We start from the raw sequence: 57671 nt of genomic DNA, 5'->3' as shown, positions 1-57671 counted from the left end.
TTCAGCTGCTGGGACAGGCCGAACGCCGACAGGCCGTACGCCAGCCCGTACGACATCGCCTTGATCTTGCGCCGCATCTCCGCGTCCACCGCGTCGCGGCCCACCCCGAACACCTGGGAGGCGACCGTGGTGTGGAGGTCCTCGCCGGACGTGAACGCCTGGATCAGGCCCTCGTCCTCCGACAGATGCGCCATCACACGCAGCTCGATCTGGCTGTAGTCCGCCGTCATCAGTGACTCGAGGCCCTCGCCGACCACGAAGCCGCGGCGGATCGCCCTGCCCTCGTCGGTGCGCACGGGGATGTTCTGCAGGTTCGGGTCCGTCGACGACAGGCGGCCGGTCGCCGCGACCGTCTGGTTGAACGTGGTGTGGATACGGCCGTCCGTCGCGATCGTCTTGATCAGGCCCTCGACCGTCACCCGCAGCTTGGCCTGCTCCCGGTGACGCAGCATGATCACCGGCAGTTCGTTGTCCGTCTGGGTGGCGAGCCACGCCAGCGCGTCCGCGTCCGTCGTGTAGCCCGTCTTCGTCTTCTTGGTCCTGGGCAGGGCCAGTTCGCCGAAGAGGACCTCCTGGAGCTGCTTGGGCGAGCCCAGGTTGAACTCGTGCCCGGCCGCCGCGTGTGCCTCCTTCACCGCCTGCTGGACGGCGCCGGCGAACATCTGCTCCATGGCCTCCAGATGCGTGCGGTCCGCGGCGATGCCGTGCCGCTCCATACGCGCCAGCAGCGCGGAGACGGGCAGCTCCATGTCGCGCAGCAGGTCCGCGGCGCCGACCTCGCGCAGCTTGTCCTCGAAGGCCTGCCCGAGGTCGAGGACCGCGCGGGCCTGGATCATCAGCGCCTCGGCCTCGGCGCCCTCGTCCGTGCCGAAGGCGAGCTGCCCGTCGGCGGTCGCCGCCGGCGCCAGCTCGCGGCCCAGGTACTCAAGCGACAGCGCGTCCAGCGCGAAGGAGCGCCGGCCCGGCTTGACGAGGTACGCGGCGAGCGCCGTGTCCATCGTCACGCCCTCGAGGGACCACCCGTGCTCGGGGAAGACGCGCATCGCGCCCTTGGCGTTGTGCAGCACCTTGGGCTTCGCCGGGTCGGCGAGCCAGGCCGCGAACGCCTTCTCGTCCTCCTCGTCCAGCTGAGCCGGGTCGAACCAGGCCGCCGCGCCGTCGGCCGCGGCCAGCGCGATCTCGGCGACCGAGCCGGTGCCGAGGGCCCACGAGTCGACCGTGGTCACACCGAGTGCCTGCCCGGCGTGCCCGGCGAGCCACGGTTTCAGCTCGCCCACGCCCAGGACCGAGCCGTCCAGTTCGACGCCGCCCGCCTCGACGGGCGGCGTCTCGGCCTCCTCGGCCCCGGGGTCGACGGCGAAGAGCCGCTCGCGCAGCGAGGGGTTCCTGATCTCCAGGGTGTCAAGGACCATCGCGACGGCCTTGCGGTCGTACGGGGCGCGCTCCAGGTCGGTGACCGTCTTCTGCAGCTCCACGCCCCGCTCCAGCTCGGTGAGCCGGCGGTTGAGCTTCACCGACTCCAAGTGGTCGCGCAGGTTCTGCCCGGCCTTGCCCTTGACCTCCTCGACGCGCTCGACCAGCTCAGCGAACGAACCGAACTGGTTGATCCACTTCGCGGCCGTCTTCTCTCCGACGCCCGGGATGCCCGGCAGATTGTCCGACGGGTCGCCGCGCAGCGCCGCGAAGTCCGGGTACTGCGCCGGCGTCAGCCCGTACTTCTCCAAGACCTTCTCAGGAGTGAACCGGGTCAGCTCCGAGACACCCTTCGTCGGGTACAGCACCGTGATGTTGTCGGTGACCAGCTGGAAGGAGTCGCGGTCGCCGGTGACGATCAGTACCTCGAAGCCCTGGGCCTCGGCCTGGGTGGCGAGCGTGGCGATCACGTCGTCCGCCTCGTACCCCTCGACCGCGAAGCGCGGGGCGTGCATCGTGTCCAGCAGCTCGCCGATCAGCTCGACCTGGCCCTTGAACTCGTCCGGGGTCTTCGAGCGGTTCGCCTTGTACTCCGTGAACTCCTCGGAGCGCCAGGTCTTGCGGGAGACGTCGAACGCCACCGCGAAGTGCGTGGGCGCCTCGTCGCGCAGTGTGTTCGCCAGCATCGACGCGAAGCCGTAGATCGCGTTCGTCGGCTGGCCCGTCGCGGTCGTGAAGTTCTCCGCGGGCAGCGCGAAGAACGCGCGGTAGGCCAGTGAGTGCCCGTCCATGAGCATCAGCCGCGGGCGGCCGCCGCCGGAGGTCTTCTCGGTCTTCTTCGATGCTGTCTCTGCCACGCCCCCGATCCTGCCACGCCCCACTGACACTCGGACCCGCCCGCGGGTTCCTCCGGTGGACGAGCGGGGCATCCCCCGGTGCCGGGGCGCTCCGTCGTGGTGGCGGGATCATCGCTCCGTGATGGGTTCCGCTCGTCCACGCACGACCGCGCGTGATCACGTGCCGCCTCCGTCGCACGACGTCACGGAGCGGCACGACGTCGCCCGGAGGCACGGTGCGCCACGGAGTCACAGAGCCGCGCAGAGTCACGGAGCACCGCGGAACCGCGCCCCGCGGCCGCGGGCGAGCACGGGCGCCGTCCCCCGTACGGTCGGGCTGCCGTGGCCGTCATCGCAGCGTGCGAGGATCGCAGATGTACCTCACACGTGTACGCGAAGGGGAGGGCCGAGATGGCCAGCAAGCCGCCCAAGGGTGACCCGGTCCAGGACGCGCCGCAGGTCGCCGAGCCGAAGCACGCCGCGGCGGGGCTGCCCGCGATCGGACACACCCTGCGGGTGGCCCAGCAGCAGATGGGTGTGCGCCGCACCGCGCTGACCCTGCTGCGGGTCAATCAGAAGGACGGCTTCGACTGCCCCGGCTGCGCCTGGCCCGAGCCCGGCCATCGGCACACCGCGGAGTTCTGTGAGAACGGCGCGAAAGCGGTCGCCGAGGAGGCCACCCTGCGCCGGGTCACCCCGGAGTTCTTCGCCGCGCACTCGGTCGCCGACCTCGCCTCCCGCAGCGGCTACTGGCTGGGGCAGCAGGGACGCCTGACCCATCCCATGTACCTGCCCGAAGGGGCGGACCACTACGAGCCGGTCTCCTGGGAGCGCGCCTTCGACGTCATCGCCGAGGAGATCGCCGCGCTCGGGTCCCCCGACGAGGCCGTCTTCTACACCTCCGGCCGCACCAGCAACGAGGCCGCGTTCCTGTACCAGCTCTTCGCCCGCGAGCTGGGCACCAACAACCTGCCCGACTGCTCGAACATGTGCCACGAGTCGTCCGGCTCCGCGCTCTCCGAGACGATCGGCATCGGCAAGGGCAGCGTTCTGCTCGAGGACCTCTACAAGGCGGACCTGATCATCGTCGCCGGGCAGAACCCCGGCACCAACCACCCGCGGATGCTCTCGGCCCTGGAGAAGGCGAAGGCGGGCGGTGCGAGGATCATCAGCGTCAACCCGCTGCCCGAGGCGGGCCTGGAGCGCTTCAAGAATCCGCAGACCCCTCAGGGCATGGTCAGGGGTGCCGCGCTGACCGACCTGTTCCTGCAGATCCGCATCGGCGGCGACCAGGCTCTCTTCCGTCTGCTCAACAAGCTGATCCTGCAGACGGACGGCGCGGTCGACGAGGAGTTCGTCCGCGAACACACGTACGGCTTCGAGGAGTTCGCCGAGGTCGCCCGCGCCGCCGACTGGCACGACACGCTCACGGCGACCGGTCTCACCCGCGAGGAGATCGAGAAGGCCCTCGGGATGGTCCTCGCCTCGAAGCGCACCATCGTCTGCTGGGCCATGGGCCTCACCCAGCACAAGCACTCGGTCCCCACCATCCGAGAGATCGTCAACTTCCTGCTGCTGCGCGGCAACATCGGACGCCCGGGCGCGGGCGTGTGCCCGGTGCGCGGTCACTCGAACGTGCAAGGGGACCGCACCATGGGCATCTTCGAGCGCCCGGCACCCGCCTTCCTGGACGCCCTGGAGAAGGAGTTCGGCTTCGCGCCGCCGCGCGAGCACGGCTACGACGTCGTCCGGGCCATCCGCGCCCTGCGCGACGGCGAGGCGAAGGTCTTCTTCGCCATGGGCGGCAACTTCGTGTCCGCCTCCCCCGACACCGGTGTGACCGAGGCAGCCATGCGCCGCGCCCGGCTCACGGTGCATGTGTCGACCAAGCTGAACCGCTCGCACACCGTCACCGGCGCGCGCGCCCTGATCCTGCCCACCCTCGGCCGCACCGAGCGCGATCTGCAGGGCAGCGGCGAGCAGTTCGTGACCGTCGAGGACTCCATGGGCATGGTGCACGCCTCACGGGGCCGCCTGGAGCCCGCGAGCACCCACCTGCTGTCCGAGCCTGCCATCGTGTGCCGCCTGGCCCGCCGTGTGCTGGGTGCCGACAGCACGGTCCCGTGGGAGCAGTTCGAGAAGGACTACGCGACCGTCCGCGACCGCATCGCACGCGTGATCCCCGGCTTCGAGGACTTCAACGCGCGCGTGGCCCACCCGGGCGGTTTCGCGCTCCCCCACGCACCCCGCGACGAGCGCCGCTTCCCCACCGTCACCGGCAAGGCCAACTTCACGGCCGCCCCCGTGGAGTTCCCCGAACTGCCCGAGGGCCGGCTCCTGCTGCAGACCCTGCGCTCGCACGACCAGTACAACACCACCGTCTACGGCCTCGACGACCGCTACCGCGGTATCAGGAACGGCCGCCGTGTGGTCCTCGTCCACCCCGAGGACGCCCACGCGCTGGGCGTGGCGGACGGCTCGTACGTCGATCTGGTCGGCGAGTGGAAGGACGGCGTCGAACGGCGCGCCCCCGGCTTCCGAGTGGTGCACTACCCCACCGCCCGGGGCTGTGCCGCCGCCTACTACCCGGAGACCAATGTCCTGGTCCCCCTGGACGCCACCGCAGACACGAGCAACACCCCCGCGAGCAAGTCCGTCGTGGTCCGCCTGGAACAATCGGCGACCGACTGAGCGTTTGCTCAGTCACAGCCGAGTGACCGATCCCGACGAACGGAGCCGTGCCCCATGGGTGAGCAGCACAGCGTGAAGTTCCCGCAAGAAATCATCGACGAGTACGCCGCACTCGGCGTGGACCTGCCCGCCCTCTTCTCCGCAGGACACCTCGGCACCCGCATGGGTGTCCAGATCGTCGAGGCCTCCCCGGAGCGGGTGGTCGGCACCATGCCGGTGGAGGGCAACACCCAGCCGTACGGGCTGCTGCACGGCGGGGCCTCCGCCGTCCTCGCCGAGACCCTCGGCTCGGTCGGTTCCATGCTGCACGGCGGCAGCTCCAAGATCGCCGTCGGTGTCGACCTGAACTGCACCCACCACCGCGGGGTGCGCTCCGGACTGGTCACCGGTGTGGCCACCCCCGTCCACCGGGGGCGCTCGACCGCGACGTACGAGATCGTGATCAGCGACGAGGAGGACAGGCGCGTGTGCACCGCCCGGCTGACCTGCCTGCTGCGTGATGTGATGCCGGGCGACGGGGACCACGTCCGCGCCGCTGGCTGACCCCCCGGGGGGTGCCCGAAGCCAACGGCACCCCCTCAGCCGTCAGCGCCTCCCGGCACGTACGCGCGGCCGCTCAACTCCCTGCGAACACAGGGCGCATCACCACACCTTCCCGGCCGGACCCCGGCGCCCCTACCGTGGCCCCATGAGGCCCCGGCGATGAGCGGCATCGGACCGGTCGAACCCGTCGAGCCGACGGAACCGGAGCCCGGTCACGACGTCGTCGGCAGGGACACCCCCCGCCTGTCCGACCGATGGACCCGGCTGCCGGCAGGCACTCGCAGAGCCGCCCTGGGCGCCGCCGCGGCCCTCGCCGTCACGGGCACCCTCCTGCTCCTGCCGGCACCACCCTCCACCGCACCCCCCGAGCCGGTCCTGCCGCCCTGGCCCGTGAACGTAACCGAGTTCATCTATGCGGGAGTCGGCCACCGGGCCACCACCGCCTCTCCCGTCGGAACCTTCCGGTTCGACATCTTTGTCCGCAATGGCCCGCCCGTGACCGTCTACGGCATCAGAGCAGGATTCACCGGACTCGACGCCCGGACCAAACCCAACGCGTCTGTTTCCGTGCGCGCCGGGACAACGCGTCGCATCACACTCGAGATATCCGTATCCGACTGCTCCGGACTGCCACTGAATCCCGATCTTCCCTATCTAGATGTAACGCTGCGTAACACGCGCGCAATACAGGAGCACAGTTTCATCTTTGACGGCGCCTACTCCCGCGATCTTTCCGCGCTCCTTCACACTGCCTGCGACACCTCCCGCCGAGGGGCTCGCGCAACACCAAGAGGAAGTGCGCGTTCTCAACATGTGGACTACACGGAAATTCTGCCAAACCGGCCTAGAGCCACCGTGCCCGATACGCATCAACCGGCACGTCATAACAAGAAAGTCACAGACCAGTCCGCGACGATGCCCTATCGCCAGACCGGGCTTAGAGTCACGGCCAGTCACCGCTCCACCGGGAGTTCGGTACCAGCGTGGCACTTGGGCCGCCCGTAAGACGGCGACCACGCCCGCGGAAAGGACTGATTGTGCGACAGCGTTCTTTGGTGATCCTCACCTCCGTGCTCACCACCGGAGCTCTGACCCTCACCGCGTGCGGCTCCCGCGACAACAGCAGCAAGAGCGGCGACAGCGGCTCCGCCACGACCCTCACCATCGGTGTGGACGCTCCGCTCTCCGGCGAGAACTCGACCACGGGTCTCGGCATCCAGTACGGCGTCCAGATCGCCGTCGACGACGCCAACAAGAAGAACACCGTTCCCGGCGTGAAGTTCAAGATCAAGGCCCTGGACGACAAGGCGCTGCCCGCCACCGGCCAGCAGAACGCCACTGCCCTCGTCGGCGACAAGAGCGTCGTCGGCGCCGTCGGCCCGCTCAACTCCGGTGTGGCCCAGTCCATGCAGCAGGTCTTCGCCTCCGCCAACATGGTCGAGATCTCCCCCTCGAACACGAACCCGGCGCTGACCCAGGGCAAGGACTGGCAGACCAACAAGACGCGGCAGTACAAGACGTACTTCCGTACCGCCACCACCGACGCCCTCCAGGGTGGCTTCGCCGCCGACTACGCCTACAACGGCCTCAAGAAGAAGAAGGCCTTCGTCGTCGACGACAAGCAGACCTACGGCGCCGGCCTCGCCAAGATCTTCAACGACTCGTTCAAGCAGCTGGGCGGCGCGGTCGTCGGCACGGACCACGTCAACACCGGTGACAAGGACTTCGCTTCGCTCGTCACCAAGATCAAGAACGCCAAGGCCGACATCGTCTACTACGGCGGTCAGTACGACGAGTCCGAGCTGATCACCAAGCAGCTCAAGGACGCCGGCGTCAAGATCCCGCTGTTCGGCGGCGACGGCATGTACGCCACCACCTACATCGAGACCGCGGGCAAGGCCGCCGAGGGCGACCTGGCCACCGCAGTGGGCGTCCCTGTCGACACCCTGCCCGCCGCCAAGACCTTCGTCGAGACCTACAAGGCCAAGGGCTACAAGGGCGACTACGGCGCCTACGGCGCCTACGCCTACGACGCCGCCAACGCCATCATCAACGCGGTCAAGGCAGCCAAGGACGCCAACGGCGGCAAGCTGCCCTCCGGTGACGACCTGCGCGCCAAGGTCGTCGACGGCGTCCAGAAGAGCGACTTCGAAGGCATCTCCGGTCACGTCTCCTTCGACGAGTTCGGCGACACGACCAACAAGCAGCTCACCGTTTACCAGGTCGAGAACGGCGCCTGGAAGGCTGTGAAGACCGGCACGTACAACGCGGGCTGACGCACACCGGCAGCTGAACCTTCACCTCAAGCACTGCACCGACGGGCCGCGCGGAAGGAGAACCCCGACCGCGCGGCCCGTCTTCACACCCTGCCCTGCACACCACCGTGCACAACACGACCACCAGCGACATGGAGGCCATGCGGTGAACACCCTGCCGCAGCAGCTGGCCAACGGGCTGCTTCTAGGCTCGATGTACGGGCTGATCGCCATCGGCTACACGATGGTGTACGGCATCGTCCAGCTCATCAACTTCGCACACGGCGAGATCTTCATGACCGGAGCCTTCGGCGCTCTCACGGTCTCGTTGATCCTCCCCTCCGGCACCCCGATGTGGGCCCTTGTGCCCCTGATGCTGATAGGCGGCGCAATCGTCGCCATCCTCATCGCCGTCGGAGCGGAACGGTTCGCCTACCGACCACTTCGCGGAGGGCCAAGGCTGGCACCGCTCATCACCGCCATCGGCCTCTCCCTGGCGCTCCAGGAAGTCGTCCGCAACTTCTACCCCCAGGCCGACCGCGCCCGCCCCTTCCCCGGCCTCGACGCCACGCACGACTTCGGCTCCGTCACCATCAAGGACGCCGACATCTTCCTGATCATCGCCGCCGCCGTGTGCATGGGCGCCCTCGCCGTGTTCGTCCGCCGCAGCCGCACCGGCCGCGCCATGCAGGCCACCGCGCAGGACCCCGACACCGCGCAGCTGATGGGCATCGACACCAGCCGCATCATCGTCATCGCCTTCGCCATCGGCGGCCTCTTCGCCGCCGTCGCCGCGGTCGCCTACGGCCTCAAGTACGGCAGCATCGACTACCGCATGGGCTTCCTCATGGGCCTCAAGGCCTTCACCGCGGCCGTCCTCGGCGGCATCGGCAACATCTACGGCGCCATGCTCGGCGGCCTCGTCCTCGGCATCGCCGAAACCATGGCCTCCGCCTACATCGACAACGTCCCCGGCATGCAGCAGCTCGGTGGACAGGGCTGGGCCCCCATGTGGGCCTTCGTCCTGCTCATCCTCGTACTCCTCTTCAGGCCACAGGGCCTCCTCGGCGAACGTGTCGCGGACAGGGCGTGATCACCATGACCGACACCAAGACCCCCGAGACGCCGATGGTCACCGAGCGCGGGCTCGTCCCGCTGCCTCCGGCCGCCGCCCGCGCACTCACCCTTCTCGGCGGCGTCGCCACCATCGCCTCCGCCTTCCTCGCCTGGACCTGGACCGTCGACTTCCCCGGCGACCTCACCGTCTACGGCTACCCGGGCGGCCTGCAGTGGCTGACCTTCACCGGCGGCATCCTCGTCGCCCTCTTCGCCCTCGCCGGATACGGCGTCAAGGGCCTCGGCTGGCTCACCCCCGCCCGCAACAACGCACCCACGGTCCTCGCCGCTCTCGGCGCCTTCGGCACCACCTGGTTCACCGTCATCGCGATCGCCGCCAAACTCGGCGGCCTCGTCAACCTCGAACCGGGCGGCTACGTCGCGGCCGTCGCCTCCCTGCTGTCCGTGCTCGGCGCCCTCGCCCTGCCCCAGCCCGTAGCCGGAGAAGCGACCGCCAAGGAAACCCTGCGCGCCTCCATCGCCAAGCCGGACCACATCGCCCCGGCCGGCCACACGGCCCCCTGGGTCCAGCGCGCCATCATCACCGCCATCACGATCATCGGCCTCTTCGCCTTCGCCTACGGCATCGACACCGAATACGGCGAGCTCTTCATCGGCTACCTCATCGTCGTCGTCTTCGCCGTCTGGGCGGCGCACACCGCGGGCCTGCTCGACCGCTTCTCGCGCATCGTGGCGACCAACCGCAGCTTCACCCTCGCGATGGGCTTCGTCGCCGCCATCGCCTTCCCCCTCACCCAGACCGACGACCACTACGCCAACATCGGCGTCAACATCCTCATCTTCGGAACGGTCGCCCTCGGCCTGAACATCGTCGTCGGCCTCGCCGGCCTCCTCGACCTCGGATACGTCGCCTTTCTCGGCGTCGGCGCCTACACCGCCGCCCTCGTCTCGGGCTCCGAGTTCTCCCGCTTCTCCGGCGTCCAGTTCCCCTTCTGGGCCGCCGCCCTGGCCGGCGCCGCCGCCTCCCTCGTCTTCGGTGTCCTCATCGGCGCCCCGACCCTGCGGCTGCGCGGCGACTACCTCGCCATCGTCACCCTCGGCTTCGGAGAGATCTTCCGCATCGCCGTCAACAACATGGACGGCGTCTCCGGCCCCGACATCACCAACGGTCCCAACGGCATCCCGTCCATCCCCGACATCAACCTCTTCGGGTTCAACTTCGGGAACTCGCACGACATCGGCAGCTTCACCATCGGGCGCTTCGCCAACTACTACCTCCTGATGGTCCTCATCATGGCCCTGGTCGTCCTCGTCTTCACGCGCGCCGCCGACTCCCGCATCGGCCGCTCCTGGATCGCCATCCGCGAGGACGAGACCGCCGCGACCGCCATGGGCATCAACGGCTTCCGGGTCAAGCTCATCGCCTTCGCCCTCGGCGCCTCCCTGGCCGGCCTCGCGGGAACCGTCAGCGCACACGTGACGTACAGCGTGGTCCCCAACCCCTACCAGTTCGCCGGATCCACGCCGCCCAACTCGGCCTTCCTCCTCGCCGCGGTCGTACTCGGCGGCATGGGCACTGTCGCAGGACCCCTGCTCGGCGCGGCACTGCTGTACCTGCTCCCGGAAAAGCTCGTATTCCTTCAGGACAAGTCACTCCTCGCCTTCGGCATCGCCCTCGTCCTGCTGATGCGCTTCCGGCCGGAAGGCATCATCGCCAACCGCCGCCGCCAGCTCGAATTCCACGAGACCGGCCAACTCGACGTACCCGAACAAGCGACGCTGACCGACGAGCCGGCCGTCACCAAGGCAGGGGCGTAAGAACCATGACGACACCTGTACTCGAAGCCCGCGACGTCACGATGCGCTTCGGCGGCCTCACCGCCGTACGATCCGTCGACTTCACCGTCAACAGCGGCGAGATCGTCGGCCTCATCGGCCCCAACGGCGCAGGCAAGACCACCTTCTTCAACTGCCTCACGGGCCTGTACATCCCGACCGAGGGCAAGGTCTCCTACAAGGGCACCGTCCTGCCCCCCAAGCCCCATCTGGTGACCAAGGCGGGCATAGCCCGCACATTCCAGAACATCCGGCTCTTCGCCAACATGACCGTCCTGGAGAACGTCCTCGTCGGCCGCCACACGCGGACGAAGGAGGGCCTGTGGTCCGCCCTGCTCCGCGGCCCCGGTTTCAAGAAGGCCGAGAAGGAGTCCGAGGCACGGGCCATGGAACTCCTCGAGTTCGTCGGCCTGGCCGCCAAACGCGACCACCTCGCCCGCAACCTCCCCTACGGCGAACAGCGCAAGCTGGAAATCGCACGAGCACTGGCGAGCGAGCCGGGACTGCTCCTGCTGGACGAGCCCACGGCCGGCATGAACCCGCAGGAGACGCGAGCCACCGAGGAACTGGTGTTCGCGATCCGTGACAAGGGCATCGCCGTTCTCGTCATCGAGCACGACATGCGCTTCATCTTCAACCTCTGCGACCGCGTCGCCGTCCTCGTCCAGGGCGAAAAGCTCGTCGAAGGCACCTCCGAGGTCGTCCAGGCCGACGAGCGCGTCATCGCCGCCTACCTCGGCACCCCCTTCGAAGGTGAACCCGGCGAAGCGGAAGCCGCCGAGGTCGCCGCCGCAGAAGCCGTCGCCGACGCGACCGCAGACAGCACCACCGGCAGCACCAAGGGAGAAGCCCAGTGACCGCACTGCTCGAGGTCGAGGACCTCAGGGTGGCCTACGGCAAGATCGAAGCCGTCAAGGGCATCTCCTTCAGCGTCGACGCCGGTCAGGTCGTCACTCTCATCGGAACCAACGGCGCCGGCAAGACCACGACCCTGCGCACGCTCTCCGGCCTCCTCAAGCCGACCGCCGGCAGGATCACCTTCGGCGGAAAGCCGCTGACGAACGTCCCCGCCCACAAGATCGTCTCCCTCGGACTCGCTCACTCCCCCGAGGGCCGGCACATCTTCCCGCGCCTGACAATCGCGGAGAACCTCCAACTCGGCGCCTTCCTCCGCAAGGACAAGGAAGGCATCGAAAAGGACATCCAGCGGGCCTACGACCTCTTCCCCATCCTCGGGGAGCGCAGGAAGCAGGCGGCAGGCACCCTGTCCGGCGGGGAACAGCAGATGCTCGCGATGGGCCGAGCCCTGATGTCCCAGCCGAAACTGCTCATGCTCGACGAACCCTCCATGGGTCTCTCCCCGATCATGATGCAGAAGATCATGGCGACCATCGCCGAGCTGAAGGCCCAGGGCACGACGATCCTCCTCGTCGAGCAGAACGCCCAGGCGGCACTGTCGCTCGCCGACCACGGCCATGTGATGGAGGTCGGCAACATCGTCCTCTCCGGCACCGGCCAGGACCTCCTGCACGACGAATCCGTGCGGAAGGCGTACCTCGGCGAGGACTGAGCACACGCCGCCGGACACACGAAGAGGCCCGCGCCCCCGGAAGATCCCGGGGGCGCGGGCCTCACTCGTACGGTCTCGGGCCTCAGCCCTTCGAGGTCTTCTTCTCCTCGGCGTCCTGGATGACGGCCTCCGCGACCTGCTGCATCGACATACGGCGATCCATGGAGGTCTTCTGGATCCAGCGGAAGGCGGCGGGCTCGGTCAGCCCGTACTCCGTCTGCAGGATCGACTTCGCCCGGTCGACCAGCTTCCGGGTCTCCAGCCGCTGGGCGAGATCCGCGACCTCCTTCTCCAGCGTCCTGAGCTCGTTGAACCGAGAGACGGCCATCTCGATCGCCGGGACGACATCGCTCTTGCTGAACGGCTTCACCAAGTACGCCATCGCACCCGCGTCCCGGGCGCGCTCGACGAGGTCGCGCTGCGAGAAGGCGGTGAGCATGAGCACCGGGGCGATGCGCTCCTCGGCGATCTTCTCGGCCGCCGAGATACCGTCGAGCTTCGGCATCTTCACATCGAGGATCACCAGGTCGGGCTTGTGCTCACGAGCCAGCTCGACGGCCTGCTCACCGTCCCCGGCCTCACCGACGACGTGGTAGCCCTCCTCCTCGAGCATCTCTTTGAGGTCGAGCCGGATGAGCGCCTCGTCCTCGGCGATGACGACACGGGTCGTCAGCGGAGGCACGTGCGACTTGTCGTCGTCGGCAACGGGCTGGGGCGACTCGGGGGCGGTCACTCGGGCTCCTCGTTCCAGGGCAGAAAGGTACTGCTGCCAGAAGCGTACCCAGCTGCGGTAAGGTGGGGCACGACGGGTGACCGTCAACCTTCGTTTTAGAGGAAGCCCCGGTAGCCCAGCGGGAGAGGCACGGTGCTCAAACCACCGACAGCGTGGGTTCGAATCCCACCCGGGGCACTTTTCCTTTGATTTCAAGGTCACAAGCCGGAAAGCGGATGTTCCCGTTCTCGTGAACATCCGCTTTTTGCCGCGCGTCGTCAACGATCAGACACACACAGTGTGCACATGTACGACATGGGCACACGCAAGCGAGCCCTGGCGCTGGTCGCCCAGGGGCGCAGCCTGAACTCCGTCAGCAGGGAAACAGGCGTTTCCCGGTCGGCGATCCGGAGCTGGCAAACCCGTCTTGAACCTCTCACCCGTACACCTCCCTGTCTCAGATGCGGTGATCCGCCAGGAACTCCGGAAGACCCCGCGGCGTACGCCTACCTTCTCGGCCTGTACCTCGGTGACGGCCACATCATCTCCAAGCCGCGGCAGCACTATCTGACGATCGCGTGTACGGCATCATGGCCCGGCCTGGTCGATGCTGCCGAAGTGGCCATGCGCAAAGTGCTGCCACAGCCAAGCGTCACGCGCCTTCAGCGAGGGGGATGCATAGACGTGAAGTCCTTCAGCAAGCACTGGCCCTGCCTCTTCCCTCAGCATGGTCCCGGCAAGAAGCATGAGCGCCGGATCGCCCTCGAACCCTGGCAGCAGGAAATCGTCGATGCCCACCCCTGGGAGTTCATCCGCGGACTGATCCATTCCGACGGATGTCGCATCACCAACTGGACCACCCGGCTCGTCGGCGGTGAGCGCATGCGCTATGAATATCCGCGGTACTTCTTCACCAACAAATCCGATGACATCCGCAAGCTCTTCACCGACACCCTCGACAAGGTCGACGTCGAGTGGACCACCCTCGCTCGCGGAAGCGACCCGTTCAATATCTCCGTAGCCCGCAAGGCCTCCGTCGCCCTCCTCGAGGCGCACGTCGGCCCGAAGTACTGACGACGTGCAAGAGGGCCCCTCGCAGCAGGGGGCCCCAGTGTTCGCGCGGCCTACTTCGGGCTGTCGTCCTCCCCGATGTGGTGCACCCGCACCAGGTTCGTCGAGCCCGACACCCCGGGCGGGGAACCCGCCGTGATCACCACGATGTCGCCCCGCTCACAGCGGCCGTACTTCAGGAGCAGCTCGTCGACCTGGTCGACCATCGCGTCGGTGGAGTCGACATGCGGCCCCAGGAAGGTCTCCACGCCCCATGTCAGGTTGAGCTGGGAGCGCGTGGCCGGCTCGGGGGTGAAGGCGAGCAGCGGGATCGGGGAGCGGTAGCGGGAGAGGCGGCGGACGGTGTCGCCGGACTGGGTGAAGGCGACCAGGAACTTGGCGCCGAGGAAGTCGCCGATCTCCGCCGCCGCGCGGGCGACGGCTCCGCCCTGGGTCCGCGGCTTGTTGCTTTCGGTGAGCGGCGGGAGGCCCTTGGCGAGGATGTCCTCCTCGGCGGCTTCGACGATGCGGGCCATCGTCTTGACCGTCTCGACGGGGTAGTTGCCGACGCTGGTCTCGCCGGAGAGCATGACGGCGTCGGTGCCGTCGATCACGGCGTTTGCCACGTCGGAGGCTTCCGCCCTGGTGGGGCGGGAGTTCTCGACCATGGAGTCGAGCATCTGGGTGGCGACGATGACCGGCTTGGCGTTGCGCTTGGCGAGCTTGATCGCGCGCTTCTGGACGATCGGGACCTGCTCGAGGGGCATTTCCACGCCGAGGTCTCCGCGGGCGACCATGATGCCGTCGAAGGCGGCGACGATCTCGTCGATGTTCTCGACGGCCTGCGGCTTTTCGACCTTGGCGATCACGGGAAGGCGGCGGCCTTCCTCGTCCATGATGCGGTAGACGTCCCTGATGTCCCTGCCGCTGCGGACGAAGGAGAGGGCGATGACGTCGCAGCCGGTGCGCAGGGCCCAGCGGAGGTCGTCCTCGTCCTTCTTGGAGAGTGCGGGGACGGAGACGGCGACGCCGGGGAGGTTGAGGCCCTTGTGGTCGGAGATCATGCCGCCTTCGACGACGACGGTGTGGACCCGGGGGCCGTCGACGGATGTGACTTCCAGGCACACCTTGCCGTCGTCGACGAGGATGCGTTCGCCGGTGGTGACGTCGGCGGCCAGTCCGGCGTAGGTGGTTCCGCAGGTCTGGCGGTCACCCTCGACGCCATCCTCGACGGTGATCGTGAAGGTGTCTCCGCGTTCAAGGAGTACGGGGCCTTCGGCGAAACGGCCGAGTCTGATCTTCGGGCCCTGAAGGTCGGCGAGGATTCCGACGCTGCGGCCGGTCTCGTCGGCGGCCTTTCGCACGCGCTGGTAGCGCTCCTCGTGATCGGCGTAGCTGCCGTGGCTGAGGTTGAGGCGGGCGACGTCCATTCCGGCGTCGACCAGTGCCTTGATCTGGTCGTACGAGTCGGTGGCGGGGCCCAATGTACAGACGATCTTTGCTCGGCGCATGATTCGAGCCTAGGCCTTACCGGCCGGTAGAGAATTGGTCCGGCGTGACTACTCAACAACCTTTAAGTGAAGCGATATTGACAAGTGTTGAATTGTGCGGTGCCGCGCTCCGATGAGCATCCCGGAGAGAATTGCGGGGCCCTATTCGGGCACGCCTTGAATGGTCGTCACTACGAGTGACGAAGATTGTCTACAGTCGCGGTGGCGCCATCGTGAATCGGGCGTCGATCTGGGCGTGGATGTGCTGCCGCTTTGGTTCGAGTGCGAGGGGGGCCGTTCCGCCCACGCCCTCGGCGCCGTCAAGGCCCGCCCGGCTCATGGACCGGGTGGCGTAGCTGTGCCGCTCGGCGTTGTCGGCGCCGATGTCGGCGAGCTCGACGAGGGCCGTCAGGGTGGTACCGAGTGCTTCGGCGTATTCGCGGGCTCGCTGGACGGCTTCGCGTACGGCCTGCTGCCGGGCCGTTCGGTGCGCGGGTGAGTCGGGGCGCAGCGCCCACCACGGTCCGTCCACCCTGGTGAGTTCGAGGTCGGCCAGTCGTGTGGCGAGTTCGCCGAGTGCGGTGAAGTCGTTGAGTTCGGCGCTGATGTGGACGTGGCCGTGGTAGGCGCGCACGCGCTCGCCGTGGCCGTGCGGGGTGAGTTCGGGGGTGAGGGAGAAGGCCCCGGTCTCGAGGCGTTCGACGGCTGTTGCGTAGCTGTTGATGAGGTCGAGGGCCGCGGTGTTGCGGCGGGTGAGGTCGTCGAGGGCGGTACGCCGGTCGGCGCCGCGGGCCGTGACGGTGACACCGATGCGGGCGATCTCCGGGTCGGCTTCGATGTGGGCCTCTCCGCGGACGGCGATCCTCGGGGCGTCGGGAGTGCCGTAGGGGACGGCGGGCGGCTGGAGTTGCGGGGGGTCGGCGGTCATGGGTTCCACTCTGTCACCGCCCGGTCCCCGTGGAGGCATGCACCGGTCATCAGATCGAAACCTGCGGGGTCTGTTGCGGTTCGTCATGGCCAAGTCAGAATCTACGCGCGTCGTTGACCATTTCCGAAGGAGTAACGAGACATGCCGTTGAACCGCCGGAGTTTCCTGATGAGATCTGCTGCGACCGGGGCGGGGGTGACGCTGTCGGGAGCCGCGGCGGCTCCTGCGGCCCAGGCCGCGCCGGCGGCGAAGGGCCCCAGGCGGTACTCCCTGACCGTGATGGGCACCACCGATCTGCACGGCCATGTCTTCAACTGGGACTACTTCAAGGACGCGGAGTACACCGACAAGGCGGGCAACACGCAGGGCCTGGCCAGGATTTCGACCCTGGTCGAGCAGGTCCGTGCGGAGAAGGGCCGCTGCAACACGCTGCTGCTGGACGCCGGCGACACGATCCAGGGCACCCCGCTGACGTATTACTACGCCAAGGTCGACCCGATCACCGCCGAGCACGGCCCGGTGCACCCGATGGCGCAGGCCATGAACGCGATCGGGTACGACGCGGTGGCGCTCGGGAACCACGAGTTCAACTACGGCATCGAGACGCTGCGGAAGTTCGAGTCGCAGTGCCGCTTCCCGCTGCTCGGCGCGAACGCGCTGGACGCCAGGACGCTGACGCCGGCCTTCCCCCCGTACTTCATGAAGAAGTTCCATGTGCCGGGCGCGCCCCCGGTGAAGGTCGCGGTCCTCGGCCTGACCAACCCCGGCATCGCGATCTGGGACAAGGCCTATGTCCAGGGCAAGCTGACGTTCCCGGGCCTGGAGGAGCAGGCGGCGATGTGGGTGCCGAAGCTGAGGTCGATGGGCGCGGACGTGGTCGTCGTGTCGGCGCACTCCGGCACCTCGGGCACGTCGTCGTACGGTGACCAGCTGCCGTACGTCGAGGATGCGGCCGCCAACGTGGCCCGGCAGGTGCCAGGCATCGACGCGATCCTCGTGGGGCACGCGCACCAGGAGATCCCGGAGCTGAAGGTCACCAACGAGCGGACGGGGAAGACGGTCGTGCTGTCCGAGCCGCTGTGCTTCGCCGAACGGCTGACGCTCTTCGACATCGCACTGGCATTCGAGGAGGGGAAGTGGGAGGTCGAGTCGGTCTCCGCGTCGCTGCGGAACTCCAACACGGTCGCCGACGACCCTGAGATCACCAAGCTGCTCGCACAGGAGCACGCGAAGGTCGTCGAGTACGTCAACCAGGTCGTGGGCAAGGCGGCCGAGACGCTGACGACGGTGGAGGCCCGTTACAAGGACGCCCCGATCATCGACCTGATCACCAAGGTGCAGGAGGACGTGGTCAAGGCTGCGGTGGCGGGCACCGAGTACGCCGCCTTGCCGGTGATCGCGCAGGCGTCGCCGTTCTCGCGCACTTCGGAGATCTCGGCCGGCAATGTGACGATCCGGGACCTGTCGAGTCTGTACGTCTACGACAACACGCTGGTCGCCAAGTTGATGACGGGTGCGCAGATCCGGGCGTACCTGGAGTACTCGGCGGAGTACTTCGTGCAGACGGCCGCCGGCGCGCCGGTGGACGTGGAGAAGCTGACCAACGCGAACGGCCGCCCGGACTACAACTACGACTATGTGTCGGGGCTGGGGTACGAGATCGACATCGCCCAGGCCGTGGGTTCGCGCATCAAGAACCTGACGTACGACGGTGCCGCCCTGGACGACGCACAGCAGTTCGTGCTCGCGGTGAACAACTACCGCGCCAACGGCGGCGGCGCCTTCCCGCACGTGGCCTCGGCCAAGGAGCTTTGGTCGGAGTCGACGGAGATCCGGACCCGGATCGCGGAGTGGGTGACCGCGAAGGGGCTCCTGGATCCGAAGGATTTCGCCTCTGTGGACTGGCGGCTCACGCGCGACGGCACGCCGGTCTTCTGACGCTTCGCCGGTGATGTGGCGACGGCGTCGGTGGCGGTCCCCGCCCCGGCGCCGTCGGTGAGCGGGCCCTCGCCGCCGGCCGGGCTGATCCGGCCGGTCGGACTCGGCCTCCCGCGTCCCGTCACCGTCCGTCGGTGAGTGGGGTGAGGTCCATGGGCCGTCGGGTGGGCGGAATCCTGCCCGGCTGCTGGAGTCCGAAGGTGGTGAAGGCGGTGCGCCGGGGCAGGGGGTAGGGCTCCTTGCCGGTCAGGGAGTTGAGGATGGTGGCGCTGCGCCACGCGGCGAGGCCGAGGTCGGGGGTACCGACTCCATGAGTGTGGAGTTCGGCGTTCTGGACGTACACGGAGCCGGTGACGGCGGGATCGAGGATCAGGCGGAACTGGTCGTCGATGCGGGGGCGTCCACTGCCGTCGCGGCTGAGACAGTGGTCGAGTCCGGCGAGGAGGCGGCCGAGGGGCCGTTCGCGGTAGCCGGTGGCGAGGACCACGGCATCGGTGGTGAGCCGGGAGCGGGTGTTCTGCTGGACGTGCTCGAGATGGAGTTCGATCCGGGTGGTGGCGATGCGTCCGGCGGTGCGGACACGGACGCCGGGGGTGAGGACGGCGTCGGGCCAGCCGCCCTGGAGGGTGCGGCGGTAGAGCTCGTCGTGGATGGCGGCGATGGTGTCGGCGTCGATGCCCTTGTGGAGTTGCCACTGGGCGGAGACCAGGCGGTCGCGCACGGGTTCGGCGAGCGCGTGGAAGTAACGCGTGTAGTCGGGGGTGAAGTGCTCCAGGCCGAGCTTGGAGTACTCCATGGGGGCGAAGGCCTCGGTCCGGGCGAGCCAGTGGATCCGCTCCCGGCCGAGGGGGCGGTGGCGCAGAAGGTCGAGAAAGACCTCGGCGCCGGACTGACCCGCGCCGACGACGGTGATGTGGTCGGCGGCGAGGAAGGCCGCGCGGTGCCGTAGGTAGTCCGCGGCGTGGATGACGGGGGCGCCGGGGGCTTCGACGAGGGGCAGCAGGGGATCGGGCACGTACGGCTCGGTGCCGACACCGAGGACGATGTTGCGCGCATGGGTGCGGCCGAGGGCTTCGGCTCCGCCGTCCGGGCCGAGCCGGGTGTAATCGACCTCGAAGACCTCGTCGGCGGCGTTCCAGCGGACGGCGTCGACCTGGTGGCCGAAGTGCAGCCCGGGAAGGTTGCCTGAGACCCAGCGGCAGTAGGCGTCGTACTCGGCGCGCTGGATGTGGAAGCGTTCGGCGAAGTAGAAGGGGAAGAGCCGGTCGCAGGTCTTGAGGTAGTTGAGGAAGGACCAGCGGCTGGCGGGGTCGGCGAGGGTCACCAGGTCGGCGAGGAAGGGGACTTGGAGGGTGGCGCCGTCGATGAGGAGGCCGGGGTGCCAGTCGAAGCCGGGGCGCTGCTCGTAGAAGGCGGTGTCGAGTTCCGCGAGGGGGTGTGCGAGGGCGGCGAGGGAGAGGTTGAACGGGCCGATGCCGATGCCGACCAGGTCGCGGGGCGCTGCGGGCTCGTGGTGTGGAGAGGTGGTCATCGGGGCGTGCTTCCTTCCACCAGGTTCAGGAGTGCGGCGAGGTCGCCGGGCCGGGTGTGGGGGTTGAGGAGAGTGGCCTTGAGCCAGAGCCGGCCGCCCAGCCGGGCGCGGCCGAGGACGGCGCGGCCGTCGTGGAGGAGGGCGCGGCGGACGGCGGCGACGGTGTCGTCGGAGGCCGCCACGGGCCGGAACAGGACGGTGCTGATGGTGGGCGGGGCGTGGAGCTCGAAGCCGGGGTGTGCCCGGACGAGGTCGGCGAACTCCTGTGCGTGGGCGCAGACGTGCTCGACGAGGGTGCCCAGTCCGGTACGGCCCAGGGTCTTGAGGGTGACGGCGATCTTGAGGATGTCCGGGCGCCGGGTGGTGCGCAGGGAGCGTCCGAGCAGATCGGGCAGTCCGGCTTCGGTGTCGTCGTCGGCGTTGAGGTAGTCGGCGCAGTGCCGAAGGGTGTGCAGGTCGTGGGGGTCGCGGACGGCGAGCAGGCCGGCGGCGACGGGCTGCCAGCCGAGTTTGTGAAGGTCGAGGGTGACGGTGTGGGCCCGCTCGAGGCCGGCGAGCCGGGCGCGGTGGCGGTCGCTGAACAGCAGTGCGCCTCCGTAGGCGGCGTCGATGTGGAGGCGGGCGCCGTGCGCGGCGCAGACGTCGGCGATCTCCGGCAGGGGGTCGATGAGCCCGGCGTCGGTGGTGCCGGCGGTGGCGGCCACGAGCAGGGGTCCGGACAGGCCGGTGAGGACGGCGTCGAGGGCCGCGGGGTGCAGGGTGCCGTCCGGGGCGGGTACGACGACGGGTTCGGGCAGGCCGAGCAGCCAGGTGGCGCGCGTCAGGGAGTGGTGGGCGCCCGCGCCGCAGACGAGCCGGACGCTGCCGTGGATCTCCCGGGCGAGGAGGAGGGCCAGTTGGTTGGACTCGGTACCGCCGGTGGTGACCAGGGAGTCGGCCGCGCCCGCCTCCTGGGCGAGGGCCCGCGTCACCAGTGCTTCCAGCGCGGAGGCGGCCGGTGCCTGATCCCAGGAGTCGAGCGAGGGGTTGAGCGCGCAGGCGGCCAGATCGGCGGCGGTGGCGACCGCGAGGGGCGGGCAGTGCAGGTGTGCGGCGCACAGGGGGTCGGCGGGGTCGGCGGCGCCTTCGGCGAGGGCGTGCACGAGGGCCCGGACGGCGTCCGGGTCGCCCTTGGGCGGCAGCACGTCGCCGACGGCATCGCGCACCCGCGCGGCGACCGCTTCGGGCCCGCCCGCGGGCAGGGGGCCGCCGCGGGCCCGTGCGCCGTTCTCGAGGGCGTCGAGAACGGTTTCGAGCAGTGGCCGCAGGGCACGTGGGCCATCCGGTCCTGAGGCGAGGGGCGGCAGGCTCATGGGACGTCCTCCAGGCGCGGGGGTAACCAAGCCTGCACGCGCGGAGGTTGGTCCGGTCCGAAGAGCACAACGATCCGACCCGAAAGGGGGTATTGCCGTGGGCGGGAAGCGGCCGGGGATGGCATATGCGCCGCGGGCCGGCGTCCCCCGGTGGGACGGACGCCGGCCCGCGGCACGGACCGGCTACGCCACGCGGATGTGCAACGCCCGGGCCAGGTCGTCCAGTTCGTCGACGAGCCTGCGGCGCAGGGCCGGGACGAGGTCCGCCTCGTGCAGGCACTGCTCTCCCCGGCGGAGGGTGTCCGCGCTCACGGCGTAGCGGGGGAAGGCCCAGCGGCCCGCGGCGGTGGCGATGGCCGGGCCGCGGCGGGCGGCGACGGCGGGTGCGTCGGTCCAGTAGCGGTCGACGTACTCCGCGACGAGGCCGGTCTGTTCGGGCTGCCAGAAGCCCTGTGCCGTCGCGGTGAACAGGTAGTTGGACAGCTCGTCGGTGGCGAACATCGCTTCCCAGGCCCGCCGCTTGGCGTCGGCGTCGGGCAGCGCGGCGCGGCAGCGGGCGGCGCCCTCCCGGCCGGTGGCGCTGGGGTCGTGGTCGAGTTCCTCGGCGATCGCCGCCTCGTCGACGGCGCCGAGGACGGCGAGGCGGCCGAGGATGCGCCAGCGCAGTTCGGGGTCGAGTTCGGGTCCGCCGGGCACGGTGCCCTCCGCGAGCCAGGCAGCGATCGTCTCGGGGTGGGCGGCGGCGTCGATGAAGTGACGTACGGCGATCAGGCGCAGCCCGGTGTGGGAGCCGTCCTCGGTGCGGCGGATGAGGTCGCGGCACAGCGCGCTGAGGGTGCTGAGCGCGGCGGGCCGGTCCACGGCGGTGCCTGCCTGCTCATGGGGGTCCCTCCGCTCGAGCGAAGCCGAGGGTGGGGGAGGAGTCGAGTGCATGGAGGAGGGCAGGTAGCGGTCGGCGACATGGGCGGAGGCGAAGGCGAGGACGCCTTCGACGAGCGCCAGGTCGCTCTCGTGGGGCAGGTGGGCGCGGGCGGTCTCCAGGTAGGCGCCGGCGGGCAGGTGTCCGTCACGCACGGCGTCGCGCAGGGCGTTCCACACGACCGCGCGGGTGAGCGGTTCGGGCAGGCGGGACAGGGCGCCCCGAACGGTCTGGAAGGACTCGGGGTCGAAGCGGACCTTGGCGTAGGTGAGGTCACCGTCGTTGAGCAGGAGCAGGGCGGGCCGCTCGCCGAGGGGCTGCGGCGCCGTCCGCGGGATGTCCAGGGCGAGGCGCTCGCGCAGGGTGAGGCCGTCGCCGTGGTCGGCGGTCCGGTCGTACAGGCCGACGCCGATGCGGTGCGGGCGGCTGCCGTCGTGGTCGACGGTGAGGGAGTAGCTGCCGTCGTCGGTCTGGGCGAGGCTCGGGGTGAGGGTGTCGACGCCGGTGGTGCGCAGCCAGGCGTCGGCCCAGGCGTGCACGTCGCGGTCGGTGGCGTCGGCGAGGGAGTCGATGAAGTCGGCGAGGGTGGCGTTGCCGAAGCGGTGGCGGGCGAAGTGGTTGTTGATGCCGGCGAGGAAGTCCTTCTCGCCGAGCCAGGCCACCAGCTGCCGCAGTGCGGAGGCGCCCTTGGCGTAGGAGATGCCGTCGAAATTGAGGAGCGCGGAGGCGGTGTCGTCGACCGCTTCGGGGGCCACCGGGTGGGTGGAGGGCCGCTGGTCGGCGTCGTAGCCCCAGGCCTTGCGGGCGACGCCGAAGTCGGTCCAGGTGTCGCTGAAGCGGGTGGCTTCGGTCAGGGTCTGGTAGCCCATGTACTCGGCGAAGGACTCGTTCAGCCAGATGTCGTCCCACCAGCGCAGGGTGACGAGGTCGCCGAACCACATGTGGGCCATCTCGTGGGCGATGACCACGGCGCGGGTCTGCCGCTGGGTGTCGGTGACGGCGGAGCGGTAGACGAACTCGTCACGGAAGGTGACGAGTCCGGGGTTCTCCATGGCTCCGGCGTTGAACTCGGGGACGAATGCCTGGTCGTAGGAGTCGAAGGGGTAGGGCTCGTCGAACTTCTCGTGGTAGCGGTCGAAGCACTGGCGGGTGATCTCGAAGAGTTCGTCCGCGTCGGTGTCGAGACAGGGGGCGAGGGAGCGGCGGCAGTGGATGCCGAAGGGCAGGCCGCGGTGCTCGGTGCGCACGGAGTGCCAGGGTCCGGCGGCGACGGCGACCAGGTAGGTGGAGATCAGGGGGGTTTCGGCGGCGCGCCAGGTGCCGTCGTCCAGCCGGGTGGTGACGCCGTTGGCGAGGACGCTCCAGTTCTCGGGCGCCGTGACGGTGAGGTCGAAGACGGCCTTGAGGTCGGGTTGGTCGAAGGCGGCGAACACGCGCTGGACGTCGTCCAGGAACAGCTGGGTGTAGACGTAGGTCTCGCCGTCGGTGGGGTCGGTGAAGCGGTGCATGCCCTCGCCGGTGCGCGAGTAGCGCATGGAGGCGTCGATGCGCAGTTCGTGCTCTCCGGCGGTGAGGCCCCTGAGGGGCAGCCGGTTCTCGGCGAGCGTCCCGGGGTCGAGGGGGTGTCCGTCCAGCGTGGCGGAGCGCAGTTGGGCCGGCTTGAGCTCGACGAAGGTGTCCGCGGCCTCGTGGTCCCCGCGCACCGTGAAGCGGATGACGGTACGGGAGTCGAAGGCCTCGTCGCCGCGGGTCAGGTCGAGGGCGATCTCGTAGCGGTGGACGTCGAGGAGCCGGGCACGGGTCTGCGCTTCGTCGCGCGTCAGTACGGACATGGGGGACATGCTGCCTGATGTCGCCGACAGGGCACAGGGGCGGTCCCGTACACCCGTTATGTCCGTCTCTCGTACCGCCCCTCGGTGCTGCCGAAGTCCGGTCCGTCCGCGCAGTCCTCACGCTGGCCCGGCAGGCGTGTGCCCGGGTGGGAATGGGCGGTCGCCTGGGGTGGGACACGCTCCCCGAGCCGGGCACGCAGAACGCGCACTTCCTGTTCCAGCGCCTGGAAGCGCTGGTGGGCGTCGTAGAGGTAGCGGACCTTGGTCCGCAGGGCCCAGGGGTCGACGGGTTTCATCATGAGGTCGGCGACGCCGAGTCCGAAGGCGGCGGAGGCGAGTTCGGCGTCGGGGCCGAAACCTGTGAGGAGGATGACCGGGATGTGCTGGGTCTGGCCCACGCGGCGCATGTAGCGCACGACGTCGAGGCCGCTGACCTTGGGCATGCGCACGTCGAGCAGGAGAAGTCCGACCCTGCCGCGCAGGACCTCCTTGAGGGCCTCGTCGCCGCTGGTGGCGCAGGCGAGCCGGTAGCCCAGCGGAGCAAGGGCGCTCTCCAGCGCGTAGAGCGTGTCCTCATGGTCGTCGACGATGAGAATTCTGGCATCAGACGGCATGGCCCGACGTCCCCTCGCTTGGACAACAAGCATATGCCCGAACCGTCTTACCCCGCGTACCTTTGACCTGACAAAGAGTCACCCGACCGACCGGTCACGATACGCTCGGTCGGCCCACAAGGATGGCATTCGGCACGGAGTGCCCGGTGGCCGCCGGAGGTCACTCGCCCGGGGCGTCGGTGGTGACGGTGGCGTCCTCGGCGATGCGCTCGTGGTGGCGGATGACCTCGGCGATGATGAAGTTGAGCAGCTTCTCCGCGAACGAGGGGTCGAGCTTGGCGTCCTCCGCGAGGCGGCGCAGCCGGGCGATCTGGGCGGCCTCGCGGGCCGGGTCGGCGGGTGGCAACTGGTGGGCGGCCTTGAGATGGCCGACCTGCTGCGTGCATTTGAAGCGCTCGGCGAGCATGTACACGACGGCGGCGTCGATGTTGTCGATGCTGTCGCGCAGCCGGACGAGTTCGGCACGGACGGCCGGGGCGACGTCGGCGGCGGTGTGACGGGTGTTCATGGCCGACCACACTACGGCGCACGCACCTGCCCGATCGTTCCCGTCCGGAGTGCGGATCGTTCCGGTGGTACGGGGCCCGTGTCCGCACGGGCGCGCAGGAGGGCGCCCACGGCCGGTGCGGACCGCGGGCGCCCTCGTACCCGCCAGGGGGCGCAGCCGTAGGGACCGGATCAGAGGCCGGACGCGGCCCGGGCTGTGTCCGCCGCGAACGTCGAGACCTCTGTGTGGACGCCGGGGTAGCCGGCCCGTGCGCAGCCTTCGCCCCAGCTGACGACCCCGGCCTGGATGTATGCGCCGGTGTCGTCCTTGCGGAACATGGGTCCGCCGGAGTCGCCCTGACAGGTGTCGACGCCGCCCTGGGGGAATCCGGCGCCGATCTCCTCCCCGGGCACGAGATCGCTGCCGTACGCACGCCGGCAGGTGGCGTCGTCGACCAAGGGGACCGTGGCCCTGAGCAGATAGCGCTGCTGACCGCCACCCTCCCGGGCCGCACCCCAGCCTGCGACGGTGAAGTCCCCGTTGCTGTATGCGGTGGTCGTGGCGATCGGGAGGGTGGGCAGGTCGACGGGCTGGGCGAGCTTGATCAGCGCCCAGTCCCTGCCCTTGCCGTTGCAGCCGCCGAGGCTGAGGCCATGGTCGGAGAGCCCGGCCTCCAGGGCAAGAGCCGGTTTCCGGCCGGTGCGCGGCGCGGCGCGACATCCTGGAGCGCGCACGCACCCACCGCCGGGAGGAAGCACGCATACAGTGGAGGCAGTGCTGGCGCCTTCAGGGGGTACGGACGTGGCGAACGGCGGCCCGGTCGAGCACGGCTATCCACATCTGGACACGGTGCGGGCGGCGATCACCGCGCTGTACAAGCGGCTCTCGTACGACACCGTCCGCACCTTCGCGACCAGCGTGCCCCCCGCCGACGTGGCGTTCTCCGACCAGGACGACCTGCATCTGGGCGCCCAGCGCGTGGCGCGCGAACTGGTGCGGCACTACGGACTGCCGGACGCCCGTATGATCATCAGCTTCCGTGAGATGGCCCATGCCGCGAACGTGGAACTCGCGGCGGGCCCCGAGTACTTCATCGAACTGAACGACCGGTTCCGCACCCACCGCCGGGACATCGGCGCGGCCCTCGCGCACGAGGTGATGCACGTCTTTCTGCACCGCCTCGACCTGGCGTTCCGCGGCACGCGCGACAACGAGATCCTCACCGACACCGCGGCGACCTACCTGGGCGCGGGCTGGCTGCTCCTCGACGCCTACCGCGAGGACGGGGCCTCGTCGCAGAAGCTCGGCTATCTGACCCCGGAGGAGTTCGGCTACGTCCTGGCCAAGCGGGCGCTGCTGTTCGCGGAGGACCCGGCGGTCTGGTTCACCAGCCCGCAGGCCTACGCGGCGTACACGAAGGGCCTGGCGCAGGCCCGCCGCGACGAGCAGCAGCCGCCGCTCACGGCGGCCGGCTGGGCGGGTCGCCGCCGCTACGCCAAGGACCGCCGCTACGCACAGGACCACTCCGTCCCCGGCGCGTATCCGGGCGCGTCCTACTCCTTCACCCCGGCCGGACGCGACTCACTGCGCGTCTCCTTCCCCTGCCCGACCTGCCACCAGCGGATCAGAGTGCCCGTGCGGGGGCGGGTGCGGGCGCGCTGCGGGCTGTGCCGGACGGTGCTGGAGTGCGACACCTGAGACACGGCGACCGCCCGATGCCACCCGGAGGGCGGCTGCGAGGTGGCACAGAACACCTCATATGTCTTTGCCCGAGAAGCCTTCGACAGGCGAGGGTCGACACATGGACACGCACGAGCCACCGGGGCTGTTCCCGGCGGTGTACGAAGGGGACCAGGACGCGGTCGTACGGCTGCTGCGCACGGGCGTGAGCCCGGATTCGGCCGACGCGGAGGGCCAGACGGCGCTGTACCTGGCGGCGGTGAGCGACGCACCGGGCGTCGTGCGGCTGCTGCTGGCCGCCGGTGCCGACCCCGACCGCCTCAGCTCGGACGCCGACGCACCGCTGTGCGGCGCAGCCTGCGGAGGCCACACCGAGGTCGTACGGGCACTGCTGGCGGCCGGCGCGACACCTGATCTGGAGGAGGAGTACGGGTTCCGCGCGCTGACATGGGCGGTGCAACTGGGGCATGCCGAGGTCGTCCACGTACTGCTGGGCGCGGGCGCGGACCCCGACCTGCCCGGCCCCGGGGGCGAGCCCCCGCTGGTGGCGGCCGCCCGCCGCGGCTCCCCCGGCTGTGTGCGGGCGCTGCTGGCCCACGGGGCGCGGGCCCGGCGGGAGGCACTCGCCGAGGCCCGGCGCTGGATGCGGCTGGACGTGGCGGCGGAGCTCCGCGCGGGCCTCGAGGCCACGTACGGGCCGGGCCACGCATACGTCACGCGCCGCTTCGAACAGGAGCCCGGCGCCGTGACCGTCGAGGTCACGCTCCTGCGCGAGGGCCGGCCGGCGGCGGGGAACGACCAGCAGACCGGACACGCCGTCATAGCGGGGCTCTTGGCGGCCGGACCCGGCACGCCCACGGAGTGACGCGGAGACCCTCCCGGCGCGACCGAACAGGAAGTCCGGCCCTGCCACTGCGCACCGCGTCCGTCCGCCGCAGGTGCCGTCAGACGTCCGGTGCCCCAGAGCGCTGCCCCGCCCCGTACACGGCCCCCGGCGCCTCCGCGCCCGCCAGCAGTTCCAGCGCCGTCTCCCCCGCCTCGGCCGGAGTCCGGCGCGCTCCCCTGTCGGCGCTCGGCCCCCGCCGCCATCCCTCCATGACGGTGATCCGTCCGCCCTCGGCCTCGAACACACGACCGGTGACCCCGGCACTGGCGGCGGATCCCAGCCAGACGACCAGGGGTGAGACGTTGCCGGGAGCCATGGCGTCGAAGCCGGTGCGTGGCGCGGCCATCGTCTCGGCGAACGTGCGCTCGGTCATCCGGGTGCGCGCGGCGGGCGCGACCGCGTTGACCTGCACGCCGTACCGCCCGAGTTCCTCTGCTGCGACCAACGTCAGAGCGACGATCCCCGCCTTGGCCGCACTGTAGTTCCCCTGCCCCACCGCGCCGAGCAGACCGGCACCGCTGCTGGTGTTGACGACGCGGGCGCACGGGGTGCGCCCGGCCTTCGCCTCGGCCCGCCAGTACGCCGCCGCGGTCCTCAACGGCAGGAAGTGCCCGTTGAGATGGACGCGCACGACCGCGTCCCAGTCGTCCTCGCCGAGGTTGACCAGCATCCGGTCGCGCAGGAACCCGGCGTTGTTGACCAGGGCGTCCAACCGCCCGTATGCCTCCAGGGCGGTCTCCACCAGCGACGCGGCACCCTCACTCGTCGCGACGTCGCCGTGGTGTGCGACCGCATCGCCGCCCGCCGCGCGGATCTCCTCGACCACCCGCCGGGCCGGGCTGCCGGCACCGGGAGCGCCGTCGAGGCCGACCCCCAAGTCGTTGACGACGACCTTCGCGCCCTCCGCGGCGAACGCGAGGGCGTGGGCGCGGCCGAGCCCGCGGCCCGCACCGGTGACGATCACTGCCCGGCCATCGGCGATACCCGTCACGTCATGTCCCCTCGTCCGTGCGCCCATTCATGCCGTTCATGTCGCTGGATCGACTTGTCCATGAATCGTCGCTCCCCGGCGGGCGCTCGGCGGATGTCCATATGTCGATGTCCGTCATCGGCCGTGCCTGTTCACCGTCGCCGCGTCCAGGAAGGCCGGCCGCTCCCCTCCTCCGTGGACGAGGAGGCTCGCGCCGGTGATGTACGCGGCGGCGTCCGAGGCGAGAAAGACGGCGGCCCCTCCGACGTCGGACGGCTCGGCGAGCCGTCCGAGCGGAACGGTGCGCGAGACGGCCGCGACGCCGTCCTCGCCGCCGTAGTGCACAGCGGACGACCCGGTGCGGACCATCCCGACGACGAGCGTGTTGACACGGACCTCCGGCGCCCACTCCACCGCCATGGAGCGGGCGAGGCTCTCCAGCCCCGCTTTGGCGGCCCCATAGGCCGCGGTGCCCGGCGAGGGACGGCCGCCGCTGACGCTGCCGATCATCACGACCGTCCCCCGGGCACGTCTGAGGTGCTCGTACGCGGCGAGCGAGACGGTCAACGGGGCGACGAGATTGAGCTCGACGACTCGGGCGTGCCGCTCGGGCCCGGCGTCGGCGAGAGGCCGGTACGGAGCGCCGCCCGCGTTGTTGACCAGGACGTCGACGCGGGGCAGCGCCTCGAAGAAGCCCCGGACGGCCGTCGGGTCGCACACGTCGAGCGGAGCGAACTCGGCTCCTTTGAGCGGGACTTCGGGCGGCCTGCGGGCGCACACCACGACGTCGGCACCGGCGTCGAGGAACGCTCGGGCGATGCCGGCCCCGATGCCACGGGTGCCGCCGGTGACGACGGCGGTCCTGCCGTGCAGGCTTCCGGCGGTCCCCTCGTACGAGTTGTCCACAGGGCCTCCCGTCGGATTGCGCGGACTGCTAGCTTCGAAGAATACCTAACAAACGTTTGGTGGAAAGGTAGCTGATGCGCCCATGGGTGTCTCCACCTCGCGCCCGGAAAATGGGGTAGCGGTCGTCACGGCCGACTTCCCGCCGGTGAACGCGCTGCCGGTGACCGGCTGGTTCGACCTGGCCGACGCCGTGCGGTCGGCGGGCCACGACGCGGGGATCCGCTGTGTCGTGCTGGCCGCCGAGGGTCGCGGGTTCAACGCGGGTGTGGACATCAAGGAGATACGGGCCGAGGGCGGCAATGCGCTGATCGGGGCCAACCGCGGCTGCTTCGAGGCGTTCGCTGCGGTCTACGAGTGCGAGGTCCCGGTCGTGGCGGCGGTGCAGGGCTTCTGCCTGGGCGGCGGGATAGGGCTCGTGGGCAATGCGGACACGATTGTGGCGAGCGAGGACGCCGTCTTCGGGCTCCCCGAACTGGACCGCGGCGCGCTGGGCGCGGCCACGCATCTGGCGCGGCTGGTGCCCCCGCATCTGATGCGTGCCCTGTACTACACCTCGCGCACGGCGACGGCGGCCGAACTGCATGCGCACGGCTCCGTGTGGCGGGTCGTGCCCAGGGACGGGCTGCGGGCGGCCGCCCTGGAGCTGGCCCGGGAGATCGCCGCCAAGGACGGCGAGCTGCTCCGCCTCGCCAAAGCCGCCATCAACGGCATCGACCCGGTCGACGTGCGCCGCAGCTACCGCTTCGAGCAGGGCTTCACCTTCGAGGCGCAGCTCGGCGGCACGGCCGGCCGCGTCCGGGACACCTTCGGGAAGGAGGGCACGTGAGGGACAAGACGATGACCGCCGACGAGGTGGTCTCCCGGCTGGAGAGCGGGATGACCCTCGGCATCGGCGGCTGGGGCTCGCGCCGCAAACCGATGGCCCTTGTGCGGGCGCTGCTGCGCTCCCGCGTCACCGACCTCACGGTCCTCTCGTACGGGGGCCCGGACGTGGGCATGCTCGCGGCCGCGGGTCGGATCCGCAGACTGGTCGCGGCGTTCGTCACCCTCGACACGATCCCGCTGGAACCGCACTACCGCGCGGCCCGGGAGAGCGGCGCGTTCGAGCTGCTGGAGGTCGACGAGGCGATGTTCATGTGGGGCCTGCACGCTGCGGCGAACAGGCTGCCGTTCGTGCCGGTGCGAGCGGGCATCGGTTCGGATGTGATGCGGGTCGCCCCGCGGTTGCGGACGGTCACCTCGCCGTACGAGGACGGGTGGCCGTTCACCGGGCGGGAAGCGGGTGCCGTCCCCGGTGCGCGCGAGGAGTTCGTCGCCATGCCCGCGCTGCGGATGGACGCCGCCCTGGTCCATGTCAACCGCGCGGACCGGCTGGGCAACGGCCAGTATCTGGGCCCGGACCCGTACTTCGACGACCTCTTCTGCGAGGCGGCCGACACCGCGTACGTCTCGTGCGAGCGGATCGTCGACACCGCGGACCTGACCAAGGAGTCCGCGCCACAGACCCTGTTGATCAAGCGTCACACCGTCACCGGTGTGGTGGAGGCGCCCAGCGGCGCGCACTTCACCTCCTGCGCGCCCGACCACGACCGGGACGAGGCCCTCCAGAGACACTACGCGACCACGGCATGGCCCCTCTTCGCCGAACGCTTCCTCTCCGGTGACGAGCACGCATATCAGTCGTCCGTCCGGGCCTGGCACAGGGAGCGGTCATGAGCGCACCGACGCGTGCCGAGTACTGCGTTGTCGCGTGCGCCGAGGCCTGGCGCGACGCGGGGGAGATCCTCGCGAGCCCGATGGGTACGATCCCGTCCTTAGGGGCACGACTCGCCAAGCGCACGTTCGCCCCGGACCTGATGCTCACGGACGGTGAGGCGCTGATCGTGGGCGTCGACGGAACGGTGGAGGGCTGGCTGCCCTACCGGCACCATCTCGCACTCGTCACCGGCGGCCGGCGGCACGTGATGATGGGCGCGAGCCAGATCGACCGCTTCGGAAACCAGAACATCTCCTGCATCGGCGACTGGGCGAGGCCGCGCCGGCAGTTGCTGGGAGTGCGCGGAGCGCCGGTCAACACGCTCAACCACCCGACCAGTTACTGGATACCGCGTCACTCGCGGCGGGTGTTCGTCGAGCGGGTCGACATGGTGTGCGGCATCGGGTACGACCGCGCGGCCCGGCACGCGGCCACTGCCCGCTTCCATCTCATCCCGCGTGTGGTGACCGACCTCGGCGTCTTCGACTTCGCCACCCCGGACCACTCGATGCGACTGGCCTCGCTGCACCCGGGCGTGACGGTCGCGGAGGTGCGGGAGGCGACGGGGTTCGAGCTGACGGTCCCGGACGAGGTGCCGCCGACCCGCGAACCGACCTCCGAGGAGCTGTGGTTGATCCGTGAGGTGATCGACCCGCGGGCGGTGCGGGAGCGTGACGTTCGGGCTCGGGCCGGCGAGGTTTCCGGTCGGACCGGCGGGGACGGAGACCGTTGATGGACACGGCGCTCACCCGGCTCGTCGGCATCCGGCACCCCGTCGTCCAGACCGGCATGGGCTGGGTGGCCGGCCCGCGTCTGGTCTCCGCCGCGGCGAACGCCGGTGCGCTGGGCGTCCTGGCGTCCGCGACGATGACGCTCGATCAGTTGCGGGAGGCCATAAGGGAGGTCGCGTCACGCACGGACGCGCCGTTCGGGGTGAATCTGCGCGCGGACGCCGTGGACGCGGGCGAACGGGTGCGGATGATCGTCGATGAGGGAGTGCGCGTCGCCTCCTTCGCCCTGGCGCCCTCGCCCGGGCTGATAGCCGAGCTGAAGGCGGCCGGCGTGGTGGTGGTCCCGTCCGTGGGCGCCCGGCGGCACGCCGAGAAGGTGGCCGCCTGGGGTGCCGACGCCGTCATCGTGCAGGGCGGCGAGGGCGGCGGTCACACGGGCGAGGTCGCGACGAGCGTGCTGCTGCCGCAGGTGGTGGACGCGGTGGACATCCCGGTAGTGGCGGCGGGCGGCTTCCACGACGGGAGGGGCCTGGTCGCGGCGCTGGCGTACGGGGCGGCGGGCATTGCGATGGGCACGCGGTTCCTGCTGACCTCGGACTCGACGGTGCCGGACGCCGTGAAGAGGCGGTACCTGGCGGCGACCGTGAAGGACGTCACCGTCACAACGGCGCTGGACGGCCTGCCGCACCGCATGCTGCGGACGGAACTGGTCGACAGCCTGGAACACGCCGGACGGGCCATGGCGCTGCTGCGGGCGGTCCGGCGAGCGGCGGCGTTCCGGCGGCTGTCCGGCCTCGGCCGGCGCCAGATGGTGCGGGACGGCCTTGCCCTGAAGCACGGCAGGGATCTGTCGTGGGGCCAGGTGCTGCTCGCCGCCAACACCCCGATGCTGCTCAAGGCCGCGATGGTGGACGGCCGTACGGACCTCGGGGTGATGGCCGCGGGGCAGGTCGCCGGGGTGATCGACGACCTGCCGTCGTGCGCTCAGCTGGTGGACCGGATCATGACAGAGGCGGAGGAGGTGCTGGCGTCCCTGCAGCCGCTCAGAGCCGCTCGATGATCGTCACGTTCGCCTGCCCGCCGCCCTCGCACATGGTCTGCAGGCCGAGCCTGCCGCCGGAGCGCTCCAGTTCGTGCAGCAGGGTCGTCATCAGCTTGGCTCCCGTCGCGCCCAGCGGATGGCCGAGGGCGATGGCGCCGCCGTTGACGTTGACCCGCGCCGGGTCGGCGCCGGTCTCCTCGATCCAGGCGAGGACCACCGGGGCGAAGGCCTCGTTGATCTCCACCAGGTCGATGTCGTCGATCGTGAGCCCGGTCTTCTTCAGGGCGTGCGCCGTCGCCGGGATCGGGGCCGACAGCATGCGGATCGGGTCCTCGCCGCGTACCGAGAGGTGGTGGATCCGGGCGCGCGGGGTCAGCCCGTGCCGGCGTACCGCACGCTCCGAGGCCAGCAGCAGGGCCGCGGCGCCGTCGGACACCTGGGAGGAGCAGGCGGCGGTGACGGTGCCGCCCTCGACGACCGGCTTCAGTTGGGCCATCTTCGCCTGCGAGGTGTCCCGGCGCGGCCCCTCGTCGACGGCGAGATGCCCGAAGGCCACGATCTCGCGGTCGAAACGGCCCTGGTCGATCGCGCGCAGTGCCCGCTGGTGCGAGCTCAGGGCGAACTCCTCTTGGTCGCGGCGGGTGATGGCCCACTGCGCGGCGATCATTTCGGCGCCGTGGAACTGGTTGACGGGCAGGTCGCCGTAGCGGGCCCGCCATCCCTCGCTGCCCGCGAACGGGCCCTGGGTCAGTCCGAGCGGCTCCGCGGCCTGGCGGGAGGCGAAGGCGATCGGGATCTGTGACATGTTCTGGACGCCGCCCGCGACGACCAGGTCCTGCGTGCCGGACAACACGGCCTGGGCCGCGAAGTGCACGGCCTGCTGCGAGGAGCCGCACTGCCGGTCGACCGTCGCGCCCGGCACCTCCTCCGGCAGCCCCGCCGCCAGCCAGCTGGTGCGGGCGATGTCCCCGGCCTGCGGACCGATCGTGTCCAGACAGCCGAAGACGACGTCCTCCACGGCGGCCGGGTCCACCCCGGAGCGCACCACCAGCGCCTTCAGCACATGGGCGCCCAGGTCGGCCGGATGGACCCCGCTCAGCCCGCCCCGGCGCCGCCCGACGGGCGTGCGGACCGCTTCGACGATATAGGCCTCGGCCATGTCAACTCCCTCGGGACGGACGATGGTTCACATACCGCTACTCGCGAACGGCGATCCCGTCGAGCACCATCGACAGGTACTGGCGGGCGATCTCCTCAGGGCTGTGGTGTCCACCCGGCCGGTACCAGGAAGCGGCGACCCACACCGTGTCGCGCACGAACCGGTAGGTCAGCCGGACGTCGAGGTCGCTCCGGAAGACCCGGGCGGCGACCCCCCGCTCCAGCGTGGACAGCCACGCCTTCTCGAACTTACGCTGCGACTCGGCGAGGAACGTGAACCGTTCCTGTGCCACGAGTTGCCGGGACTCCTTCTGGTAGATCGCGACGGCCGCGCGGTGCCGGTCGATCTCCCGGAAGGACTCGGTCACCAGCGCCGCGAGGGTTTCGCGCGGGCCGAGTTCGGCCGCGAGGACGGTGTCGTAGCCGTCCCAGAGCTCGTCGAGGAACGTGCGCAGGATCTCCTCCAGCATCGACTCCTTGGAGTCGAAGTGGTAGTAGAGGCTCCCCGCGAGCATCCCGGCATGATCCGCGATCTTGCGTACGGTGGTGGCGTTGTAGCCCTGCTCGGCGAAGACCTCTGCGGCGGTGTCGAGGAGTTCGCGGCGGCGGGCGGGCGCGGCGGTCACCTGGGGCTTCTTCTTGGTCGGCACGGATCCATTGTGATCCCGGGGGTGCGGGTGCATCGCACGCCTCTAGGCACGCTGACTGCTGACGGCGACGACCTCGCCGGTCATGTAGGAGGAGTAGCCGGACGCCAGGAAGACGATCACATTGGCGACCTCCCACGGCTGCGCGTACCGCCCGAAGGCCTCCCGCGCGGTCAGCTCCTCGAGCAGTTCGGGCGTCGTCACCTTCACCAGGTGCGGATGCATGGCAAGACTCGGCGAGACGGCGTTGACCCGCACCCCGTACGCGGCGGCCTCGACCGCGGCGCACCGGGTCAGGGCCATCACGCCCGCCTTCGCCGCGGCATAGTGCGCCTGCCCGGCCTGGGCACGCCAGCCGACTACGGAGGCGTTGTTGACGATGACGCCACCACCGGTCTCCTTCATCGCGCGAAGGGCCGCCCGCACACACCGGAACGTGCCGCCCAGCGTCACGTCGAGCACCTTCGACCACTGCTCGTCGGTCATGTCGACCAGGGACGCAGTGCCGCCGAGGCCGGCGTTGTTGACGACGATGTCGAGCCGGCCGTGCAGCCGGACGGCCGTCTCGAAGAGGGCGTGCACCTCGGCCTCGTCGGTGACGTCGCAGGCGGCCGCGGCGACGGCACCCCCGAAGTCGCGGTCCAGTTCCGCCTCGTACTCCTTGAGCCGGCCCACATGGGCATCGCTGATCAGCACGCGAGCACCCTCCTCCAGGAACCGGCGCGCGGTCGCTCCCCCGATCCCCGCCCCGGCCGCCGCGGTGATGACGGCGGTGCGTCCCTTCAGCAGCCCGTGCGCGGGCACGTAGGCCGGACTCTCGACGCCTGTCATGGACCCACGCTAACCTACCAAACACTTGTTAGGGAAGTCCGCCTTCGAAGGATACCGCCCGTGGACCTCACCCACTCCCCCGCCGACGATGCCTTCCGCGCCGAGGCCCGGTCCTGGCTGGCGGCGCACGTTCCGCCGGCGCCGCTGCCCTGCCTGGAGACCGAGGAGGGGTTCGCCGCCCATCGCGCCTGGGAGGCCGAACTGGCCGCGGGCCACTGGTCGGTGGTCTCGTGGCCGACCGTCTACGGCGGACGGGACGCGGGGCTCGTTCGGTGGCTGATCTTCGAGGAGGAGTACTACGCGGCGGGCGCGCCGGGCCGTGTCAGCCAGAACGGCATCAACCTGCTGGCGCCGACCCTGTTCGAGCACGGCACCGAGGAGCAGCGTGCCCGAGTGCTCCCTGCGATGGCCACCGGCGAGGTGATCTGGGCGCAGGCGTGGTCGGAGCCGGAGGCGGGCTCCGACCTGGCCTCCCTGAGGTCCAGGGCCGTGCGCACGAACGGCGGTTGGCTGCTGTGCGGCCAGAAGACCTGGTCGTCACGGGCGGCCTTCGCCGACCGCGCGTTCGGGCTGTTCCGCAGCGATCCACGGGCCGCGAAGCCCCACCAGGGCCTCGTGCACCTCATGTTCGACCTGCGCGCGCCCGGCGTGACGGTCCGGCCGATCGGCCGTCTCGACGGCAGGCCCGCCTTCGCCGAACTCTTCCTGGACGACGTCTTCGTGCCCGACGAGGACGTGATCGGTGAGCCGGGCCAGGGCTGGCGGGTCGCCATGGCGACAGCGGGCAACGAGCGCGGGCTCACCCTCCGTTCCCCCGGGCGCTTCCTCGCCGCAGCCGACCGGTTGCTGGACCTGTGGCGGGCCCACGGCAGCCCGGCGTCGATGCGCGACCGGGTGGCCGACGCCCTGATCGGCGCCCGCGCCTACCAGTTGTTCACCTACGCAGGCGCCTCCCGGGTGCTGGAGGGCGAGCCGATGGGCCCGGAGTCCAGCCTGAACAAGGTCTTCTGGTCCGAGTACGACCTCGCCCTGCACGAGACGGCGCTCGATCTTCTGGGCGCGGAGGGCGAGTGGGCGGACGGCGACTGGGCCGAGGGCTATGTCTTCTCCCTCGCGGGCCCCATCTACGCCGGCACCAACGAGATCCAGCGCGACATCATCGCCGAGCGTCTGCTCGGCCTGCCGAAGGGCCGCCGCTGATGCGCTTCATACCCACCGAGGAGCAGCGTTGCTTCGCCCGTTCGCTGGACGCGCTGCTGACCGCCGCCGGCACACCGTCGGTCGTACGGTCCTGGAGCGCCGGCGACCACGCGGCGGGGCGCGCCCTGTGGTCCCGGATCGCGGAGGCGGGGGTCTTCGCGCTGGCGGTCCCGGAGGCGTACGCAGGGGTCGGCCCGCTGCCCGTCGAGCTGGCCATGGCCTTCGTGGAGCTGGGGCGCCATGCGGTGCCGGGCCCCGTGGTGGAGACGGTGCTCGCGGCCGCCCTGCTCTCGGACGTGCCCGAGCAGGCCGGACGGCTGCTGCCCGGGCTGTCCTCGGGCAAGACCGTGGCCACGGTGGGTGCGCCGTACGCGCTGGACGGGGATGCGGCGGACGTCGTCCTTGCGCTCAGAGGCCTGCAGGTGTGGATGGCGCCCGGCTGCCGCCCGGGGACACGGATGTCGCTGGACCCGGCCCGCCGCCTCGCCACCCCGCTGCCCGGCGGTGAGTTGCTGATCGCCGCCGCGCCCGCGAAGGCCCTCGTCTGGGCGCGGCTTGCCACCGCCGCCCAGGTCCTCGGGGTGGGCCTCGCCCTCCTGGACAGAACGGTCGCGTATGTCAAACAACGTGTCCAGTTCGGCGTGTCCATAGGCTTGTTCCAAGCGGTCAGGCATCGGCTCGCGGACACGAAGATCGCCCTTGAGTTCGCGCGGCCGCTGGTCTTCGGGGCCGCCCTCTCGATGACCCCGGCGGACGTCGCCGCAGCCAAAGTCGCAGCGGGCGAGGCGGCGTACGCGGCCGCCCGGACCGCGCTGCAACTGCACGGCGCGATCGGTTACACCGCCGAGTACGACCTCTCCCTCTGGCTGGCGAAGGCGCGGGTGCTGTGCACGGCATGGGGCACTCCGGCCGTGTGCCGGGACGTCGTCCTCAGCGGCGGTCGCTCTCGCCCGTGACAACCGGCGCGGTCGGTGCGGTCACGCCACGATGCCCTTGGCCCGCGCCTCCGCCAGCCACTTGGGGAACTCCCCCACCAGGCGGTCGTACAGGCCCGCGTCGGACACCGTGCGCGGATCCGAACCGGCGTGGAAGAAGCCCGCGTTGTCGACGATCCGTTTGTCCGGCACCGGCAGTTCGTCGAGCCTGCGCAGGAAGTCGAACTGCTTGCTGTCCGGGTCGCCGAACCCGATGAACTGCCAGAACATCGGCAGCCTGGCCGCCTTGCACAGATACCGTTCCGCGGCGAGCCTGTTGACGGGGCCGCCGTCGGTCTGGAAGACGACGAGGGCGGGGTCCGCGGAGCCGCTGTCGAGGTAGTGGTCGATGACGGCGTCCATCGCCAGGTGGTAGCCGGTCCTGCCCATGTGCCCGAGCCCGGCCACGATCCGCTCGATCCGTCCCTGGTGGTCGGCGAGAGAGATGCGGGTGACGGCGTCGATGTCCGTCGAGAAGAAGACGACCGGCACGCTCCCGTCGTCGTCGAGGTGCGCGGACAGCCCGAGCACCCGGTCGGCGAGCGCCTGCACGCTGCCGTCCTTGTAGTACGGCTTCATGGACCCCGAGTAGTCGACGACAAGGTAGACGGCGGCCCGCTGCCCGCCCAGTCCGTGCTCGGCGAGCGATGCCCCGGCGGTCTTGTAGAGGCTGACCAGCGCGGGCGCCGTCTCCTCGACCTTGCGGAGGCTGATGGCGGCCATACGGGCTCCCTGGCGCTGCGGGGACGGGAGGCCGACGTTACGGCACCGCTCCCCCCTCACTGATCACCTTCCGCGCAAGTTCGCTATTTTGTTCGCCGCCGTCCCCACCGGCTCATCATCACCACCCATCCCCGTTCGAGGAGCCGGCCGTGGAGTCCGAGTCCGCAGTGACCACCTGCTACCGCCACCCCAAGGTGGAGTCCTACGTCCGCTGCACCCGGTGCGACCGCCACATCTGCCCGGACTGCATGCGCGAGGCGGCCGTCGGCCACCAGTGCGTGGAGTGCGTGCGGGAGGGCGCGCGGTCGATTCGGCAGGCGCGCACCGTGTTCGGCGGCCGGATCACCACGACGCCCGTGGTCACGTACGTCCTGATCGCTCTCAACGTCCTTGCCTATCTCGGCGAGTTGGTCCGTCCGGCGATCGTGGACCGGTTCGCGATGCTGGGGGCCATTCTGCGGGGACCGGACGGCGGGCACTACCTGTGGCAGTACCCGTATCCTCCGGATCTGCACGCGGAGGGCGTCGTCGGCGGGCAGTGGGAGCGGATGCTGACCGGCGCGTTCCTGCACCTGCCGCCCACCCAGGGGACCTTCGGGATCCTGCACATCGTGATGAACATGGTGTCGCTGTGGAACATCGGCAGGGTGGTGGAGGCCCAGCTGGGCCGCACCCGCTATCTCGCGCTCTACCTGCTGTCGGCCCTCGGCGGTTCGGTGCTCGTCCTGCTGCTGGCACCCGGCTCCCCGACGGTCGGCGCGTCCGGCGCGATCTTCGGGCTGGGCGCCGCGTACTACGTCATGGCCCGGCGTCTCGGCGCCGACATGAGCACCGTCAACCGGTTCATGGCGGGCCTGCTGCTGTGGCTGCTGATCTCCGCTGGCCTCACCTCCTGGCAGGGGCACCTCGGCGGTCTGCTGGCGGGCGGAGTGGTGACGCTGGTGTACGCGTACGTCCCCCGGGGCCCGCGCCGCGGCCTGATCCAGGCGGCGGTGTGCGCCGGACTTCTGATTCTGCTGGTGCTGCTGACGGTCGGGAAGGTCACCGAGCTGACGGGGTGAGCGGCGCGTTCGCCGGCGCACCCGCGGACGCGCCACGGCGCCCGCCCGACGTCCGGTCGGGGACAGGGGCAGGCGCCGTGCTCAGTTCCGTACGCCTTTGTACGGGACGCTTTATGAATGGCCGTCAGTCGGACTGGACCTCAGACCATCAGCGAGCGGTCCGTGGGGCGGATCGGGGCCGGCAGGTCGCTGGCACCGGTGAGGAAGCGGTCGACACCGCGTGCCGCCGAGCGGCCCTCGGCGATCGCCCACACGATCAGGGACTGGCCGCGCCCGGCGTCGCCCGCAACGAACACACCCGGCACGTTCGTCTGGAAGTCGGCGTCGCGCGCGATGTTGCCGCGCTCGTCCAGCTCAAGGCCGAACTGCTCGACGAGGCCGTTCCGCCGGTCGGTGCCCGTGAAGCCCATGGCGAGGGTGACCAGCTGGGCCGGGATCCTGCGCTCCGTGCCCGGCTTCTGGGTCAGCCTGCCGTCCGCGAACTCGACCTCGGCGAGGTGCAGCCACTGCACGTTGCCGTCCTCGTCGCCCTCGAAGTGGGTCGTGGAGGCCGCGTAGATGCGCTCGCCGCCCTCCTCATGGGCCGAGGTGACCTTGTACAGGATCGGGAAGGTCGGCCACGGCTGGTCGACCGGGTGCCGCTCGTCGTTCGGGCGGGACATGATCTCCAGCTGGGTGACGGAGGCCGCACCCTGACGGTGGGCGGTGCCGACGCAGTCAGCGCCCGTGTCACCGCCGCCGATCACGACCACGTGCTTGCCCTCGGCCGAGATCGGTGGGGTCACGTAGTCGCCCTCCTGCACCTTGTTGGCCAGGGGCAGGTACTCCATGGCCTGGTGGATGCCCTTGAGCTCGCGGCCGGGGACCGGCAGGTCGCGTGCGGTCGTCGCGCCCGCCGCGATCACCACGGCGTCGTACCGCTTGCGCAGGTCCGTCGCGTTCATGTCGCGGCCGATCTCCATGCCCGTACGGAAGCGGGTGCCCTCCGCGCGCATCTGCTCGATACGGCGATTGATGTGCCGCTTCTCCATCTTGAACTCGGGGATGCCGTAGCGGAGCAGACCGCCGACGCGGTCCGCGCGCTCGTACACCGCGACCGTGTGGCCCGCCCGGGTGAGCTGCTGGGCTGCGGCCAGGCCGGACGGGCCCGAGCCGATGACCGCGACCGTCTTGCCCGACAGGCGCTCGGGGGCCTGCGGCTTGACGTCACCGCTGTCCCACGCCTTGTCGATGATCGAGACCTCGACGTTCTTGATGGTGACCGGCTGCTGGTTGATGCCGAGCACGCACGCCGACTCGCAGGGAGCAGGGCACAGGCGGCCCGTGAACTCCGGGAAGTTGTTCGTGGCGTGCAGCCGCTCGGACGCCTCGGTCCAGTCCTCGCGGTAGGCGTAGTCGTTCCACTCCGGGATCAGGTTCCCCAGCGGACAGCCGTTGTGGCAGAACGGGATGCCACAGTCCATGCACCGGCTGGCCTGCTTGCTGATGATCGGCAGCAGCGCGCCCGGAACGTAGACCTCGTTCCAGTCCTTGACGCGCTCGCCCACCGGGCGGGACGTGGCGACCTGGCGGCCGTGCGTCAGGAAGCCCTTCGGATCAGCCATGAGTCGCCGCCTCCATCATCTTCTCGGTGATCTCGGCCTCGGAGAGACCGGCTCGCTCGGCGGCGTCCTTGGCGGCGAGCACTGCCTTGTAGGTGCTGGGGGTGATCTTGCTGAAGCGGTCCACGGAGACGGACCACTCGGCGAGGAGCTTCTCGGCGACCGTGGAACCGGTCTCCTCGGCGTGGCGGCGCACCACGTCGTGCAGCCACTGCTTGTCGTCCTCGTCCAGGGCCTCGACGGAGGCCTGGTTCCCGACGTTGACGTTGTCGCGGTTCAGGTCGATGACGTACGCGATGCCGCCGGACATACCGGCCGCGAAGTTGCGGCCGGTCTCGCCGAGCACGACGGCGTGGCCACCGGTCATGTACTCGCAACCGTGGTCGCCCACGCCCTCCGACACCACGAGCGCACCGGAGTTGCGGACGCCGAACCGCTCGCCCGTACGACCCCGCAGGAACAGCTCCCCGCCGGTCGCGCCGTAGGCGAGGGTGTTGCCCGCGATGGTCGAGTACTCCGCGAGATGCTCAGCCGCGCGGTCCGGGCGCACGATGACGCGGCCGCCCGACAGACCCTTGCCGACGTAGTCGTTGGCGTCGCCCTCCAGGCGCAGCGTGATGCCGCGCGGCAGGAAGGCGCCGAAGGACTGACCCGCCGAACCCGTGAAGGTGATGTCGATCGTGTCCTCGGGCAGGCCCGCGCCACCGAACTTCTTCGTCACCTCGTGGCCGAGCATGGTGCCGACCGTGCGATTGATGTTGCGGATCGCGACCTGGGCCCGCACCGGCTGGGCGTCGGCCTGGGAGCTCGCGGCCAGGGCGTCGGCGGCGAGCCTGATCAGCTCGTTGTCGAGCGCCTTCTCCAGCCCGTGGTCCTGGGCGACGATCTGGTGGCGCACCGCACCCTCGGGCAGCTCGGGCACGTGGAACAGCGGCTCCAGGTCCAGGCCCTGCGCCTTCCAGTGGTCGACGGCCCGGGTCACGTCGAGCGCCTCGGCGTGGCCGACGGCCTCCTCGATGGAGCGGAAGCCCAGCTCCGCGAGCAGTTCGCGGACCTCCTCGGCGATGAACCGGAAGAAGTTCACCACGAACTCGGCGTTGCCGGTGAAGCGCTCGCGCAGCACCGGGTTCTGGGTGGCGATGCCGACCGGGCAGGTGTCCAGGTGGCAGACGCGCATCATGATGCAGCCGGAGACGACGAGCGGCGCGGTCGCGAAGCCGAACTCCTCGGCGCCCAGCAGCGCGGCGATGACCACGTCACGGCCGGTCTTCAGCTGTCCGTCGGTCTGTACGACGATCCGGTCGCGCAGGCCGTTGAGCAGCAGGGTCTGCTGGGTCTCGGCGAGACCCAGCTCCCAGGGGCCGCCGGCGTGCTTCAGCGACGTGAGCGGGGAGGCGCCGGTGCCGCCGTCGTGGCCGGAGATCAGGACGACGTCCGCGTGCGCCTTGGAGACACCCGCGGCGACCGTGCCGACGCCGACCTCCGAGACCAGCTTCACGTGGATCCGCGCCTGCGGGTTCGCGTTCTTCAGGTCGTGGATCAGCTGGGCCAGGTCCTCGATGGAATAGATGTCGTGGTGCGGCGGCGGGGAGATCAGGCCGACACCAGGGGTGCTGTGCCGGGTCTTGGCCACCCACGGGTAGACCTTGTGGCCGGGCAGCTGGCCGCCCTCGCCCGGCTTGGCGCCCTGGGCCATCTTGATCTGGATGTCGTCCGCGTTGACCAGGTACTCGGAGGTCACGCCGAAGCGGCCGGAGGCCACCTGCTTGATCGCCGAACGGCGCGCCGGGTCGTACAGGCGGTCCGGGTCCTCGCCGCCCTCGCCGGTGTTGGACTTGGCGCCCAGCCGGTTCATGGCGATGGCGAGCGTCTCGTGCGCCTCCTTGGAGATGGAGCCGTACGACATGGCGCCCGTGGAGAAGCGCTTGACGATCTCGGACGCCGGCTCGACCTCGTCGATGGAGATCGGCTGCCGGTCGGACGCGAAGCCGAACAGGCCGCGCAGCGTCATCAGGCGCTCGGACTGCTCGTTCACGCGGACCGTGTACTTCTTGAAGATGTCGTACCGGCCGGTTCGCGTGGAGTGCTGGAGGCGGAAGACCGTCTCCGGGTCGAACAGGTGCGGCTCGCCCTCGCGGCGCCACTGGTACTCGCCGCCGATCTCCAGCGCGCGGTGCGCGGGAGCGATGCCGGAGGCAGGGTAGGCCTTGGCGTGGCGGGCGGCGACCTCCTCGGCGATGACGTCGATGCCGACGCCGCCGATCTTGGTGGCCGTGCCGTTGAAGTACTTGTCGACGAAGGCCTCGTCGAGACCGACGGCCTCGAAGACCTGGGCGCCGCGGTAGGAGGCGACCGTCGAAATGCCCATCTTGGACATGACCTTGAGGACGCCCTTGCCCAGGGCGTAGATCAGGTTGCGGATGGCCTTCTCGGTGTCGACGCCCGGCAGGAAGGTGCCCGCCCGGACCAGGTCCTCGACGGACTCCATCGCCAGGTACGGGTTGACGGCCGCGGCACCGTAGCCGATGAGCAGGGCGACGTGATGGACCTCGCGGACGTCGCCGGCCTCGACCAGCAGGCCCACATGGGTGCGCTGCTTGGTGCGGATGAGGTGGTGGTGGACCGCCGCGGTGAGCAGCAGCGACGGGATCGGCGCGTGCTCGGCGTCCGAGTGGCGGTCGGAGAGCACGATCAGGCGGGCGCCGTTCTCGATGGCGGCGTCGGCCTCGGCGCAGATCTCCTCCAGGCGCGCGGCGAGCACGTCGCCGCCGCCGGAGACCCGGAAGAGACCGGAGAGCGTCGCGGCCTTCATGCCGGGCATGTCACCGTCGGCGTTGATGTGGATGAGCTTGGCCAGCTCGTCGTTGTCGATCACCGGGAAGGGCAGCATGACGCTGCGGCAGGAGGCCGCGGTCGGCTCGAGCAGATTGCCCTGCGGGCCCAGCGCCGAGCGAAGGGAGGTGACCAGCTCCTCCCGGATGGCGTCCAGCGGCGGGTTGGTGACCTGCGCGAACAGCTGGGTGAAGTAGTCGAAGAGCAGGCGCGGACGCTCGCTCAGCGCGGCGATCGGCGAGTCGGTGCCCATCGAGCCGATCGGCTCGGCACCGGCCTTGGCCATCGGCGCGAGGATGACGCGCAGCTCCTCCTCGGTGTAGCCGAAGGTCTGCTGGCGGCGGGTGACCGACGCGTGGGTGTGCACGATGTGCTCGCGCTCGGGCAGGTCGCCCAGCTCGATCTCGCCGGCCTCCAGCCACTCCTCGTACGGCTGCTCGGCGGCGAGGGTCGCCTTGATCTCGTCGTCCTCGATGATGCGGTGCTCGACGGTGTCGACGAGGAACATGCGGCCGGGCTGCAGGCGGCCCTTGCGGACGACCTTGGAGGGGTCGATGTCGAGGACCCCGACCTCGGAGCCGAGGACGACGAGGCCGTCGTCGGTGACCCAGTAGCGGCCGGGGCGCAGGCCGTTGCGGTCGAGCACGGCTCCGACCTGGGTGCCGTCGGTGAAAGTGACGCAGGCGGGGCCGTCCCAGGGCTCCATCATCATGGAGTGGTACTGGTAGAAGGCGCGCCGGGCCGAATCCATGGAGTCGTGGTTCTCCCACGCCTCCGGGATCATCATCAGCACGGAGTGCGGCAGGGAGCGGCCGCCGAGGTGCAGCAGCTCGAGCACCTCGTCGAAGGAGGCGGAGTCGGAGGCCTCGGGGGTGCAGATCGGGAAGATCCGCTCCAGCTTCTCCTGGGGGCCGAACAGTTCGGAGACCAGCCGGGACTCGCGGGCCCGCATCCAGTTGCGATTGCCCTTGACCGTGTTGATCTCGCCGTTGTGCGCGACGAAGCGGTACGGGTGGGCGAGCGGCCAGCTCGGGAAGGTGTTCGTGGAGAAGCGCGAGTGGACCAGCGCGATGGCCGTGGCGAAGCGGCGGTCGGACAGGTCGGGGAAGAAGGGCTCGAGCTGGCCGGTGGTCAGCATGCCCTTGTAGACGACGGTGCGCGCGGACAGCGACGGGAAGTACACGCCGGCCTCGCGCTCGGCGCGCTTGCGCAGCACGAACGCCTTGCGGTCGAGCTCGATGCCCTTGCTCGCGTGATCCGCGACGAACAGCTGGCGGAAGGCGGGCATCGTGGAGCGGGCGGTGGCACCCAACATCTCCGGGGCGACCGGGACCTCACGCCAGCCGAGGACGGTCAGGCCCTCGTCCGCGGCGATCGTCTCGATCTGCGAGACGGCCTCGGCGGGGTTCGCCTGGGGCAGGAAGGCGATGCCGACGGCGTAGCCACCCGCCTCGGGCAGCTCGAATCCGGCCACCTCGCGGAAGAACGCGTCGGGCACCTGGGAGAGAATGCCGGCACCGTCACCGGAGTCGGGCTCGGAGCCCGTGGCACCGCGGTGCTCCAGATTGCGCAGAACGGTGAGCGCCTGCTCGACCAGCGCATGGCTCGCCTCACCGGTGAGGGTGGCCACGAAGCCGACGCCGCAGGCGTCGTGCTCGTTGCGGGGGTCGTACATACCCTGCGCTGCAGGGCGAGCATCCATGAACGACCAGTTCTGGCCATTCGCGGAGTGCTGGGACGGCTGGCGCGGCGTACGCATCGGCTCTCCCGTCGTCGTCATGTGGCATGTGCAGGTGCCGAGGGACGACGTTGGCCCTCTGCGTCGGGTGCAAAATTTCGTGCAGGTTACATGATGGAGTGCTTCTCGGGAACCGGACAGATCATTCCAGCATGCGGACATTGCCGACGCGTGGCACGGGTTGCACGTGCGGCAATGGAATCAGGGGGGCACAAGCGGACAGATCGGTGTCCCTTGACCCAGAGTACGGCGGGCTTCGTCGCCCGGTGCGATGTCGTGCGGCGTAGGCGTCGTTGCCCGCGGCGCTTACGGCTCATGCCCGGTGGCCGAGCAGTCGAAACCGCCGAGTAACAACTACTTATGCGATCCTTCGCATAGATAGCTCATCGTCATCCTACGGCGGTACCGAACAGACTGCCCAGGGCGTACGTCACACCCGCCGCGGCACCCCCCAGGGCGAGCTGCCGAAGACCGCTGTACCACCAGCTGCGCGCCGTCACCTTGGCCACCACCGCGCCGCAGCCGAACAGCCCGGCGAGGGCGAGCAGCACGGCGGGCCACAGGGTATGAGCGCCGAGCAGAAAGGGCAGGACCGGCAGGAGTGCGCCGAGCGCGAACGACCCGAAGCTGGATACGGCGGCGACCGCCGGGGAGGGCAGATCGCCGGGGTCGATGCCGAGCTCCTCGCGCGCGTGTATCTCCAGGGCCTGCTCGGGGTCGCGGGAGAGCTGCCTGGCAACCTCGCGGGCCAGCGCCGGCTCGACGCCGCGCGCCTCGTACAGCGCCGCGAGCTCCTCCTCCTCGCCCTCCGGGTGCTTTCTCAGCTCGCGTCGCTCGACATCGAGCTCGGCCTCGACGAGCTCACGCTGGGAGGCGACGGAGGTGTACTCGCCGGCGGCCATGGAGAAGGCCCCGGCGGCCAGGCCCGCGAGTCCGGTGATGACGATGGTCTGCTGGCTGACGGCCCCGCCGGCGACTCCCGTCATCAGGGCCAGGTTGGACACCAGGCCGTCCATCGCACCGAAGACGGCCGGGCGCAGCCAGCCACCGTTCACATCTCGATGCGTGTGATTGTCCCGGTGCGCCTCGTGCAGCGTCGCCTCGGTCTCGATGATGGCCATACCCGGGCCCCCAGAATGCTTGATTGGACTTCTTCCACTTTTTGACAACACCAAAAGTATGTCGGAAATTGCCGTGCCGCCAGCAAGGAAAGGCTGGGCTAACCTGCGACTTCTCCCCTTGTCGCTCATCCGTGCCCACCACTGCACAGATGTCGGTCGGGTGATGCTGCAGCCCGCAAGGCACGGGGGAACCGCTCACGTGGGACAGATGCGCAAAGGGGTTCCACACCCCGATACAGGGGGGTGCCTGAAAGGAGAGGCACCGTATGGCCATCGCCTGCATTCCCCCGGCCCCGGCCCCCGGGGACGCCGCCGGTCTCCGTGAACGGGCGCGCGGCGCACTGCTCGGTCTCGCCGTGGGCGACGCGCTGGGTGCGCCCGCCGAGAACATGAAGCCGTCCGAGATCCGCGCCCGCTGGGGCCGCATCACCGGCTATGTCGCAGAGCAGCCCTCCGGCACGGACGACACCGAGTACGCGATCTTCTCGGGGCTGCTGCTGGCCCGGCACGGCTCGGCGCTCACCGTGGCGCATGTGGAGGCGGCCTGGCACGAGTGGATCGCGGACCGGGACGAGGGACCGTTCCGCGGAGCGGGGTTCAGCGAGCGGGGCACGCTGGAGAACCTCCGCCGTGGGCTCGCGGCGCCCATCACGGCGCAGCACCGGCACGCCTGGAGCGACGGTCTCGCCATGCGCGCGGCGCCCTTCGGCGTCTTCGCCGCGGGCCGGCCCGCGGAGGCGGCCCGGCTCGTGGCGATCGACGGCTCGGTGAGCCACGAGGGGGAGGGCATTCACGGCGGCCGGGCGGTCGCGGCCGGGGTCGCGGCGGCGATGACGGGCGCGTCCACGTCCGCCGTGGTGGCCTCGGCTCTCGCGGTCGTCCCCGACGACTCCTGGACCGCCCGCTCCCTGCGCCGCGCGGTCGCCCACGCCCACCGCGGCGCCCGCGCGATCCGCTCAGCGGTGGTGATCGGCGGCTATCCCTGGACGGACCTCGCCCCGGAGGCGGTGGCCCTGGCCTTCGGCGCGTACGCGGCGGCGTACGGCGACTTCACGAAGTCGGTGCTCACCGCGGTCAACATGGGCCGGGACGCCGACACCACGGCGGCCGTCGCGGGTGCCCTCGCCGGCGCGACATGCGGGATGTCGGCGATCCCGGCCGAGTGGGCGGCGGCGATCGGCCCGGCCCGCGGCCGCTGTCTGCCGTCCATGGAGGGCCACCACGTACTGGACGTGGCGGAGCTGCTGACCCCCGGGGACGACGGCAAGTGGGGGACGGCGGTCGCGGGCCTGTGGGGCAGGGACGCGGGCACGGGCGCCCGGCAGGGCGGCCGCGCACGGAGTGACGGTCCGGGGCGGCGCGGTAAGCCCGCTCGGCGTGGCGATCGCGGCGGCCCCGCTCGGCGTGGTGATCCCGTACGGCAGAGTGGTCCCGCACGGCAGGAGGCGCTGGCCCACCCCGATCCGGCGGCGTACGCGCAGGCGGCGTACGTGAAGAGTGGGGACGAGGACGGGGTCGAGCCGTGAGCGACACCGAGGCCCCCCGTCGTGTCGAGGGTCTCCTGCTCGGGCTCGCCGCGGGCGACGCCGCCGGATGGCCCGCCGCCCGGCATCGGGCCGCCCGTATGCCCGAGTGGACCCGGCGGCTGACCCGGGAGCTGGACGCCTTCGCCGAGCAGAACGCGACCACCACTCTGCCCGTGCCCATCGCCCTCAACCAGCCGCCGGAACCGCTCAGGCTCGGACCGTCGGACGACGCCGAGTGGGCGGCGTTCGCCGCTCATGCCGTGCTGCGGGCCGCGGACACCGGCGCGCTCGGCGACCTCGACCACCGGCGCGGGATACGCGCGGCCATCGACCTGTCCTGGAACACGATCGCCGGAGAGGTCGCCGCGGCGGCCGACCGCGCCCCCGAGGTCGAGTCGGCGCGGGTGACCCTGCGCGCCCGGATCTCCGTGCGCGCGGGGCTCGGCAACCTCGCCACCGGGCTGCGCCCGCCCGCCACCGGCCACGACAACCCGCACTACTTCGACGACGCGGCCTGCGTACGGGCCTGCGTCCTCGCTGTGGCACATCCGGGAGATCCCCGGCTCGCCGCCGAGCTGGCCGAGTTCGATGCTCGCTACACCCAGGACGGCGACGGGGTGCACGGCGCCCGCGCCATGGCCGCGGCCCTCTCGCTCGCCCTGTCCGGTCAGGCGGTTGACGCATGCGTGGCGGCCGCACTCGCCGAGCTCCCCGAGACCACGGAGATCGGCCGCAACGCCCGGCACGCGCTGGAGCTGGCCCACGGCGGAGGTGGCGCGTTCCCCGTGGTCCCGTTGCTGGAGCACCAGATCGTCGACCACGTCTACAGCTACGGGATCGCCGCCGCGGAGACGGTCCCGATCGCGCTCGCCCTGGCGACGGCGGCCCGCGGCCGGATCGCGGAGGCCGTGCCCGCCGCCGCCTGTCTGTCGCGGGTCGCCGACTCCGCGCCCGCCCTGGCGGGCGCGCTCACGGGTGCGCTCGGCGGCGGAGAAGCGATCCCGACCGCCTGGCGCGAAGCCTGCCGCACCCTCTCGGGCTGCGCTCTCCCCCGCCTGGCCGGAACGGACCTCGTACGCCTCGCCGAACTCCTGGAGGCGACGGAACTGGCTGCCCCCGGTGGATGATTCGGACATGACGCCCACTTCTGACGAGACGACACCTCTCGACGAACGCATCACCGACGCCCTGGTCGGCGCCGCCGTCGGCGACGCCCTCGGCGGACCCGTCGAGGGATACTCCCCCGAGCAGATCGTCGAACGGCACGGCGGCCGCGTGCACGGGATCGTCGGACCCTGGCACGGTGACGCGTGGCGCACGGCCCGCCCCGTCGCCCCGTACCACAAGGGCGACGGTCACGTCACCGACGACACCTTGATGACCCACGCGCTGGTACGGGTCTACGGGGCCGTCCGCGACCATCTGGACGCCTACGCGATGGCCCGGCATCTGGTCCCGGACCTGATGACCAACCCTTGCTGGATCCCGGAACTGGAGACGGAGGCGATTCCCCTCCAGCGGATCTTCCTGGCGGAGAAGTGGCTGGTGGCACGGCTGCACTACGGCCACGTCGACCCGCGCGAGGCCGGCGTCGGCAACATCGTCAACTGCGGCGCCGCGATGTACATGGCGCCGGTGGGCCTGGTCAACGCGGCCAATCCGCCGGGCGCCTACGCCGAGGCGCTGGATGTCTCGGGAGCGCACCAGTCGTCGTACGGCAGGGAGGCGGCCGGGGTGTTCGCGGCGGCGGTGGCGGCGGCATGCGAGCCCGGCGCGACACCCGACTCGGTCGTGGCCGCGTGCCTGTCGCTGGCGAAGGACGGCACGCGCGCCGCCATCGAGACGGTCTGCGACGCGGCGTCCCGCTACTCGGACTTCGAGTCGGCGCTGCGGCCGTTGCGGGAGGCGGTGGCGCCGTACGACACGGTCGGACCCGACTACCGTGCGCCGTCCCTGGGCGCCCGCCGCCCCTCCCGGCTGCACGCCATCGAGGAACTCCCGGTGGCGCTCGGCATGATGGTGGTGGCACACGGCGACTTCCGCCACGCGGTGCTCGGCGCCGTGAACTACGGCCGGGACTGCGACTCCATCGCGACGATGGCGGGCGCGATCACCGGCGCCCTGGGCTCGGAGGTCCCGGAGTACTGGGCGAAGGCGGTCGAGGAGGCGAGCCGTCTCGACCTGCACGCGCCGGCCCGGACGCTCACGGAGGTGACACGGGAGATCTTCGCCCGTGACGTGTCCCGGCGCCGGGCCCATGAGGCGGCGTTCACCCGGATCGGAGGCTGAGGTGCTCCGACTGACCTGGGTCCAGCCGGAGGACCTGCTCGGGCACGAACTGCGCCAGGCGGAGCAGGAGGGCCGCGTGACATCGGCCGTCGCGGCCAGATGGCACCGTGCCGGCGGCCCCGAGGCACCCCTGCGGACCGGTGCGTCGGCCCGGCCGGTGTCTGCGTACCTGCGGCTGCTGGCGGAAGACCTGCTGGACGAACTCGCCGACCTGCCCGGCACATCGGCGGAGGCCGAACCGACGGACCTGGCGAAGATCAAGGCGCTGTGCCCGGCGTGGCCCTCCACGCCGGCGGCGGGCGGGCACGAAGCGCTCGGCGAGGCGCGCCTCGAGGCCGCCTGGCTCGGCAGAGCCGCCGGCTGTCTCCTGGGCAAACCCGTGGAGAAGCTCCCCCTCGACGGCATCCGCCGACTCGCCCGGGCCGCCGGCAACTGGCCCCTGAACAGCTGGTTCACGGCACGGGGGGTCCCTGCGGAGCTTGTCGCGGCGTACCCCTGGAACCGCCGCTCCGCGGGGACGTCGCTCGCCGAGAACATCGATGGGATGCCCGAGGACGACGACCTCAACTACCCTGTTTTGAACCTGCTGTTGCTCGGTCGCCACGGCAAGTCCTTCACCACCGCCGACGTGGCCGGACTCTGGCTCGACGAACTCCCCGCGGGCCGCACCTTCACCGCCGAACGCATCGCCTACCGCAACCTGCTCTCCGGCATCGAACCCCCGCGCACGGCCGGCCACCGCAACCCGTTCCGTGAGTGGATCGGCGCCCTCATCCGCGCCGACGTGCACGGCTGGACCAACCCGGGCGACCCGGCCGCCGCGGCCGAACAGGCCCACCGCGACGCCACCCTCACCCACACCGCGAACGGGGTCTACGCGGCGATGTTCACGGCGGCCACCATCGCCGCGGCGGCCACCGGCGCCCACGACGTCCACCACTGCCTGCGCGCCGGGCTCGGCGTCGTCCCGCCCGGCTCACGCCTCGCCCGAGCCGTCCGGCACGCCGTCCGACTGGCCCGTGACACGAAGGACTTCGAGGCGGTCGTCGACGAACTGCACGAGGCCCATCGCACCTACCACTGGGTGCACGCCGTCCCCAACACGGCTCTGATCGCCGCCGCCCTCACCCACGCGGACGGCGATTTCACCGGCTCCGTCTGCCGAGCCGTGTCCGGGGGCTGGGACACCGACTCCAACGGTGCGACGGCGGGCAGCGTCGCGGGCCTGCTGACCGGACGTCCCACCGCGCTCCCCGACCGCTGGACGGCCCCCCTGAAGAACCGGCTGACCACATCCGTCGGCGACTTCAACGGCATCGGATTCGACACCCTGGCCCACCTCACCCACCGGGAAGCCCACCGCACATGACCGCACCCCTCAACGGCCTGAAGGTCCTGGATCTCGCCACGCTCTTCGCCGGTCCCCTCGCCGCCACCCTCCTCGGTGACTTCGGCGCCGACGTCATCAAGATCGAGCACCCGGCCAGACCTGACCCCTGCCGCGGGCACGGCCCGGCGAAGAACGGGGTGGGTCTGTGGTGGAAGCTGCTGGGCCGCAACAAGCGCACGATGACGCTCGATCTGTCGAAAGCCGGCGGCCGCGCGACGCTGCTGCGGCTGGCCGCCGCCTCCGACGTGATCGTCGAGAACTTCCGCCCGGGGACCCTGGAGAAGTGGTCCCTGGGCTGGGAGGAGCTGTCGGCCGCGAACCCCCGGCTGGTCCTCGCGCGGGTGACCGCCTTCGGTCAGTTCGGCCCGTACGCACACCGCCCAGGATTCGGCACGCTCGCGGAGGCGATGAGCGGGTTCGCGGCCATCACCGGGGAACCGGGCGCACCCCCGACGCTCCCGCCGTTCGGGCTCGCCGACTCGATCGCGGGCCTGGCGACGGCGTACGCGGTGATGACGGCCCTCGCTGCCCGGGACCGCACCGGCACCGGCCAGGTGGTGGACATGGCGATCATCGAACCGATCCTCACGGTCCTCGGACCCCAGCCGATCTGGTACGACCAGCTGGGGCACGTACAGCAGCGCACCGGCAACCGCTCCCAGAACAACGCCCCGCGCAACACCTACCGCACCGCGGACGGCGACTGGGTCGCCGTCTCGACCTCCGCCCAGTCCGTCGCCGAGCGGGTCATGCGCCTGGTCGGCCGCCCCGAGCTGATCGACGAGCCCTGGTTCGCGACCGGCGCGGACCGGGCCCGGCACGCGGACGTCCTGGACGCGGCGGTCGGCGAGTGGATCGCCGGCCGGACGCGCGCGGAGGTCCTGAAGGCGTTCGAGGGGGCGGAGGCCGCGGTGGCGCCGGTGCAGGACGTACGGGATGTGATGACCGACCCTCAGTACGGGGCGTTGGGCACGATCACCACGGTTCCCGACGACCCCGACCTGGGCCCGCTGCGCATGCAGAACGTCCTGTTCCGGCTGTCCGCCACGCCCGGGGAGATCCGCTGGGCGGGCCGCCCGCACGGTGCGGACACCGAGGCGATCCTGACCGAGCTGGGCCTGACGGGCCCGGAGATCACCGAGCTCGCGGCGGAGGGCGTTCTGTGACCGCGCGTCCCGGTTTCCCCCCTCTCACCTGGCTGTACGCTCCCGGGGACCGCCCGGAGGTCGTCGGCAAGGCGCTGATGTCGGGGGCGGACGTGGTGCTGATCGACCTCGAGGATGCGGTCGCCCCCGACCGCAAGGGGTACGCGCGGGCGGCGACGGCGGAGCGGCTGACCGGGCGCCCTCCGGTGCCGGTCCACGTCCGGGTGAACGCTCTGGACAGCCCCTGGGCACAGGCGGACCTCGCCGCGCTGGCGGCACTGCCCGGCCTCTCGGGGCTGCGCCTGCCCAAGGTGACGTCGCCGTCGGACGTGGTCCGCGTGGCGGAACGGGCGGCCCCGGCGGACGGCGGGGCGATCCCCCTGTATGCCCTCCTGGAGACGGCCCTGGGCGTGGAGCAGGCGTTCGCGATCGCCACGGCGCACCCGGCGGTGCGGGGCATCGCGCTGGGCGAGTCGGATCTGCGGGCGGATCTGGGCGTGCGGGAGGACACGGGGCTCGACTGGTCGCGGGCGCGCGTGGTGGTGGCCGCCCGCGCCGCGGCACTGCCTCCGCCGGCCCAGTCGGTCTATCCGGACACAAGGGACCTGGAGGGTCTGGCGCGCTCCTGCGCCCATGGCCGCACGCTGGGCTTCCTGGGCCGAGCGGCGATCCACCCCCGTCAGCTGCCGGTCATCGAACGCGCCTACGCGCCTCGTGCGGAGGAGATCTCCCGGGCGGAGGAGATCCTGAAGGCCGCTGCCAGGGAACCGGGCGCCCAGGCCCTCCCTGACGGACGCTTCATCGACACGGCGGTGGTGCGGGAGGCGTACCGAACCCTGTCCCTGGCCCGCCGACGACGCTGAGGGCTCCGAACGCGGCGGGGCGCCGTATCCGGCGATACGGCGCCCCCTGCCCTGCACACGAGCCGCTCAGCTCTTCTTCGCCGACTCCGCTTCGTCCACCGGCTGGGCCTCGCCACCCGGCCCGCTGTCGTCAGCAGGCTCCGTGTCGTCCTTCGAGGCCTCCGGCTCGGCCTCCTGGGACTCCGGCTTCTTCTCCAGATCCACGGGACCGTCGTCGCCCCCGATCCGCGACGCGGCGGCAGCCGGCTCCACGCTGGCCTCGCGCCCCGGCCGCAGTCGCGACGACACCACGATGTACGCCACGGCCAGCAGGAAGACGAGCATCGCGGTCCAGTCGTTCAGCCGCAGGCCCAGGATGTGGTGCGCGTCGTCGACCCGCATGTACTCGATCCAGCCGCGGCCCACGCAGTACGCGGCGACGTACAGCGCGAACGCCCGTCCGTGCCCCAGCTTGAAGCGACGGTCCGCCCAGACGACCAGGAGGGCGACCCCGATGCACCACAGCGACTCGTACAGGAAGGTCGGGTGATAGTACCCCGGCACCCGCCCGTCCGTCGACGAAGTGATGTGCAGCGCCCACGGCAGATCCGTCGGCCGTCCGTAGAGCTCCTGGTTGAACCAGTTGCCCCAGCGGCCGATGGCCTGCGCGAGGGCGATGCCGGGCGCGACCGCGTCGGCGTACGAGGGAAGCGTGATGCCCCGGCGGCGGCAGCCGATCCAGGCACCGACCGCCCCGAGCGCGATCGCGCCCCAGATGCCGAGTCCGCCCTGCCAGACCTTGAACGCGTCCACCCAGTGACGGCCGTCGCTGAAGTACAGCTCGTAGTCCGTGATCACGTGGTACAGCCGCCCGCCGACAAGGCCGAACGGCACGGCCCAGACCGCGATGTCGGCCACCGTGCCGGATCGGCCGCCCCGGGCGATCCAGCGCTTGTTGCCGAGCCACACGGCTACGAAGACGCCGATGATGATGCAGAAGGCGTAGCCGCGCAGCGGAATGGGGCCGAGGTGCAGCACTCCGTGCGACGGGCTGGGGATGTAGGCAAGTTCCATGGCAGGAACGACGCTACCCTGCCGGACACGGAGCGCGGCAACCCGCCGGGCTACGGGTCCATAACGTAGGACGCCCCCGGCACCGTAGGCACCGAGGGCATCACGGGACGACAAACGCCTCAGGACTTGTTCGCGGCCTCGACCATCTGCTTCAGCTTGGCGGGGGTGATCGTCTGGTCCGCGTAGATGTTCTTTCCGTCGAGGAGGACGGTCGGCGTGCCCGAGAAGCCACCGCTCTGGAACGCGGCATTCGACTTCTGCACCCAGCTGTCGTGTGTGCCGTCCTTGACGCACTTCTCGAACGTCGGGGTGTTCAGACCGTCGACCTCGCCCGCGAGCTCGATGAGCTTGTCGTTGTCCGCGAAGGTGTCCTGCGTCTCCTTGGGCTGGTTCTGGTACAGCACGTCGTGGTAGTCCCCGAACCTGCCGACGTCCTGTGCACAGGCCGCCGCGTTGGCCGCGCGGAGCGAGCCGCTGCCGCGGAGGTTTGCATCGATGAGCGTGACCAGGTGGTATTCGACCTTCAACTGTCCGGCATCGGCCAACTGGCGGATCGTGGGGCGATAGGCGGTCTCGAAGGCCTGACAGGCCGGGCAGCGGAAGTCCTCCCAGACTGTGAGGGTCGACTTGGCGGTGTCCTGGCCGACCGGGATGGCGAGGCCGTCCTTGCCCACCGCGCCCGAGGGCGCGGTGGCGGGGCCGGACGCACTGCTCTTTCCGCTCTTCCCGGCGTTCGCCGCCAGGACGCCCACCACCGTCGCCAGGGCCAGGACGCAGACGATCGAGGCGCCCACGATCAGCGCCCTGCGGCGCTTGTCCGCGGCCTTCCGCTTCTCTCGCTCCACCGCCAGCCGCTCACGGGCGCTGCGCTTTCCTTCACGGTTCTTCTCGCTCACATCCGGCAGAACGAACCGGGGAGGCGCAGATCGCCTCCCCGGCCCCAGGTCCACCCGTTCGAGTGAGCGAAATTTCCGTTACGGGCGAATCTCGCCCATATGAGGGAAGATGGCCTGCGTCACGCGTTGCCGCGTACGCCCTCGGCCAGCTCGCCCGCCAGCGCCCGCACCGCCTCCAGGGCGGCCGCCTCGTCCTCCGCGTCCAGCATCCGCTTGACGAACGCGGAGCCGACGATGACGCCGTCGGCGAAACCGGCCACCTCGGCGGCCTGCCGGGCGTTGGAGACGCCGAGACCGACACAGACGGGCAGGTCGGTGGTCGCCCGGGTGCGACGGACCAGGTCCTGGGCCTGCGCCCCGACCGTCTCCCGGGTGCCGGTGACGCCCATGAGCGAGGCGGCGTAGACGAAGCCGGAACCCGCCGCGGTGATCTGGGCAAGCCGCTCGTCCTTGCTGCTGGGCGCGACCACGAAGACCGTGGCGAGCCCGTGCTTCTCGGCGTGTTCCCGCCACAGGCCGGCCTCTTGCACCGGCAGGTCCGGCAGGATGCAGCCCGCACCGCCCGCCTCGGCCAATTCGGCGGTGAAGCGTTCCACGCCGTAGCGGTCGATCGGGTTCCAGTACGTCATCACGAGCACCGGCTTGCCGGTCGCCGCGTGTGCCTCGCGGACCGTGCGCAGCACGTCGGCGATCTTGACCCCGCCGCGCAGGGCGATGTCGTCGGCCGTCTGGATGACGGGGCCGTCGAGGACCGGGTCGCTGTGCGGCAGGCCCACCTCGACGACGTCGGCGCCGCCGTCGAGGACCGCCCTGACCGCGGCGATGCCGCCGTCGACGGTCGGGAAACCGGCCGGCAGGTAGGCGATGAGCGCAGCACGCCCCTCCGCCCTGGCGGCGGCGAGGGTGTCGGACAGCAGCTGGATGTTCCCGCTCACTTGGCATCCTCCTCGATCTCCGCGGTGTCGCCGGCGGCGTCCGCGGCGACGGACGCGTCGGTGTCGTACAGACCGAAGTACCGGGCGGCCGTGTCCATGTCCTTGTCGCCGCGCCCGGACAGGTTGACGACGATCAGCCCGTCCTTGCCCAGCTCCTTGCCGACCTCCAGGGCCCCGACGAGCGCGTGGGCGCTCTCGATGGCCGGGATGATCCCCTCGGTGCGCGACAGCAGGCGCAGGGCCTGCATGGCCGCGTCGTCGGTGACGGCCCGGTACTCGCCGCGGCCGCTGTCCTTGAGGTACGAGTGCTCGGGCCCGATGCCCGGGTAGTCGAGCCCCGCGGAGATCGAGTACGGCTCGGTGATCTGGCCTTCCTCGTCCTGGAGCACGTACGACCGGGAGCCGTGCAGGATGCCGGGCTCGCCGGCGGTGAGGGTGGCGGCGTGCTCACCCGTCTCGACGCCGTGGCCCGCGGGCTCGCAGCCGATGAGACGCACGGACGTGTCGGGGATGAAGGCGTGGAAGAGCCCGATGGCGTTCGAGCCGCCGCCCACACAGGCGATGGCCGCGTCGGGCAGGCGCCCGGCACGCTCGAGCAGCTGCCGCCGCGCCTCCACCCCGATCACGCGATGGAAGTCCCGCA

The 57671-nt window shown here is 70.7% G+C and carries 46 protein-coding genes, 1 tRNA gene and 1 pseudogene (2 of these 48 running past the window's edge); 25 read left to right on the top strand and 23 right to left on the bottom strand.

The window, feature by feature from the left end:
• Window positions 1-2270 carry the 5' portion of a DNA polymerase I gene (gene polA, locus VXC91_RS00765; RefSeq protein ID WP_329504303.1) on the bottom strand. 457 nt of this gene lie to the left of the window's left edge, so 2270 of the gene's 2727 nt are visible here — the first part of the coding sequence; it begins with the start codon at window positions 2268-2270; its stop codon lies beyond the left edge, outside the window.
• Between the two features lie 390 nt (window positions 2271-2660).
• Here polA and VXC91_RS00760 point away from each other — a divergent pair, with 390 nt between their 5' ends.
• From VXC91_RS00760 to VXC91_RS00730, 7 genes are all read left to right on the top strand, one after another.
• Window positions 2661-4940, top strand: coding sequence for an FdhF/YdeP family oxidoreductase (locus VXC91_RS00760; protein WP_329504302.1), 2280 nt, complete (start codon window positions 2661-2663; stop codon window positions 4938-4940).
• 54 nt (window positions 4941-4994) lie between these two features.
• A complete protein-coding gene (locus VXC91_RS00755) occupies window positions 4995-5483 on the top strand; it encodes a PaaI family thioesterase (protein ID WP_329504301.1) in 489 nt (162 codons plus the stop codon).
• Window positions 5484-6535: 1052 nt separating this feature from the next.
• Window positions 6536-7759: a branched-chain amino acid ABC transporter substrate-binding protein gene (locus tag VXC91_RS00750; RefSeq protein WP_329504331.1), complete on the top strand. Its 1224-nt coding sequence runs from the start codon at window positions 6536-6538 to the stop codon at window positions 7757-7759.
• Between the two features lie 145 nt (window positions 7760-7904).
• Window positions 7905-8831, top strand: coding sequence for a branched-chain amino acid ABC transporter permease (locus VXC91_RS00745; protein WP_329504300.1), 927 nt, complete (start codon window positions 7905-7907; stop codon window positions 8829-8831).
• A 5-nt stretch (window positions 8832-8836) separates the two neighbouring features.
• A complete protein-coding gene (locus VXC91_RS00740; RefSeq protein WP_329504299.1) occupies window positions 8837-10633 on the top strand; it encodes a branched-chain amino acid ABC transporter permease in 1797 nt (598 codons plus the stop codon).
• 5 nt (window positions 10634-10638) lie between these two features.
• Complete coding sequence (locus VXC91_RS00735; protein WP_329504298.1) at window positions 10639-11508, top strand: ABC transporter ATP-binding protein; 870 nt, start codon at window positions 10639-10641, stop codon at window positions 11506-11508.
• Complete coding sequence (locus VXC91_RS00730; protein WP_329504297.1) at window positions 11505-12221, top strand: ABC transporter ATP-binding protein; 717 nt, start codon at window positions 11505-11507, stop codon at window positions 12219-12221. The genes VXC91_RS00735 and VXC91_RS00730 overlap by 4 nt, the downstream gene beginning before the upstream one ends.
• A gap of 82 nt (window positions 12222-12303) precedes the next feature.
• Here the strand turns inward: VXC91_RS00730 and VXC91_RS00725 are convergent, their stop codons facing one another.
• Complete coding sequence (locus tag VXC91_RS00725) at window positions 12304-12954, bottom strand: ANTAR domain-containing response regulator (RefSeq protein ID WP_329504296.1); 651 nt, start codon at window positions 12952-12954, stop codon at window positions 12304-12306.
• A 104-nt stretch (window positions 12955-13058) separates the two neighbouring features.
• Here VXC91_RS00725 and VXC91_RS00720 point away from each other — a divergent pair.
• Window positions 13059-13131: transfer RNA gene (locus VXC91_RS00720), tRNA-Leu, on the top strand.
• Window positions 13132-13239: 108 nt separating this feature from the next.
• On the top strand, window positions 13240-14007 hold the full coding sequence (locus VXC91_RS00715; RefSeq protein WP_329504295.1) for a transcriptional regulator: 768 nt from the start codon (window positions 13240-13242) through the stop codon (window positions 14005-14007).
• A 50-nt stretch (window positions 14008-14057) separates the two neighbouring features.
• Here the strand turns inward: VXC91_RS00715 and pyk are convergent, their stop codons facing one another.
• A complete protein-coding gene (pyk, locus tag VXC91_RS00710; protein ID WP_329504294.1) occupies window positions 14058-15494 on the bottom strand; it encodes a pyruvate kinase in 1437 nt (478 codons plus the stop codon).
• 190 nt (window positions 15495-15684) lie between these two features.
• A complete protein-coding gene (locus tag VXC91_RS00705; protein WP_329504292.1) occupies window positions 15685-16401 on the bottom strand; it encodes an SIMPL domain-containing protein in 717 nt (238 codons plus the stop codon).
• A 141-nt stretch (window positions 16402-16542) separates the two neighbouring features.
• On the opposite strand from VXC91_RS00705, the gene VXC91_RS00700 reads away from it, so the two are divergent.
• Entirely contained in the window at window positions 16543-18339 is a 1797-nt protein-coding gene (locus VXC91_RS00700) for a bifunctional metallophosphatase/5'-nucleotidase (RefSeq protein WP_329504291.1), read from the top strand.
• 121 nt (window positions 18340-18460) lie between these two features.
• Here VXC91_RS00700 and VXC91_RS00695 read toward each other — a convergent pair whose 3' ends face one another.
• The 6 genes and pseudogenes from VXC91_RS00695 to VXC91_RS00670 all read right to left on the bottom strand — a co-directional run.
• On the bottom strand, window positions 18461-19870 hold the full coding sequence (locus VXC91_RS00695) for a lysine N(6)-hydroxylase/L-ornithine N(5)-oxygenase family protein (RefSeq protein WP_329504290.1): 1410 nt from the start codon (window positions 19868-19870) through the stop codon (window positions 18461-18463).
• On the bottom strand, window positions 19867-21222 hold the full coding sequence (locus VXC91_RS00690; protein WP_329504289.1) for a pyridoxal phosphate-dependent decarboxylase family protein: 1356 nt from the start codon (window positions 21220-21222) through the stop codon (window positions 19867-19869). Before VXC91_RS00690 ends, VXC91_RS00695 begins: the two co-directional genes overlap by 4 nt.
• Window positions 21223-21405: 183 nt before the next feature.
• Window positions 21406-23982: an aminopeptidase N gene (gene pepN, locus VXC91_RS00685; protein ID WP_329504288.1), complete on the bottom strand. Its 2577-nt coding sequence runs from the start codon at window positions 23980-23982 to the stop codon at window positions 21406-21408.
• A 47-nt stretch (window positions 23983-24029) separates the two neighbouring features.
• A complete protein-coding gene (locus VXC91_RS00680; RefSeq protein WP_329504286.1) occupies window positions 24030-24587 on the bottom strand; it encodes a response regulator in 558 nt (185 codons plus the stop codon).
• A 160-nt stretch (window positions 24588-24747) separates the two neighbouring features.
• Window positions 24748-25095, bottom strand: a complete 348-nt coding sequence (locus VXC91_RS00675) for a chorismate mutase (RefSeq protein WP_329504285.1) — start codon at window positions 25093-25095, stop codon at window positions 24748-24750.
• A gap of 170 nt (window positions 25096-25265) precedes the next feature.
• Window positions 25266-25724, bottom strand: a pseudogene (locus VXC91_RS00670) (serine protease); the annotation flags it as partial.
• 151 nt (window positions 25725-25875) lie between these two features.
• Here VXC91_RS00670 and VXC91_RS00665 point away from each other — a divergent pair.
• Together VXC91_RS00665 and VXC91_RS00660 are read left to right on the top strand one after the other, a co-directional pair.
• Window positions 25876-26772 carry a hypothetical protein gene (locus tag VXC91_RS00665; protein WP_329504329.1) on the top strand — a complete coding sequence of 299 codons (897 nt, stop codon included), beginning with the start codon at window positions 25876-25878 and terminating at the stop codon, window positions 26770-26772.
• Between the two features lie 103 nt (window positions 26773-26875).
• A complete protein-coding gene (locus VXC91_RS00660; RefSeq protein WP_329504284.1) occupies window positions 26876-27619 on the top strand; it encodes an ankyrin repeat domain-containing protein in 744 nt (247 codons plus the stop codon).
• A gap of 79 nt (window positions 27620-27698) precedes the next feature.
• On the opposite strand, the gene VXC91_RS00655 is transcribed toward VXC91_RS00660, so the two are convergent.
• Both VXC91_RS00655 and VXC91_RS00650 read right to left on the bottom strand, forming a co-directional pair.
• Complete coding sequence (locus tag VXC91_RS00655; protein WP_329504283.1) at window positions 27699-28631, bottom strand: SDR family oxidoreductase; 933 nt, start codon at window positions 28629-28631, stop codon at window positions 27699-27701.
• A 114-nt stretch (window positions 28632-28745) separates the two neighbouring features.
• On the bottom strand, window positions 28746-29516 hold the full coding sequence (locus VXC91_RS00650) for an SDR family oxidoreductase (RefSeq protein WP_329504282.1): 771 nt from the start codon (window positions 29514-29516) through the stop codon (window positions 28746-28748).
• Between the two features lie 82 nt (window positions 29517-29598).
• Between VXC91_RS00650 and VXC91_RS00645 the strand changes: the two genes are divergently transcribed.
• From VXC91_RS00645 to VXC91_RS00630, 4 genes are read left to right on the top strand one after another with little or no spacing between them, the layout of a single operon-like run.
• A complete protein-coding gene (locus tag VXC91_RS00645; RefSeq protein WP_329504281.1) occupies window positions 29599-30342 on the top strand; it encodes an enoyl-CoA hydratase family protein in 744 nt (247 codons plus the stop codon).
• On the top strand, window positions 30339-31232 hold the full coding sequence (locus VXC91_RS00640; protein ID WP_329504280.1) for a CoA transferase subunit A: 894 nt from the start codon (window positions 30339-30341) through the stop codon (window positions 31230-31232). The genes VXC91_RS00645 and VXC91_RS00640 overlap by 4 nt, the downstream gene beginning before the upstream one ends.
• Window positions 31229-32005, top strand: a complete 777-nt coding sequence (locus tag VXC91_RS00635) for a CoA-transferase subunit beta (RefSeq protein ID WP_329504279.1) — start codon at window positions 31229-31231, stop codon at window positions 32003-32005. The genes VXC91_RS00640 and VXC91_RS00635 overlap by 4 nt, the downstream gene beginning before the upstream one ends.
• Window positions 32005-33063, top strand: a complete 1059-nt coding sequence (locus VXC91_RS00630) for an NAD(P)H-dependent flavin oxidoreductase (RefSeq protein ID WP_329504278.1) — start codon at window positions 32005-32007, stop codon at window positions 33061-33063. Before VXC91_RS00635 ends, VXC91_RS00630 begins: the two co-directional genes overlap by 1 nt.
• On the opposite strand, the gene VXC91_RS00625 is transcribed toward VXC91_RS00630, so the two are convergent.
• The 3 genes from VXC91_RS00625 to VXC91_RS00615 are packed head-to-tail and all read right to left on the bottom strand — an operon-like array spanning window position 33047 to window position 35681.
• Window positions 33047-34204: an acetyl-CoA C-acetyltransferase gene (locus VXC91_RS00625; protein WP_329504277.1), complete on the bottom strand. Its 1158-nt coding sequence runs from the start codon at window positions 34202-34204 to the stop codon at window positions 33047-33049. The two genes, VXC91_RS00630 and VXC91_RS00625, sit on opposite strands and share 17 nt — an antisense overlap.
• A 37-nt stretch (window positions 34205-34241) precedes the next feature.
• A complete protein-coding gene (locus VXC91_RS00620) occupies window positions 34242-34853 on the bottom strand; it encodes a TetR/AcrR family transcriptional regulator (protein ID WP_329504275.1) in 612 nt (203 codons plus the stop codon).
• Window positions 34854-34895: 42 nt separating this feature from the next.
• Window positions 34896-35681 (bottom strand): SDR family oxidoreductase, encoded by a 786-nt coding sequence (locus VXC91_RS00615; RefSeq protein WP_329504273.1) that lies wholly within the window; start codon window positions 35679-35681, stop codon window positions 34896-34898.
• 60 nt (window positions 35682-35741) lie between these two features.
• Between VXC91_RS00615 and VXC91_RS00610 the strand changes: the two genes are divergently transcribed.
• Both VXC91_RS00610 and VXC91_RS00605 read left to right on the top strand, forming a co-directional pair.
• Complete coding sequence (locus VXC91_RS00610) at window positions 35742-36881, top strand: acyl-CoA dehydrogenase family protein (RefSeq protein ID WP_329504271.1); 1140 nt, start codon at window positions 35742-35744, stop codon at window positions 36879-36881.
• Window positions 36881-37837: an acyl-CoA dehydrogenase family protein gene (locus VXC91_RS00605; protein ID WP_329504270.1), complete on the top strand. Its 957-nt coding sequence runs from the start codon at window positions 36881-36883 to the stop codon at window positions 37835-37837. The genes VXC91_RS00610 and VXC91_RS00605 overlap by 1 nt, the downstream gene beginning before the upstream one ends.
• Window positions 37838-37858: 21 nt before the next feature.
• Here VXC91_RS00605 and VXC91_RS00600 read toward each other — a convergent pair whose 3' ends face one another.
• Window positions 37859-38578 (bottom strand): vWA domain-containing protein, encoded by a 720-nt coding sequence (locus tag VXC91_RS00600; RefSeq protein ID WP_329504269.1) that lies wholly within the window; start codon window positions 38576-38578, stop codon window positions 37859-37861.
• A 149-nt stretch (window positions 38579-38727) separates the two neighbouring features.
• Here VXC91_RS00600 and VXC91_RS00595 point away from each other — a divergent pair, with 149 nt between their 5' ends.
• A complete protein-coding gene (locus VXC91_RS00595; protein ID WP_329504267.1) occupies window positions 38728-39639 on the top strand; it encodes a rhomboid family intramembrane serine protease in 912 nt (303 codons plus the stop codon).
• A gap of 140 nt (window positions 39640-39779) precedes the next feature.
• Here VXC91_RS00595 and VXC91_RS00590 read toward each other — a convergent pair whose 3' ends face one another.
• The 3 genes from VXC91_RS00590 to VXC91_RS00580 all read right to left on the bottom strand — a co-directional run bounded on the left by VXC91_RS00590 (window position 39780) and on the right by VXC91_RS00580 (window position 46931).
• The gene (locus VXC91_RS00590) at window positions 39780-41243 is read right to left on the bottom strand and encodes a glutamate synthase subunit beta (protein ID WP_329504266.1); all 1464 of its coding nucleotides are present in this window, start codon (window positions 41241-41243) and stop codon (window positions 39780-39782) included.
• Window positions 41236-45831 (bottom strand): glutamate synthase large subunit, encoded by a 4596-nt coding sequence (gltB, locus tag VXC91_RS00585; protein WP_329504327.1) that lies wholly within the window; start codon window positions 45829-45831, stop codon window positions 41236-41238. The genes VXC91_RS00590 and gltB overlap by 8 nt, the downstream gene beginning before the upstream one ends.
• 368 nt (window positions 45832-46199) lie before the next feature.
• Window positions 46200-46931: a VIT1/CCC1 transporter family protein gene (locus VXC91_RS00580; RefSeq protein ID WP_329504264.1), complete on the bottom strand. Its 732-nt coding sequence runs from the start codon at window positions 46929-46931 to the stop codon at window positions 46200-46202.
• 266 nt (window positions 46932-47197) lie between these two features.
• Here VXC91_RS00580 and VXC91_RS00575 point away from each other — a divergent pair, with 266 nt between their 5' ends.
• The 6 genes from VXC91_RS00575 to VXC91_RS00550 are packed head-to-tail and all read left to right on the top strand — an operon-like array spanning window position 47198 to window position 54144.
• Window positions 47198-48457 (top strand): ADP-ribosylglycohydrolase family protein, encoded by a 1260-nt coding sequence (locus VXC91_RS00575; RefSeq protein WP_329504262.1) that lies wholly within the window; start codon window positions 47198-47200, stop codon window positions 48455-48457.
• Window positions 48454-49584 (top strand): ADP-ribosylglycohydrolase family protein, encoded by a 1131-nt coding sequence (locus tag VXC91_RS00570; RefSeq protein ID WP_329504261.1) that lies wholly within the window; start codon window positions 48454-48456, stop codon window positions 49582-49584. Before VXC91_RS00575 ends, VXC91_RS00570 begins: the two co-directional genes overlap by 4 nt.
• Window positions 49585-49591: 7 nt before the next feature.
• Window positions 49592-50746 carry an ADP-ribosylglycohydrolase family protein gene (locus tag VXC91_RS00565; protein ID WP_329504260.1) on the top strand — a complete coding sequence of 385 codons (1155 nt, stop codon included), beginning with the start codon at window positions 49592-49594 and terminating at the stop codon, window positions 50744-50746.
• Between the two features lies 1 nt (window position 50747).
• Window positions 50748-52115 carry an ADP-ribosylglycohydrolase family protein gene (locus VXC91_RS00560; protein WP_329504259.1) on the top strand — a complete coding sequence of 456 codons (1368 nt, stop codon included), beginning with the start codon at window positions 50748-50750 and terminating at the stop codon, window positions 52113-52115.
• On the top strand, window positions 52112-53302 hold the full coding sequence (locus VXC91_RS00555) for a CaiB/BaiF CoA transferase family protein (protein WP_329504258.1): 1191 nt from the start codon (window positions 52112-52114) through the stop codon (window positions 53300-53302). The genes VXC91_RS00560 and VXC91_RS00555 overlap by 4 nt, the downstream gene beginning before the upstream one ends.
• Complete coding sequence (locus VXC91_RS00550) at window positions 53299-54144, top strand: HpcH/HpaI aldolase/citrate lyase family protein (RefSeq protein WP_329504256.1); 846 nt, start codon at window positions 53299-53301, stop codon at window positions 54142-54144. The genes VXC91_RS00555 and VXC91_RS00550 overlap by 4 nt, the downstream gene beginning before the upstream one ends.
• Window positions 54145-54210: 66 nt before the next feature.
• On the opposite strand, the gene lgt is transcribed toward VXC91_RS00550, so the two are convergent.
• From lgt to trpB, 4 genes are all read right to left on the bottom strand, one after another.
• Entirely contained in the window at window positions 54211-55197 is a 987-nt protein-coding gene (gene lgt, locus VXC91_RS00545) for a prolipoprotein diacylglyceryl transferase (protein ID WP_329504255.1), read from the bottom strand.
• 119 nt (window positions 55198-55316) lie between these two features.
• A complete protein-coding gene (locus VXC91_RS00540; protein WP_329504254.1) occupies window positions 55317-56093 on the bottom strand; it encodes a DsbA family protein in 777 nt (258 codons plus the stop codon).
• 119 nt (window positions 56094-56212) lie between these two features.
• Window positions 56213-57028: a tryptophan synthase subunit alpha gene (gene trpA / locus VXC91_RS00535; RefSeq protein WP_329504253.1), complete on the bottom strand. Its 816-nt coding sequence runs from the start codon at window positions 57026-57028 to the stop codon at window positions 56213-56215.
• On the bottom strand, window positions 57025-57671 hold the 3' portion of the coding sequence (gene trpB, locus VXC91_RS00530; RefSeq protein ID WP_329504252.1) for a tryptophan synthase subunit beta. It continues 640 nt past the right edge of the window; only the last 647 of its 1287 coding nucleotides appear in the window; its start codon lies off the right edge, out of view — the gene reads right to left on this strand; the stop codon is at window positions 57025-57027. Before trpB ends, trpA begins: the two co-directional genes overlap by 4 nt.

The sequence above is a fragment of the Streptomyces chiangmaiensis genome, from assembly GCF_036281785.1.
GTDB lineage: Bacteria > Actinomycetota > Actinomycetes > Streptomycetales > Streptomycetaceae > Streptomyces > Streptomyces chiangmaiensis.
This window is presented reverse-complemented; position numbering and strand designations above follow the sequence as displayed.

Excerpts from the sequence above, each read along its gene's own strand:
- VXC91_RS00555 (WP_329504258.1), top strand. The coding sequence starts at position 52,112 with ATGACCGCACCCCTCAACGGCCTGAAGGTCCTGGATCTCGCCACGCTC.
- VXC91_RS00635 (WP_329504279.1), top strand. The coding sequence starts at position 31,229 with ATGAGCGCACCGACGCGTGCCGAGTACTGCGTTGTCGCGTGCGCCGAG.
- VXC91_RS00680 (WP_329504286.1), bottom strand. The coding sequence starts at position 24,587 with ATGCCGTCTGATGCCAGAATTCTCATCGTCGACGACCATGAGGACACG.
- VXC91_RS00695 (WP_329504290.1), bottom strand. The coding sequence starts at position 19,870 with ATGACCACCTCTCCACACCACGAGCCCGCAGCGCCCCGCGACCTGGTC.
- VXC91_RS00590 (WP_329504266.1), bottom strand. The coding sequence starts at position 41,243 with ATGGCTGATCCGAAGGGCTTCCTGACGCACGGCCGCCAGGTCGCCACG.
- VXC91_RS00615 (WP_329504273.1), bottom strand. The coding sequence starts at position 35,681 with ATGACAGGCGTCGAGAGTCCGGCCTACGTGCCCGCGCACGGGCTGCTG.
- VXC91_RS00600 (WP_329504269.1), bottom strand. The coding sequence starts at position 38,578 with ATGGCCGCCATCAGCCTCCGCAAGGTCGAGGAGACGGCGCCCGCGCTG.
- VXC91_RS00625 (WP_329504277.1), bottom strand. The coding sequence starts at position 34,204 with ATGGCCGAGGCCTATATCGTCGAAGCGGTCCGCACGCCCGTCGGGCGG.
- VXC91_RS00580 (WP_329504264.1), bottom strand. The coding sequence starts at position 46,931 with ATGGCCATCATCGAGACCGAGGCGACGCTGCACGAGGCGCACCGGGAC.
- VXC91_RS00705 (WP_329504292.1), bottom strand. The coding sequence starts at position 16,401 with ATGACCGCCGACCCCCCGCAACTCCAGCCGCCCGCCGTCCCCTACGGC.
- VXC91_RS00715 (WP_329504295.1), top strand. The coding sequence starts at position 13,240 with ATGTACGACATGGGCACACGCAAGCGAGCCCTGGCGCTGGTCGCCCAG.
- gltB (WP_329504327.1), bottom strand. The coding sequence starts at position 45,831 with ATGCGTACGCCGCGCCAGCCGTCCCAGCACTCCGCGAATGGCCAGAAC.
- VXC91_RS00760 (WP_329504302.1), top strand. The coding sequence starts at position 2,661 with ATGGCCAGCAAGCCGCCCAAGGGTGACCCGGTCCAGGACGCGCCGCAG.
- VXC91_RS00575 (WP_329504262.1), top strand. The coding sequence starts at position 47,198 with ATGGCCATCGCCTGCATTCCCCCGGCCCCGGCCCCCGGGGACGCCGCC.
- VXC91_RS00645 (WP_329504281.1), top strand. The coding sequence starts at position 29,599 with ATGGGTGTCTCCACCTCGCGCCCGGAAAATGGGGTAGCGGTCGTCACG.
- VXC91_RS00735 (WP_329504298.1), top strand. The coding sequence starts at position 10,639 with ATGACGACACCTGTACTCGAAGCCCGCGACGTCACGATGCGCTTCGGC.
- VXC91_RS00660 (WP_329504284.1), top strand. The coding sequence starts at position 26,876 with ATGGACACGCACGAGCCACCGGGGCTGTTCCCGGCGGTGTACGAAGGG.
- VXC91_RS00605 (WP_329504270.1), top strand. The coding sequence starts at position 36,881 with ATGCGCTTCATACCCACCGAGGAGCAGCGTTGCTTCGCCCGTTCGCTG.
- VXC91_RS00755 (WP_329504301.1), top strand. The coding sequence starts at position 4,995 with ATGGGTGAGCAGCACAGCGTGAAGTTCCCGCAAGAAATCATCGACGAG.
- VXC91_RS00565 (WP_329504260.1), top strand. The coding sequence starts at position 49,592 with ATGACGCCCACTTCTGACGAGACGACACCTCTCGACGAACGCATCACC.
- pyk (WP_329504294.1), bottom strand. The coding sequence starts at position 15,494 with ATGCGCCGAGCAAAGATCGTCTGTACATTGGGCCCCGCCACCGACTCG.
- pepN (WP_329504288.1), bottom strand. The coding sequence starts at position 23,982 with ATGTCCCCCATGTCCGTACTGACGCGCGACGAAGCGCAGACCCGTGCC.
- VXC91_RS00630 (WP_329504278.1), top strand. The coding sequence starts at position 32,005 with ATGGACACGGCGCTCACCCGGCTCGTCGGCATCCGGCACCCCGTCGTC.
- VXC91_RS00740 (WP_329504299.1), top strand. The coding sequence starts at position 8,837 with ATGACCGACACCAAGACCCCCGAGACGCCGATGGTCACCGAGCGCGGG.
- VXC91_RS00690 (WP_329504289.1), bottom strand. The coding sequence starts at position 21,222 with ATGAGCCTGCCGCCCCTCGCCTCAGGACCGGATGGCCCACGTGCCCTG.
- VXC91_RS00700 (WP_329504291.1), top strand. The coding sequence starts at position 16,543 with ATGCCGTTGAACCGCCGGAGTTTCCTGATGAGATCTGCTGCGACCGGG.
- VXC91_RS00675 (WP_329504285.1), bottom strand. The coding sequence starts at position 25,095 with ATGAACACCCGTCACACCGCCGCCGACGTCGCCCCGGCCGTCCGTGCC.
- lgt (WP_329504255.1), bottom strand. The coding sequence starts at position 55,197 with ATGGAACTTGCCTACATCCCCAGCCCGTCGCACGGAGTGCTGCACCTC.